Here is a 57671-nt window from a genome sequence, read left to right on the forward strand (position 1 = left end):
GGGCAGTGTTCTTTCACTACATATCAAGCTATCTGCTTTCCATATAATCTCTCTTCTTTTCATATTCAATAGATTTCAATTTACCCTCAATTTGTTTCTCCACATAGAATTTATGCTCAAGAAACTGAATGGAGTTAAAAAGTGGCAGCAAACTTTCAAGAAAATTCCTTTCTCCCTCCAAGATGGGAACTCGACTTCCCGACCATGACCGAGTAGTTAGTTCGTAATCTAGCGTTTGAAAGTCCTCAAATTTAGCATTTTCACTAAGAAATAGACCTAACAGTTCCCGCCTGAATTCTTCACTAAGATATTGTGCAGATTGAAATAAAAAACACGTAAATTTAATATCCGAAGCATTTTTCTTGACGGCATTGCGGAAAAAATTATGTTTTTTCTGATTCATATCTTCCGATTCAGTTTTCCCTTTTTCTTTAGTGAATAATTTACTAAATATATTTTCTCTATACCTGAAAGAGTGTTCATCTTTACTCTGAAGATATCTCGCGTATTCTTCAACTTCTTCGATGTAGCCCTCTCTTTCCCACAAAAACTTTAACTCTGGCATATTTGTGTGTAAATCAGGCCATCTTTCATTTTCATATATTTGATCGATCAATTTATATAAAAAAGCAAACCGTCTGTCTAAAAGAAGTTTTAAAGCGTCGCCAGAATAATCCCAGTAACGCTCTAGACTGTAGGTGGCTAGGTATGCATCAAAAACCAGTTCCTCATCTGGCTCAAATGCTTCAAACCAGTTGCCAAATATGCTGGAGTGACTACTAAATAGGTGTCCTAGTGATCTTGCATAGTTAGCATCTTCATGGGATTTATCAGTTAGAATTCTGACTACTTTGCTATAAATAGCATCGTCAATGCTCTTATACTTATCCAAGTAATCTAGCCAACCATGCAATTCGTTACTTGGCGTGTTGCTAATGTGCTCTATTAATAAGCGAGCGTCATCATCGGCAATGGACTCCTCTGGCAATGATGCAAAATAAGTAGATAGCCATAACTTCTTCCACCGATATTCTTTGCTATTTAACAGCGAAAAAACGTCACTACTAGATTGAGACTTAAACAGGTCTGTAACTAAGAAATGAGGATTTACTTCAAAATAGTCATCATAATCCATATACCTCAATACAATTTCAGGAAAGAGGTCAGGCACTGATTCAGCCATAGCGTGAAGACTCATTTCGATTCCGTTTTTTAATGAGTAACCCCTATCTCTATCCGACAGGGCATTATTCAATTCTTTACACCTATCAATGAAGTCAATGAAATCTGTTATCGAAATTCCTGCAAAATGCTCAACTAAACTCTGATGACGGTATTGATTGTATTCCTCATACCCCATTTCAAGCATGCGCCGCTCATGCCTGTCTTCAAGAAGTAAGTGTGAAAGTTTAAGCGTTTCATTAAAGAATTCTTCTTTCCACTCCTTTGGATAGTTCAACTCCAAAGATTCAAGGTGCTCACAATAGTCTTGCATCATCATGCAGTGAGACAAATTATCCTTATTTAACTTTTTAACAAAATATCGTTCAAAAAGAGGAAGGTCAGCATCAGCCATATCCGCTCCCTCATATCTTGCTCTGCCTATGTACTCACTAATTACATCAATAACGAAAGGTTGCAACTCATCTTTATCCATTAGAAAAGATAGGTTTGAGATAATCTTATCTCTTAAAGCGAGTAGGTATTCATCAGGAGATAGCCTAAAAGTTATTATGCTTATTGCATCACCGTGAGACCACTGATGCTCCCTGTGCTCAACTTTTAGCAGATAACTAGCCGTTAAAATAAAAAGTCGACTGAATAAGTAGTTTTCCCCTTTATCCAGTTGTTCTATCAACTTATCTACAATGAACGATTGTACATAATAGCCGTATCGACAATCTTTAGGCTTAAAATTGTAACGTTCAGACAGCACTCGTATTACAAAGCCAAGGGACGCCTTACTTTTAGCAAGATATTTAAGCAGCAATTCAAAGGACATTTTAAATTCTTGCTCATCATAATACCTAAAACTTGTTAACAAACTGATTAAAGATGATTTATCTGCCTCGTTCTTAGCCTCCTCATAATTTTCATCTTTCCAATTAATATCAACGTCCGGCATTCCGCTAATAACCTTTGATGAAAAAACCAAAGCCTCTGTTGGCAGGGCAAACCAAAAAGTGCTCAAAAACTCTATCGATTTATCGACACTCTCGCTTTCAGAATATTTTTCAAATATATCTTTAACCTCACTCCTAATGCCAGCAACAACTTTCCTTTGGTCAAAGGCACTAATGATAGGATTTAGTGAATCAACAATAGTTCTTGTGTAGTCAGGATAGAAATCTTTAACGATTAATGAGAATGGTATTATCTTCTTTTCAAATACGGGTATATAAAAAAGGTAAGTAGATAGAACTTGGTCAGATATCTTCACTACTTCGCTTTCATACAAATCGACTATTTCGTTTTTATGTAAGATATCAACAATTTCCCAAAATTCCTCAGCCTGTATCCCGAAGGAATTTTCCACCATACCCATTTGCTGTTCATTAAGTTTGTCAATTTTTCTAAAGAAAGAAATAGCGCAAGCCGCAACAACCAACCTCTCATCGTTAAGCACAAGTTTTACATTCTCGTTCTCCCCAAAGTAATCGCTATATAAGGAAGTAACATTTTGGATAGACTCTATTTTATTTGTTTCTATAGCAACTTTTGATGCCATTACAGCCAGTCGTGGATTGCCGCAGGATATTTCTTGTATTCTTTTTTGGTACTCCCCATTTTTAATTCCAAATAATGTTTCAGACAACTCTTTAATCTGCTCATCAGTTAAAGGGGTAATGACCTGCTCATGAAGTTCGGTATATTTACTAACCTTTTCTATAACGGATTCTCGTGCATAATCTCGTACTGTAGCGATAATTCGAAAAGTCCGGCTTTCATCTTTTTCATTTAGATAGTGAAGTATGTAATCAAGTCGATTGTCTAGTCTGTTTGCATCGTCGACAAAAATAAGATAATCCCCTGGTTCGCTAAAGCATGCGGTTATATCCCTTATTAGGTCTGCACCTTTATCAAAAAGACAAACAACATTTGTGTTGTTGTTTTCTTGTTGGACTTGTTTTGCCAAATTTACTGAAAATAATGTTTTTCCTAACCCGGCTGCACCTGATACAAGTAGAAAATTAGAAGAATTCAGAGTGCTGACTGCATTACTTAGCAAGTCATCACAGAATAGCAACTCATTGTCGATAGACGTTGTAAAATTGCTTCTACCATATCTTTCAATAAAATCATCAATACTCAACAACTGACCAGTATCTAATGGTAAATCTAAATACTCTTCTGATAGGACTGGATAAGAATTTTTAATGCTCAAAGAAATTGAATCAAGACCATTGAGAGTCAACATTACTCCTCTTTCGTAGCAAAGGGTTCTAAGTTCGTTGATTTCTTCCGTAGTAAGTTTACCCAAATAACATATGATTATTTCACTGATTTCATCTACAGGAATGCTTGTTTTATTTTCATCAAAGCACTTTTCAATGTCATCTTTTAGTTTATTGGCTAGACGCTCCTGTTGAACGGTATATTCCGAAAAAATATACTTTCCATTCTTCTGCATAAACAGACAGTCTGGCGTACCTTTAACAACTCGGTCAGTTGTATTCATCATTCCAATAGGGTTTATATTTTCATACCCCTTTCTATACAGCCAATCATCACAGAGTCTTTGAAATTTTCCGCCTTCCATTTCAAGCAACTTAGATTTTATTTGGTTTTGACTTCCCATAATCCCTCTGTGTGAACATAAATTCTAAAACTTAGGCAGCTGGATCTGAATGCCCTATAACAGTGCGTTTCAGCAGACATTGTCTTTATAATATTTTCAGAAAATAAAGACACAACGCCAGCAACATACTGTTCTATCAGTCTTATTCTTCCTTACACTCACAAATTGCAGAACATGTCTGTATGGTAGTAAGTGCTCAACTAGACTCATAATCTGCCATTAACAAAAGTAGGTCAAGAAATGACATGAGAAAGTGGTCAGGAATTTTGAGCTAAACAGTTTTGGGGCAGAATTGAGTTATCCAACACGCCTTCCCATCCGACTGCATCACGAGAGTGCAATAGCTTGCTCTTATGGGCGTGCTGAACTGCTCGCTGACTAATGAAGTCATCAAGTCAAAGTAGGAAAATGAGACTTCGTGAACGCCATAAAGTAATGCATTGGGCTAATCTTATGGTTTGTTTTTCTCAGCGTTTTTAGGTAGCAACGGAGTTCTTTCATGAGCAATGGTCCAATCATCGTATCCCCCGAAAGCAGCGTTCAGAGGCTTCAACGAGTCGAGTTGCAGGCAACAGGTATCTACGATGAGAAGTGGTTACAGCAACTTATCTTTGCTAACGCTGACCTATTACCCTTTTATGAGATTGATGCGGACTATACCGGTGCGGTACCAGTGTGTATGGAGCTTGCCACTAAGTCGGGTCGAGTGGACTGCATCTATGTGACGCCATCGGGCCGATTGGTCATCGCGGAAACCAAACTCTATCGGAATCCTCAATCTCGTAGAGAAGTGATTGGACAGATACTCGATTACGCTAAAGACTTGATGAATTGGAGCTACGACGAACTTGATACTAAGGTTTGTGCAATTAATGGTGGTCTGTCGCTTTTTGAATTGGTTAAGGCGGATGGCCATGAAGTATTAGAAGCCTCATTCATTGATTCGGTCCAGCGAAACCTCTCAAAAGGCCGCTTCTTATTATTGGTAGTGGGCGATGGTATTCGAGAGGGGGCTTTTGAGATAAAGGACTTTCTTAATACGTATGCATCAATGGAGTTTTCTTTTGCCATGGTTGAGGTGCAGATCTTCCACATGCCAGGCGAACAACTGCTCGTGAATCCTCAAGTGATGCGCAAAACTGAAATTACTGAGCGCCGAGTGATTTCGATTAATCAAGTAAGTAGTGAAGTTACTGAGAAACTTGAATCCACCAACGAGCAAAATGAATCAGCCACAAACAAAGGTTCTGGTCAATCCTATGAGTATTGGAGTGCCTTGCTTGATTATCTTGAGCTTGATGACACTAGTGTAAGGTTACCAACCCCTTCGGCTAAGGGGCACTTATGGTTCGAGTTACCACCAAGGGCACACAATAGTTGGATAACAACTTACCGATCTAAACCCAATGAGGTGGGTGTCTTTGTGAGGTTCAGAAATGACGCACTTGGACAATACTTGTTTGAGTACCTGTATGCAAGGCGAGAGTCATTGATGCCACTATTGCCGAAGGACTCTGAATTTGTCCCAGAGAAGCTAAAAATCTCGCTACCTGTAATAACTCTTGACTGGCAGAACGAAGAGTCTTGGAAAGAAGCGTTTGATTTCTACCAGTTGCGTTTAAATCAAATCTACCCCATCGTTAAGCCTTTGCTGCTGCAAGCGCTCAATACGTATGAAAATTAACGACGTTTATAACCATAAACTGTACAACAAATAAAGTATAAGATGATAGTTCTCCGACTTACCAGACACTACACAGATAAGTGAAAGTAGGTCAAACCACCTGCGTCACTGGCACGGAATGGGGCAAAGGTGTGTTGCAGTTCTTAAATGGGGAAGTGTTTTCCTCATATTCCTCAACCAATGCAGCTAGCCTTTCAAGTTTACAAATTAGTCTGATATTTGCTCTATCGAAAGGGATTGAGGTTACTTACCTTGGCGATATTTTTTAAAGTGCTCAATACCGTGTTGTATGCGACATTCAACACTTGTGCTGTTTCCCTAACTCCAGAGCTATTCATTGACATATCGACAATTTTTTCTTTTACATCTGGCTTGCGGACTTCGTAAACTTAATCGAGTTGAAAGCCCTTTCGACACTCGATATGCCTGAAACGAGGAAAGCCAGAATGCCCTTTTCCATGTTCACGGACGGGCTCTGTTTTATTACAGAAACGACATTGAACTTGGATAGTAGCCATGAGTTAAAAAACATCAGAAACCAGGTGGCTATATTAACATCTATCAACCAATTTGAGTCATGACCAATGAAAGGATAGTTAGGTTTTTATTGCGTAAATTATCGGTAAGAATAGTGCATATAACAGGCAATAAGCCAGGTGTGTAGAATTATTCTATTTTAGGGATTTTGCTCTAAATCTAAATGAATCTTTGCATTTCAATTTCAATAAAGCTTGGTTATTGATCATGTTTCTGAGTATGTGAATTATTATCAGTTATGCATGTTGTTGCTCATTGTCTAGTTTGATTTGTGTAACGTCACTGCAGCACGTATTGAGCGTACTACGCTGATTGTCTGTGTTTTCGTGTTGACAGTTTGGTACTAGGTAAAATCAACAAGACTATGATTTCAAGGAACATTTTATGTTAAAGAAACTACTAAGTTGTTGTATCACCTCCGCGCTCTGTTTTCATTCTTCTCTCGCTTTTTCGCAACCCAATGAGATTGCGGACAGTGCAGAGTTACAACAAGCTCCCGACACATTGCCTACCACTTTGATGCTTGCACCGGACGACATCGCCATTGCAGATCGATATATAGTGGTATTTCAACAACCGCAAATGATGGCGAGCAGCTCACCGGAATTCGAGCAATTCACGCAACAGTCTGTAGACCGCATGTCCGGTTTATATTCGATACAAGTGGAGTCGGTTTTTGACCACTCGATCAGTGGATTTGTCGCTAACTTGAGTCCTGAGCAACTAAAAGATCTGCGTTCTGATCCTCGTGTGGACTACATTGAGCAAGACAGAATCCTATCGCTTGACCCAATAGTCTCGGCAGACGCAAATCAAACCAATGCCATTTGGGGACTAGACCGAATCGACCAACGTAACTTGCCACTCGATAACAACTACAGTGCCAACTTTGATGGGACTGGGGTAACGGCTTATATTATCGATACTGGTGTGAATAATGCACATGTTGAGTTCGGTGGTCGCTCAGTTTCAGGGTATGACTTTGTCGACAACGATGCAGATGCAAGTGACTGTAATGGACACGGGACACACGTTGCGGGCACCATTGGCGGCAGCTTGTATGGTGTTGCGAAAAACGTCAACCTTGTCGGCGTGAGAGTATTGAGCTGTACCGGATCGGGTTCTACGTCTGGTGTTATTGCCGGTGTGGACTGGGTGGCTGCGAACGCTTCCGGACCTTCAGTCGCCAACATGAGTTTAGGTGGCGGTCAATCTGTTGCTCTAGATAGCGCAGTGCAAAGTGCGGTTCAATCAGGTGTCAGCTTTATGCTAGCAGCAGGTAACTCCAACGCCGATGCATGTAACTACTCTCCAGCACGCGTAGCTACAGGAGTGACTGTCGGTTCGACCACAAGCACGGATGCACGTTCGAGTTTTTCAAACTGGGGCAGTTGTGTGGATGTGTTTGCGCCAGGCTCACAAATCAAATCTGCGTGGTATGACGGTGGTTACAAAACCATTAGTGGTACATCGATGGCGACGCCACATGTAGCGGGTGTAGCAGCACTGTATCTTCAAGAAAACACTTCGTTATCTCCAAGCCAAGTAGAGGCCTTGATCGTTAGTCGCGCAACTAGCGGAAAGGTGACGGACACAAGAGGCAGCGTGAACAAGCTACTTTATAGCTTAACGGATGCTGATTGTGGCCAAGACTGTGGTGGCCCAGATCCAACACCGGATCCAGAAGGTAAGTTAACCTCGGGTGTGCCAGTGAGCGGTTTAAGTGGCTCAACCGGTCAAGTCGCGTATTACTATGTTGATGTAGAAGCTGGGCAGCGCTTAACCGTACAAATGTATGGTGGCAGCGGTGATGCGGACCTGTATCTCCGTTTTGGTGCAAAACCAGCACTGAACGCATGGGACTGCCGACCTTTCAAATACGGTAACAATGAAACATGTACGGTCAGCGCGACACAAAGTGGACGTTACCACGTCATGATTCAAGGTTACTCAAACTATAGCGGTGTCAGCATTCAAGCGAGCTACTAGTTATTATTTTCGTTATTGAAAGAGAACAAAGCCCACTTGTCGGTGGGCTTTGCTTTGGGAATACTGAGTTTAATAGGTGGCGTTCGATGCTATTCAAACGCACCGGCCTTTTTCTTCAAGAACTCAACTCGAAGCGGCATCGAAGCTTTCTATTAGTTAGTACACCGCATAAGTCGGGTTCTCCAAGTCGTGTACATCAAATAGGATGCGAACTTAATCTCCTCGAGCTAACTCTTTCTCCATCATAAATCTTGGCATGATGGCAAACCCAAGATGATTCAAAACAAATTCTTTACTGTGACCGCGGTTCTCACTTGCAATTTTAGGCTGTGAGACAAACGCGTGACCTGACCTTGGCTGTTGATCATCGTGAACGATATAGTGGCTAATCCGAGAAGGTTGTATCCACTCAAAACTCAGACCCTATACTGCACATGTTGATGGGCTGGCAACGGTAACATTGGATGAAATGGGCCTTGAACCACGCAAGATCATTATAAATGGGAACTATTAGGCAAAGAGACGATCGAACGAGCTAAATTGGAATGGGGCAAAGACGTTACAAACCATACAGACACGCCACTGATATAAATGTTCGAGTCCTTTTCTATTAAATCATTAATAACCAAGGATATTGCAAAGAGAGTTGTGGACAGTTAGCAGTATCAGTAGGCTTGTGCCAGTCAGGGCACCTGACTTTGGGAACGCACTAAACATGAGCCTTGGATTCTGCTACCGTAAAGCCCATATTTAATTTGAGAGAGATGGATAATGAACGACAGTTGGGCTAACTTCTTTCCGTACTTTGCTGGAGCTTTTAAGCTTATTGTATTAGGTATTGGAGCTTACTTAGCTATTAAATGGCATTTTGATGAAGAGCGAAGAGTAAGGGAAGCCGAAGGCGTGGTATTCAATAAACCAAGCTTCAAGAAAAAGTTCGCAATGATGCTAACCTTCCCATTCCTTCTAGGTCTTCTAGTCCTTCTCGTTATTTATGCAACTAACTGGTTTCTCTACTGAAGGACTTTATTGATACGATAAATGTTTAAGCTCTCAACGGGTTTGGAGCAAAAAAGAGTCAGCCTAACGGTCTGGCTCTTTTGAATGAAAACACATGGTATCGTGGAATAACTAGGGAAGCTGTGGCAGGTTACACTCACTTACTCCTTAGGCAGGTGACCAGTTTCCTTCGCAAGCTTTTGCATCGCCTCGGCAAACGTTGTTGTCCCGCCTTTAGCTTTAACCTGTATTACCTTATACCCCATTTTTTCCAACGCTTGGCGCTCTGCCAAAACAGCTTTGTCATCTTGCTGGCTACCTTGAGCTGGCTGATGAATGTAACATCCCTCTAATTTACCATCTTCGACCAATTGGTGGTGTTTCAGTGCATCGATATCAAAATTCATAATAAGTCTTTTCATTAAAAGTGGGAGTTTCTGTGGCTAGTTACATACGCTTCAAAGGCTTCACGACACTATCTAAGCCTTCAATTTTGAGCGCTAAACACAGCTTGAGCAAATCCCCTAGTTCGCCGCTTGGCCAGCCCTTTTTATCGAACCACAATAAGTATTCTTCAGGTAGGTCGATTAACACTCGCCCTGCATATTTCCCAAATGGCATTTGCATTCTAGCGAGTTTAATGAGGTTTTCTTTTTCTAACATAAGTGACAAAGATTTGAGGTAACTCGTCCAAGAATATCACTGCCGCCCTCTCCTCACCAGCAAATCGCACTCACGTTTATTTTGGCGGCCTTGACTCGCTTTGTGCTAGAGTACGCGGCATAAAAAATGAGAACGAGAAAGCAATGAAGTCACCTTGTCGAGCAGCATGTAAAAATAACGCCGGAATATGCTCTGGTTGTCACCGAACGATGGATGAAATCATCCAATGGAAAGACAAAACCGATCTCCAACGAGATACGATTATCGAACAAATCGCAGGGAAAGATTCAACGCACAATTGTCCTGAGTGCGGGACTCAAGCCCATTGTGATATCGCCGCAGGCAAAGAAACCTGTTGGTGCTTTACTATTGAAACCCGTGATTTACCCAAGCCAAGCGCCAACCAGCTGTGTTTGTGCCGAAAATGTCTAGAAAAAAAGCCAGTCGCATAATACGACTGGCTTACTGTTCTGCGTTTTCTGACTGGTGTTTATTTAGCGGTTAAAGCGGGTGCTTCAAACCTAATACCATCCCACCCTCTCACCATAAAATTACGAATATTCTGGTGATCGCTGTTCTCTGGATGCTGCAATACATCTTCACGATAAAAACGGCCAAAGCAGGCTAGCGTCGCTTCTTTGTCTAGGTTATTTAGCAAGCCGAAAGCGAAGATCTTACACGAACCGTTGTTCTCACCCGCGTTGTTTTGCGTCTCACCATTAACAAAAGCGGTTGGCTCAAACGTATAGTTTTCTTCGATCACCGCCATCGTTGCTTCAAATTCGACCTGCTCTGGTGAAGCTGCCAACAAATCTAAAAACGATTTTAATTCCATTATTCCTCTATCCCTACTTCATCATTTTGATGACACATTAGTTTCATAAAAAGCCAATATAAGAGTCATCAATCATACATATATTCAGAGCCTTACCAAATCACACGTCATTCAGCGTTCCATCATTCCAATTGCGGAAATGGACAGAAGCATAAACCCCATGCTGATTGACAACGTATCGGATTGATAAGGAGATATCATGATCACCCCTTTAAAGGCAATCGGTGCACTCGCATTGTCATCACTTGCCATCGCGTGTTCATCACAACCCGAAGATACCGTGGCTTCATTCGCTACACAATGCAAACCTACCACTGCGCCCGTTGCTGGGGAAACTTCAATTCAAGGGTTAACGTTTATCGGGACATCCGTTGCTGATGCCCCATTCGACACATCGGCAGCTGAAATCGTCAGTTATGACGCCTGTACGGATAAGCTCTATGTGATCAATGCTGAAGCAAAACGTGTCGATGTACTTTCTATGGATGACAACGGCGTACCAACGCAAACCGCATTCATTGATCTCAACAGCGCTGGCGAAGCAGCTGGCGTTGAAATTGGCGCTGCAAACAGTGTCGCTGTATTCAATGGTTTGGTCGCGGTTGCGATTGAAAACAGTAATAAACAAGCGAATGGTATTGTTGGTTTGTACCGCTCCGACGATTTGTCATTAGTCACGACGTTCCCAACAGGCGCATTGCCAGACATGGTGGGCTTCTCGAAAGATGGCCGATACATCGCAACCGCTAATGAGGGCGAACCAAACAGCGATTACAGCGTCGATCCTGAAGGTAGCGTCACTTTGATCGATCTGAACCTTGGCGTTACTCAAGCAGAAGTGACACAAATTGGCTTTAATGAGTTTGATGGTTCACGAAAAGCAGAGCTCCCAATGAATGTGCGTATTTCGGGGCCAAACGCCACTATCGCTCAAGATCTAGAGCCTGAATACCTCACTTTTGCAGATAACGGTAAAATCTATGTCGCGCTACAAGAAAATAACGCCATGACAATCGTCAATCCAGTGAGCAAATCGGTAGAAAAAATTGTTGGCTTAGGTGAGAAGTCTTGGTCGGACGCTAAACTCGATGCATCTAACAAAGACAAAATTATTGGAAACTTGAAAAGCTACCCACAACTGGTTGGCTTATTTATGCCTGACACCATCGACAGCTACTCAGTGAATGGGAGTACTTACATCGTATCCGCAAATGAAGGCGACGGGCGTGAGTACGGATTCAAAACCACTCAAGAACTGTGCGACAAAGCTGGCTTTATGTGGGATGAAGACGATTACCTTGGTACAGATGAATACACATCTGAGCAAGGGAGCTGTTTAAGCCATATTGATGAAGTGCGCGGTAAGAAGCTGAAAGTAGAAGCAGAACACCCATTGGCAGAGGCACTAAAAGACAACAAACAACTCGCGCGTTTAAAAGTGATTAAGCCGGCACAAACGCTTTCTGCACAAGATAAGGTTCAAGCATTTGGCGCACGTTCATTCTCGATTTGGGATGAAAACGGCAAGTTGGTGTTCGATAGTGGTGACGATTTCGCGACCATCGCGCTGCTGAATGAAGGTAAAAACTTCAACAGTACCAACGATAACAATCACAGTGGCGATGACCGAAGTGATGATAAAGGCATTGAGCCAGAGGCGATTGAAGTAGCACAAATTAACGGTCGTCATTACGCGTTTATCGGCTTGGAGCGTCAAGGCGGTATCATGATTTATGACATTACCGATCCGAAACAAGCGCAGTTCCTACATTACGTAAACCGTCGTGATTACAATCAGCCAGTGTGTACAGAAGTCGAAGATGGTGAATGCGCGAACGGCACATACAATCCAAAAGCAGGCGATTTAGGCCCAGAATCCATCAATTACTTTACCCGTAGTGGTGGTCATTTTATCGCTGTTGGCAATGAGGTATCGGGCACGACATCCGTCTTCCGAATCAATCTATAAAGTAATGTAAAAGTCATTTAGAACCAAAACGCCCGACGTAAGCCGGGCGTTTTTTGTATGAGGTAATGTCCTACTCTGCCGATGCTAGCGCGTCACATTTTGATGCGCAGATAAAATCGTTCTTATGCAGACCTTTGATCGAGTGACTCCACCAAGTTACGGTGACCTTACCCCACTCCAACAAAATAGAAGGATGGTGGAACTCATCTTCTGCCAGTTCCGCGATTTTGTTACTGAAAGCCCATGCTTGTTTGAAGTTCTTAAATTTATACACCTTTTCTAGTTGAGGTATGTCTTCTCTTTCAATGATCTGCCAATCAGACAATTGCAGCAGCAGAGATTGTTGTTCTTCTTTGCTTAGTGCAATGGCATCGATACTACAAGCTTCGCATTTTTGTTCATTCAACATGAGCAGGTTCCTTTGGTTCAAAAAGTGGAGGAAGCAGTCCAGCTTCAATCGCTAGATCGGCTTGTTTCAATAAATTTAACTGACTGATTTTAAAGAGCTGAGAAAAGTCATCAATCACGTAGTACTTCGGTTGCATGATGTCGATACGATAAGGCGTTCTCAGCACAGTTTGTAATTCAAATGGGTCGCGAATTGCTACATCACTCTCTAATGCGTAGAGGGTTTCGCCAGGAGATGAGAGAATACCACCACCGTAAATTTTGGTTTTGTCCCCTTCTTTCACCAAGCCAAATTCTACGGTAAACCAGTAGAGACGAGCGAGATACGCTCTTTGTTTTGGTGTAGCGGCTTGCCCTAGTTGACCATAATGTTCGGTAAATGCAGCAAAATCTGGGTTGGTTAACATCGCACAATGACCAAATATTTCATGGAAGAAATCCGGCTCTTGCAAGTAATCGAACTCTTCTCTGGTACGCAAGAATGTGGCGACGGGAAAGCGCTTATTACCGAGCAGATTAAAAAAACGGTCGAAGTCAATAAGCGCAGGAACGGGCTCCACTTGCCAACCTGTTGTCTCCATCAGGACACGATTAATTTCTGGCAATTGAGGAACGCGGTCGTGAGGTAAATCAAGCAGCGTTAAACCGTGTAAATAAGCCTTACAAGCTCTGTTTTGGATCACACCCATTTGTCGTGTTACCAAATCTCGCCAAATGGCGTCTTCTTCACGGCTCCATTCAACCCTGCCTTCCTGGTTTACGGGTTTAGAACGATACTGAGTCATGGCACATCTCCATTAACAAATCCTTTACATTAAGCCTATCTTCAGTCTTGAGAGCTTCCAATCCCCACACGATTTTCTCAGTATCAATCCGATGTAACATATTGTTTACAACACGTCGTAACTGCATGATTTTTATGACACGATATAATATCTAGCTTGTTTGACTTTATCGTGTATTCCTCTCAAACTAAAATCTGTTACCACTTTGTTATAGAGGGACCTATGCGCGAGAGCAGCAAAGTATGGCAACCGAGCGAAAGTCGTATCGAAGAAGCCAACATCACACAGTTTATTGAACACATTAATCGACAAGGAAATACCATTGAAAACTTCGCCGATCTGCATCAATGGTCGCTCGATCATGTGGAAAAATTTTGGCAAGAAGTCTGGTTATTCTGCGACGTCATTGGTACTCAAGGAGAGACCGTAAAGGAGCAAGCAGAAAGTCGCTGGCAGCAACCCGTCGAAAATAGGGACATGAAATGGTTCCCAAACGCGCAGATTAACTACGCCGAAAATTTGCTAACCTACGCGTGTCACCAACCCGATGATCTCGCGATTTGGTTTGAAAATGAACGTGAAGAAAAGCAAACCTACACATGGAAACAATTGTGTGAAGAAGTTTCGAGTGTCCAGCAATGGTTGAAAGAATGTGGAATCAAGCAAGGTGATGTCGTCGCTGGCTATTTGCCTCACTTACCTCAAACGGTGATAGCCATGTTAGCAACCACCAGTTTAGGGGCAACCTGGACTTCTACCTCACCTGATTTTGGCGTTGAAAGCGTTTTGGAGCGCTTTGGTCAAGTGAAACCTAAAATCCTGTTTACTTGTGATGGCTATACATTCAATGGCAAAACTTTCGATATGTCTGAGAAAAACCAGCATATTGCGGATCATCTTGATGGTCTTAAACAGGTTTGCCAAATTAGCTACCTGAAACCACACATTTTTGAATGCGACGTCTGCACTCAAGATTGGCAAAACGTCCTGAATCAATACACACCCGAAGCGCTAACTTTTACTCGTGTTAATTTTAACGATCCGCTATTTGTGCTCTATTCTTCAGGCACGACAGGCAAACCGAAATGCATCGTTCATTCCGTCGGCGGAACAGTGCTTAACCATTTGAAAGAGCACCAACTGCATTGCGACATCCAACCTAACGACAGAGTGTTTTATTACACGACCTGCGGTTGGATGATGTGGAACTGGCACGTTTCTTCACTCGCGAGCGGCGCATGTTTAGTAATTTTTGATGGTAGCCCTGTTTATCCCGCTCATAACGTGCTTTGGGACCTCGCTGAACAAGCCGAAGTGACGCTGTTTGGAACTTCGGCGAAATACCTAGAGGCATTGGAAAAAGTTTCTTTTTCTCCGCCGAAAAGTGATGCATTTCCAAGTCTGAAAACCATTTGTTCAACGGGCTCGGTTCTGTATCCAGAGCAGTTTGATTATGTCTATCAGCACATTAAAGAAGATGTACACCTCGCATCAATCTCAGGCGGGACAGACATTTGTGGCTGCTTTGTGTTAGGCAACCCTATTTCTCCCGTTTATCGAGGAGAGTGCCAATCCGCAGGGTTAGGGGTCGATGTCAGAGTCTTTAACCCACAAGGTAATAGCGTAATTGGAGAGCGCGGTGAGTTGGTTTGTGCCAATTCATTGCCCAACTTCCCCGCTGGCTTTTGGAACGACACCGGGGAAAGATACCATCGTGCTTATTGGGATAAGTTCGACAATATTTGGCACCACGGCGACGATGTTGAACAAACCAGCGTTGGTGGATACGTGTTTTATGGTCGAAGTGATACCACGTTGAATCCCGGTGGCGTAAGAATCGGCACGGCCGAAATCTATCAGCAAGTGAACAGTATAGACGGTATTCTAGATTCCATCGCAGTAGGAAAAGAAGTCGATCGCAACGAACAAATATGGCTATTTGTCCAATTAATGAAAGGGATAGAGCTCAACGACGAGATGATCGCCTCTATCAAAGCACAACTAAAATCTGCATGTTCTCCAAGACATGTACCTAGTGCAATTTACGCAATAAGCGATATACCTAAAACCCGTTCGGGAAAATTGGTTGAGTTAGCCGTTAAGCAAGTCGTTAACAATCGGAGCGTAGAAAATTTAGGCGCAATAGCCAATCCTGAAGTGTTGGAGGAGATCCGCAGGATAGTCGCCCAAAAATAACCTCAGAACACTTGGTTGTTAGAGAGCCACTTTGCTTACACCCGCAGCGACAGGTTGAAGAACAAGTCAGATTAACTTGGGTACATACCCTCAACCGATAAGAAAAAAGCGAGCTAGGTAGCTCGCTTTTATCATGTGGTGTTCTTTATTAAGTCTTAACGGCGACCAAGCCCCATTAATACCGACATCGTTTTACCGTCAGATGTAATGTCAAAAACGTGTTGCGATTCCACCTCAGTAAAACCTGCATCTTTCAAAGCACGTTTAGACTTCGCTAGGGTAAAACCGTCTTGTTCAGATTCTGCAATCCAATCAAAATGAACAAAGTAACCGCCGTGGTTAAGTAAAGAATGCGAGATTTTTAATGACGCGTCTAAGTCTTCCACAAACGCTAAAACTGACGATGCAACTACTAGGTCAAACTGTCCACGAAACGCTGGATGCTGAGCGACCAAGCCGCGAGACAATGCATCTACGACAGGTTCTACATTGGCAAGCTCTTTTTTATCGAGTTCTTCAATCATGGCTTCCGATGCGTCTAATGCTACGATGTCTTTAACCATCGGTGACAATCGTTGACTTAACTGCCCTGTTCCGCATCCAAAATCTAGTACTTTAATGCCATCAAGCTGAGTTAGCTGTTGTAACTGCTCAAACACCGACTGCGCAAATTGCTCTGTTGCTGGATTTGATTCCCAGTTTTTTGCTAAGCCGTCCCAATCTTGTGCCATCGTGGCCTCCATGTTCACTTTTTGTAACCCACATAGATTACCGCAAAACCGTTAAAAGACCATAGACTTATCTGGCGGATTCGCGTTTTTTTCGATAATCTTTCACGGCTTTGGGAGCACATCTGCATAATACCCAAATTATTTGAATTCATTTATTGGTTGTGTCAAATCATGAACTTAACTCAAGTAGAAGCCTTCTGCACCATCGCTGAGTGTGGTTCTGTTTCTGAAGCAGCAAGGCAACTCGATTGTAATCGCACCAAACTCAGTATGTCGATTAAGGCTTTAGAGAAAGATCTCAACGTTGAGTTGTTTACCCGAACTGGCAACCAGCTCACTCTCTCTGAAGCTGGGAAAGCCATTTACAAAGATTGCGAACACCTACTTATCATCGCACAGCGGATAAGAAAAACCTGTGCTCAAATCTCAGAAGGTTTTAACGCGGAAGTTTGGGTAGCACGTGACGACTCCTTACCTGATGATCTCTGGCAGGAGCTTTCTCATACACTGAATAACCGCTTCCCTTCCACAACCTTCAACTTAATCTTGGCATCCAGTGGCGACTTGGCCAACTTAGTCAGTACCCACCAAGTGGATTTTGCCTTTGGTGTTGATTATGAGCGCGTCGACGATCCTCGTATCGTGTATAACCCGCTAGGCAAGATACGTATGATGTCAGTATGCAGTGCAGAACATCGCCTAAGTAAGATGCGCCGAGTCTCAGACGAAGATCTACGCAGTCAGATGCAAGCGTTGATGGTGTACCTAAATGAGAAAGACAACCCTGAACTGCAGCCTTTCTCGACTCGATACATTGGCTTTTCGAGTTTTGACTACATGCTCAACACCATCTTAGAAGAAGACGCTTGGGGTGTACTGCCAGAACCATTAATCCGCCATTACCTTCGCCAGCAAAAGCTCGCAGTTATCAAGCATACATACGGATTGACACAAGAAGATTACTGTATGTTTTCACCTAACGGTCAAACTGAGCACCCAGCAATGACATGGTTAGCGGATAAATTGAGCGAGTATTTATTTGACTTCTAAACATTTTATCAGTGAGCGCCAATTTTATTGGCACCAAGATCATGCAGCAAGTCATTGTTTTATAAGAGTATAAACAAAAACGCAACTTTTTAGATTAGAACCTGCTCACTTAGTGGTTGCCTAAATTACCTTATGCGAGAAGAATAGTAAGGTATTAAAATTTAAAGGCATCTTTTATGTGTGACAGGACAAGCAAAAACGAAAACCGTATTCTAACCATTTCAGCCCTTTTAGCATCTGGGTTCGCTGCTGGTGGTATGGTACTTGGCTTGCTTGTAGGATCAATTGTCATCGTTTTTGACGGTGTTTACTCTTTGGTCAGCTTACTGTTAACTTTATTGTCACTGGCCGCTTCCTACTATATTAACAAGCCCTCAAAATCTGTATTCCCATTTGGAAAAGCGGTCTTAGAGCCAATCGTTATTGCGATAAAAGCGGCTGTTATTTTAGTGGTTGTAAGCTTTTCTCTTTACTCTGCAATTTCAGCATTGATGTCCGGAGGCCGTGAAGTCGATGCTTCTATTGCCACTCTCTTCGGCATCGTAAACGTCATCGGTTGTGGTTACGCTTGGTGGTTTATGGCGAAACGCAGCCGTCGCTTCTCATCAGGCTTGATTGAAGCAGAGAAAAAACAGTGGCAGATGGATACGCTATTAAGTGTAGCGGTGACGGTAGGATTTGTTGCTGCTTGGGTTGTATCACTAACGCCATTCGCTGAATATGCGGTTTATGCCGATCCTATGATGATGGTGCTAATGGGCTTCTACTTTCTGAAAGTTCCTTTTGATATGTTGGTTGGTGCACTACGTGAGCTACTAATGATGACACCAAGCAAAGAGCTATGTCAGGTCGTTGGCAATGATGTACTAGAGATAGAAAAAACATCTGACCACCAGCTAAAGTTAGCGGGTATCACTAAAGTGGGCCAAGAGCTTCGCATTAACATCGATTTACACGTCGATGACGACACCATTGCATTAGATAAGTTGGAACAAACTCGTACTCAGTTAACGAAACGTCTGTCGAAGCACAGATTCAAACTGCAACTCCATTTAAACGTCGCAAACTGTTAGAACACGAAAGAAAAAACCAAAAAGCACCTAAATTGAATGTTTAGTCTTTACTAAAATGAAAAAACCGCCAATTACGACGGTTTTTTCATATCTGGATTAAACTATACCTTTGAAGTCTACTCGGCCAATTACGCGATTTACGTATTGGAAAATTTGGATTGGAGCCGAAACTTGTTCTAGGTGGATTGGAATGTTGGCAGCTCGATAACTTACATCATTCTTAAACCCATACTTTTCAACCAACTCGTTATCGATAAGCCGATGAATGAGAGCCGTTGCTGAGTGAGTATTTAACCCTATTTTCTTGGAAATATCATCTGCATTGAGCCCAAAGTGCTTACCCTCGTATATCCGGCCACGAACCAATTCGTGATATAGAGCGATCGTCGCGTTCTTCAAAGTCTTTGTGTCTAATAAGCCAAGCATATATAACCTTATCTAGTATTCGTATTAAGTTAGACCTTTGAAGTCTACTCGGGCAATTGCTCGTTTTACGTATTGTAAAATGCTGTTTGGAGAAGATGTTTCATCTAAATAAATCGGGACATTAACAGCTCGATAGCAAACCACATCCAAAAAATCATATTCTTCGACCAATCCGCTTGCGACAAGCCGATGAATGAGGCTGCGCGATGAGAACAAGTTGAGTCCTGTCTTTTCTGATATATCATCTGCGCTGAGTCCGTAATGCGTTCCCTCATGTATGCGTCCACGTACCAATTCTTGATATAGATTCGTCGCTATATTCTTTAAAGCTTTTCTTTTGAAGAAGCCAAACATATCCACCTCTTGCGTTGTTGCATCAAAACTTTAAGGACTGCGATTGTCCACACAATTGCATATCCAATCCTTGCAGTTCGTCACTATTTGCAATTGGTCGCAATAGAAAATAATGATCCTCGGGAATAGCAATTTTAGTTGCGTTTTAAGGGGAGTAAGTCGGTATTATTTTTTGATAATCTGGATTCAATGAGGTGAAAAAATCTTGAACTGAATCACTGTTTTAAAAGCCGAAATTGTGAAAAATCCCGCTCCGTCAGTTGGCCGTTGTAGGAATGCCACCCGTCCGAAACAACGCTAACAATAATAAAAACTGACTCCCGCTTCTCGTAGGCAATACTGGCTGTATGAAACATTTTCAAAAAGTTTCACGGCATGAGCAAAAAGATAGCGGGAGTTAGCCCCCCACCAGCAAAACCCACTGATTTCATTAAAGTAGTAGAGCTAATCGAAAAGTTAGGCCCAATTAAGTATGGGTTTGATAGCCGTGGTAATAGTTAGCAATGTTAAGCCACCAGAGCGGTGGATTTTTTGCTAACCTAACATCATAAATCAGTTACACCTCAGAACGGCCGGAGCGTTTTCAGTTGCAGATGCGACTGAGCCTAAGACAGCTATCTCACCTTGGTAACTGATGCTTACTTTAGGAAAATGGCTGGATGCCCGTCCGATAACAACATGAAGGTTCAATCAGTCCAGCCGGGAGGCATCTATCAAAGCCTTCAAGAGCAGTAAGAGCATTAATCACTCAGATAATTTTGGTTTAACCTGCAGCTTCACGCTTCTCCTTGGTGACAACCCAGCAAAGCAAAGAGCCCACCGTAACCATCACAACTCCCTGCCAAAAGCTCGGGCTCAACGTCACACCAAGAATAATGGAAGAAAATAGCGCAGAGAAAATGGGCGTAAAGTAAGAAAGTGTCGCAAGAAAGACCATGTTTCCGCCAACAATCGCGATGTTCCATAAACCATAACCACCAGCCATCAACGCCGCAGAAGCAAAAAGGTAGCCCATTGCTTCCCATGAAAAAGTCATCTCTGGCTCATCAGCAAACGCATATTTCACCCATAACGAAACAGCAGTAGCAATGAAAAACAACGTAATCGCGTTATGTTTGGATTGCTGCCTCTGGGTTAAATTACAATAAAAAGCCCATATAACTGCTCCTGCGAAAGCCATAAAGTAAACCAAAGGGTTACTACTGACATTGGACATAATCTGAGTTACGGATAAGCCATTCTCACCACTCACCGTCCACGCGACTCCGATAAACGCCAGCGCAACCGCTGGATAAAGCAGCCAGTTTGTTTTTTTGTTACTGCCTAAAACAGCAAACAAAACGGTGAGTGCTGGCCAAAGGTAATTAACAATCGACACCTCAATAGCCTGCGCACGCGAGTTGGAATATCCCAGGGATAAAGCGAGAAATATTTCATAACAAACGAACATCGCGCCACCAAGCACGAGATACTTTGGAGAAAAGTACGATAACTTCGGAATGCCAACTACGATAAGAAGGAAAATAGAACTGAGAGAGTACAACATGGCCGCCCCGCCCACGGGACCTAGGCTCTCGGTAACCAACCTGGCAATGCCAAGTAAGCAACTCCAAGAGAGGATGGCAATACAACCATAAAGTGTGAAACGAAATTGCACTGATTTCATGTGACCTACCACTCACGAATGCCAAAGGAAACATCAGCTTAACTCAAAAATGATCAGGTTCAACGTACTGTTTTATAAAAATCAGTATAAAAATCACACCATTACGCAGTTGGAGTCGATATGAAACATTTTCTGCCCTCGAGTGTTATGCTTACACCTTTTGTTGTGCGCTACTATGATGAAGAAGACGACGATAGCGAAATCGCCGAAACTGATTCGAGCACTCAACATCTAAAAGAAACAGAGCAACAAACGGAAACCTCAGACTAAAGGAATTCTCAAATGAAAAAAGTCGCAGTTATCTTCAGTGGTTCAGGTGTTTACGATGGCACAGAACTACATGAAGCCGTATTAGCACTCCATGCCATTGAAAAAGAAGGTGCATCATGGCATTGCTTTGCTCCTAACATCGATCAATTACACGTGATTAATCATCTAACTGGCGAAGAGATGGACGAAACACGAAATGTGTTGGTGGAATCTGCACGCCTTGCACGTGGCAATATTGATGATGTTGCAAGATTAAACCCAGATGAGTTTGATGCCCTACTCTTACCTGGCGGTTTTGGTGCCGCTAAAAACCTCACTGACTTCGCTGTATCAGGAGCTGAGTGCTCGATTAATACACACGTAGCTCAAGCATGTCGCGCATTCGCTCATGCGAAAAAGCCAGCAGGTTATCTGTGTATTTCACCTGTCATTATTCCGATGATTTATGATCAAGGCGTGAAAGGCACCGTAGGCAACGATGAAGCGATCTCGATAGCATTTAATCAAATGGGCGGTGAGCACATCACTTGCTCTGTCGAGGATATAGTTTTTGATGAAACACACCTCGTTCTATCAACCCCTGCTTATATGTTGGCAGAGAATATCTCTCAAGCGGCATCAGGTATCGAAAAGTTAGTATCAAAGCTGATTGATATTGCATAATTATTGATAGATAACTTATAAACCTACCTCCCACCCCCATTGATAGTTAAGTTATTAATGGGGATTTTTTATACTTTAGTCTAATTTAGAGATATATCCGTATTAGATATCAATTTTTGCCAATCGATTGCGTCACTGGTTTCATATTTGTTCTACTTTATATCTGTGTTGCACCTATACGCTGTGCAACAAGATCACTGTCACAGTTTTTCTCTTGCAAATACCTCTAAATAGGTAAACTTGCTTCAGATCAACTTCAATCTGGAAACGAGTGTGCGACAGTAAATGGCAAATTAAGAAAGATTATTAAAAATAACGACGGAGCTATCCAATATGACAAGTGCATTTTTTATCCCTACGGTAAACCTAATGGGCGCTGGTTGTTTAAAAGACGCAGCAGACAGCATCCAATCTCAAGGCTTTAAAAAAGGTTTGATCGTTACGGATAAGATCCTTAACCAAATCGGTGTAGTCAAACAAGTTCAAGACCTTCTCACTGAACGCGACGTAGCAACCGTTGTGTACGATGGCACTCAACCAAACCCTACTATCACCAACGTTAATGATGGCTTAGCTTTACTAAAAGAAAACGAATGTGACTTCGTTATCTCACTCGGAGGCGGCTCACCGCACGATTGTGCAAAAGGTATCGCTTTAGTGGCGTCAAACGGCGGCAAGATCGGCGATTACGAAGGCGTTGACCAATCCGCAAAACCAATGCTGCCTCTCGTATCAATCAACACAACGGCTGGTACTGCTTCTGAAATGACGCGTTTCTGCATCATCACAGATGAAGAGCGCCACATTAAGATGGCGATTGTGGACAAACACACAACACCATTGATGTCAGTGAATGATCCTGAATTGATGCTTGCTAAACCTGCGTCTCTTACTGCCGCAACAGGTATGGATGCGCTAACACACGCGATTGAAGCTTACGTATCTATCGCTGCGACACCAATCACTGACGCGGTAGCAATCAAAGCAATTGAACTGATTCAAGCCCACCTTCGCACAGCAGTGAAAAACGGTGAAAACCTTGAAGCTCGTGAGCAAATGGCATACGCACAGTTCATGGCAGGTATGGCATTCAACAACGCATCTCTTGGTTACGTTCATGCAATGGCGCACCAACTAGGCGGCTTCTACGACCTACCACACGGTGTATGTAACGCAATTCTTCTACCTCACGTACAACGTTACAATGCGCAAGTATGTCCAGAGCGTTTACGTGACGTTGCTAAAGCAATGGGTGTTGATGTTGAAGGTATGTCAGCAGAGCAAGGTGCTGCGGCGGCCATTGATGCTATCGTTGAGCTCGCTAAAGATGTCGGCATCCCATCAGGCATTAAAGAACTTGGTGCGAAGCTAGAAGATATCCCAACCTTAGCGGACAACGCGCTAAAAGACGCTTGTGGTTTCACTAACCCGAAACAAGCAACGCACGAAGAGATCTCTAAGATCTTCGAAGAAGCGATGTAGGCTCGCTAAGTAAACAATTCTCTAGTCTTAATTCAATCCCCGATCTCGTATTGGGGATTTTTTATGTTCGCATACCCTGCCAAACGTCCTCCTTTAGTGTTAGCTTTTAAGTATCTTGGATTCATATTGGAAGGAACCATGAGAACGATCACTGCAACCCTACTCGCTTGCCTAGCTTTTTCTATCGATGCTGCGGACTATCGTGCCAATGAGGTCGCCAATGGGTTTCAAATCCCATGGGGAATTGAATTTCTCGATAAGCAACAAATGATCGTGAATGAAAAAAACGGCACCGTTTCATTACTTAATATTGCTTCGGGAAAACAGCAAACCCTCTTCAAAGTACCGAATGTGAACACCAGTGGGCAAGCTGGTTTATTAGATGTAGCTCTAGTGCCGAATACCGCTCCACAAAATCCACAGGTTTTCTTTACTTACAGCAAACGTACCGATAAAGGAAATACTGTAGCCTTAGCGACCGCACAATTGAAAAACAATCAACTTGTGGGTTGGAAAGACGTCTTTGTCGCCGACGCCATCACGGACACCAGTCGTCATTACGGCAGCCGTATTGCGTTTGTCGATGACAAGGTTTACTTCTCAATTGGGGACCGTGGCGAACGTGGTAATGGGCAAGACACTCAAACCCATGCAGGCACTATTCTTCGCCTCAACCTTGATGGCTCGGTACCACAAGATAATCCATTCAAGACTTCTGAGGCTCGCCCTGAAATATGGAGTTACGGGCACCGTAACCCACAAGGCATGTTTTACGACGAAGCAACAAAACAGCTTTGGTCGATTGAGCATGGCCCTCGTGGTGGTGATGAAATCAACCTGATTAGGAAAGGTGCAAACTACGGCTGGGCAAAAGTCTCTCAGGGTAAAGAGTATTGGGGACCGTTAGACGTTGGAGAAGCGAAAAGCTTACCGAATATGGAAGACCCAAAGTTGGTTTATATTCCGTCTATCGCGCCAAGCAATATGGTGGTGTATCGTGGTGATAAGTACCCAGAGTTGGATGGAAAAATCCTCGCCGGTGCCTTGAAGCTGGCGCACATCAACGTGGTTTCTATTGAGAATGGCAAGCTCACCGAATCAAAAAGATTGATGGAGAATCTTGGCGAGCGAGTCAGGGATATCACCATCAGTCCGGATGGCTATGTCTATTTTTCAACAGATACAGGCAAAATTTTCCGTCTTGAAGAGAAGTAATCAAACACCAACATCATTGAGACTATTTAATTTGTGACGTATCAGTGATTTATTTTCGTACAAGTAACACGTTTGAATCTAAAATTAACAATAACCTTTTGTTTTTAGAAAGATAGCTTGGTTTAAGTCGTACGAGGTCATCATGGTTCCTTTTCCATTAAAACTTGAAAGAGTCAAAGCCGTTATTTTCGACTTAGACAATACACTCGTCAGCTCCGATATGAACTTCAAAGATCTTCGTCAGCAACTAGGCTGTCCACAAAACGAAGATTTATTGGATTTTGTTGATAAGCTTGACCATCCACATCAGAGAGAGCATGCCCATAATGTTATCTTTGATCATGAAATTTCTGATGCTGAGCAATCATCTCCGATGCTGGGTTGCCACGAGCTTTTGGCATACTTACATCAGCATAAAGTTAAAACCGCGATAGTAACGCGCAACTGTTTGATCGCTACGCAGCGTAAGTTGGAACATAACCGAATTGATGTTGAACATGTCCTCACTCGTGAATGCTACCCAGCAAAACCTGATCCTTTATCGCTCCAAGTCCTAGCCAAAGAGTGGCGATTAATGCCAGATGAAGTGCTTTATGTGGGCGATTTCCTTTATGACCTACAAGCCGCATACAACGCCCAAATGCCATCCTGCCTTGTTCACCACAATACGACTGCACAATTCCACGACTCTGCCTCTCTTGCTGTAACAGAGCTGACCGATTTACTCGAACATTTTCAGTCTTTTAAGCACATTCACGACTAACTAGGCACTTTCATAAACAAAAGGAGCACTCGCGTGCTCCTTTGACTTATTCCCGATTTATTTATGCGTCCCCAAGTGAGTGCTCGGGTGATGCGTCGCTTAGCCTTGTAGGTAAGCGTTAAGCATCCACATTAATTTTTCTTGCTCACGGATGTAGTCACCCATCAATGCCGCGGTACCTTCGTCACCTGCTTCACCCGCGTTTTGTAGAATCTCACGCTGTTTTAGAAGTAGAACGCTAAAGCCTTGAACCAGACCTTGTACACACTCCTCACCAGAAGTCGCGTTTTGATGTTCTTTAATTTCACTTGCTTCCAAGTAGTGGCTGAATGCGTGCGCTGGTGTATGACCCAAGGTTAGAATCCGCTCTGCAAGCTCATCGATTTTTGTTTGTAGATCCGTGTAGATCTCTTCAAATTTTACGTGCAGTTCGAAGAATTGCGCACCTTTGATGTTCCAGTGGTAACCGCGAGAGTTCATGTACAACACTTGGTAATGCGCTAGCAGTTGATTTAGCTGTTGAGCTAGTTGTGCTGATTGTTCGCTGTCTAGACCAATTAGGCTTACTTGTTTGTTCATAATCTTGCTCCTAGAAGGATGATACCAATCGTAGTAACGAACGATTCTCTTACCGGGATTAGTATAAAGTTTAAAAATTCTTTTGCAGTATTTGCTGCCGATGGAGTCATATTACGACTCCGGCTCGGTGAAGAGAATTTGGTTTTAGCTATGATTTAAATAGCTAAATCCAATGAGCAAGTAGACGAATATCGGCGTATCATCCAACAAAAAGCCCCAACCCTTTTTTGTGTAAAAAGGATTGGGGCTTTTTTACTATTTGGTTAACGTTCAAAAGTCGATGAACGATGTAAACCTTATCTACGTCGTTTTGAAAGTTGCCATTTGTTGATTCAGCTCAGTAACTTGCTCTTTTACTTGCAATGATGTCTCTGATGCACGTTGGCTGTTATTCGAAACCTCATCCACTGATTGAGTAATACCGGACATCAATCCAGTGATCGAATTGGTCGCATGAGATTGCTGCTCTGCCGCTGCCGCAAGTTCTGCCATTTGTTCATTCAAAGAACCAATTTGTTCAGTAGTGACAAGCAAACGAGTTACCGCTTTTTCAATGTGCTCAGCGCCCTGCTCCGCAAGTGATTGGCTGTGTTCAATCTCCTCAACCACCGAATTGGTCGAGCGTTGAATCGCATTGATGATACCGTTGATTTCTGTCGTCGACTGAGTAGTGCGAGTCGCCAACATACGCACTTCGTCCGCCACAACCGCAAAGCCTCGCCCTTGATCACCCGCACGCGCCGCTTCTATTGCCGCATTCAATGCCAGTAAGTTGGTTTGCTCTGCCAAACCTTCAATCACTTCAGTCACTCGACCAATGGCTTCGCTCTCTTTGCTTAACTGCGTCACTTGCGTACTCGCGGTTTCAATACTGCCGTGCAAGCTTTCCATAGTGACTTTGTTTTGCTCTAAAGCATCACGACCTTGTTCAATCTCGCCTTTTGAATCAGAAAGCTTCTGCACCGATTGGTTAGCTTGATCTAGGGTGTTACGCGCCGCTAAAGCGATTTCATCCAATTGGCTTCCCATTTCAACAATGTTGGCCTGTTGCTGTTCCACATTCGATGAGGTGACTTGCGCCGATTCCAACAAAGCCCCCATACTGGCATCCACTTGGTGCGCTTTTTCATTCACCCCTGCCACAATGCTCGCTAACGATTGGTTCATGCGGTTAATCGAATCGGTAAGGTCTGCCAATTCATCTTTCCCAACAACGGTGAGCGGAGGCTGAGAAACATCCCCTGAAGCGATCGTCTTTGCTCGTTCCGATAAGTTTTTCACTCGGCGACCAATGGTGTTGCCCATGTATTTCGAAATCGCTACCGCGGCAAACAAAACCAACGCCGCTGCAATCAACATAGTGGTGAGTACGTTCTTGATCGACTGATTGATACCCTGTCCACTTTGATCAGCACGACTTTGCTGAGCCAATACGATCGTTTCTAAACTTTGGTCTAGGGCATCCGCTGCTGGTAACAGTTCGTTCGCCATCAGCAAGTTTGATTCGTTCCACTCTGGCGATTGACGCAATGCAATTACCTGCTCTGCTAAAGGAAAGTACAGTTGCTGCATTTCTTTAAACAGTGACCACAGTGATTGGTCGTTATCAGTAAGTCTGTCGAGTTTGCTGTCGATTTCCGCCACAGACTGATTGTGGTACTTAATCAAGTCATGGTATTTGTCTAGGTGATCTTGCTGCCCGTACAACAGGAAATCTCGCAGTGCAGACAGTGCATTTGCGAGCGAGGTATAACTGTCGGCGTAGACTTTAAACAAACGCTTTCTGTCTCCACCAAATGGATTTCCTGACTCTTCGTTGATTAAGCTTTGAAGCTGATCAAGTGCTACTTCTGCAATGGGTGCCGCTTCGTTAATAAAGAGGTTATGCGCGGGTAAGTTCTCATCACTGTGACTGAGCTCAATCAACTTGTTTAGAGAGACTTTTACCGCGTCCCACTGGCTTTGAATCGCTTGAAAATCCTGTTCAGAGATCAAAGCCTGCAAAGTCGGAAGCGACTCGTCAGTAGACATCATGATATTACGCACGTCCTCACTCAAACGTGCGCTCGCCTCTTCATCGCCACCTAACAACATGTAGGCTCGAATAGAAGACAACGACGCTTGAACGGACTGTTGGATACCGCGACTGGTGTCGACGGTCGGTAAATCGGATTTAAGTAACGAAGAGGCGTATTGCTCTACAGTAGTGACGTTGCGATACGTGAATACCGCTGATGCCATAAAAAGTACGGCTAGCAGCACAAAACTGAGCTGCAACTTCCCTGATATCGTAAGGTTCATCCATAAACTCCTGACAACGATGAGCCTTAAATATAACGATGTTTATAAAAATGTTAAATGCTTGTATCAAAAACAACTTCAGAACAAGGCATTATTTGTGATTGATTGCATTATTTAGGGATAGCAGCTAAATGAAAGGCGTCTCTAGTAACTATACCGGATATTAGCAAACACCAAAGTTGCAGGTGTTTCTCCAAATAAGCTGCCGTCCGTACCGTTAAAATGTTGAACTACAGTTAGCAGTTGCCAATTATCACTGAGTGAATAGCTGCTGGATAATCCAGCAAAGTAAGAGCCATCATCATAGTAACTAGCCGATAAGGTGACGCGGTTGAGCGCCGTTAAGTCGAAGCTAGCATCGGCATAAACAGTATGCTCCGTGAAGCTCAAGGTTTTCGCAGAGAGAGGGAGGTTTAGGTAAGATAATGCGCTGCTCGCTGGCTTTGGTTCAGAAATAAACAACCAAGCACCTCTCACCATCCAGTTACGCACACCACCAAAACTGTAGTCTGATTCCAAACTAGCGACTGTCGTATCCTCAGTAGGCTGACCTTGATGCTTTGTATCAATAGGATCAAACCAGCTTAACTCGCCTCGAAACCCGGCTTGATAGATATCAGTCGCGAACCCTGCTCCAAGAACATAGTCTTGCCGAGATCGACCCGCAATGATTTGATAGTCCCAACCAGAAACGTTGGAGAAATATCGTAGTGACGTGCTGTTTTCTTTAGACTGCTTTGACGGAGAGAAAACGAGATCTAACCCATCGGCGAACCCAAGTTTTTTACTCACCATGACAGCGTCGGTGCCCGCCCGCTCTTCGTAATCAAAGTCGTAAATAGAATAGGCGTTGTAGATGTCGTTTGGGTTCCAAATGGTGTTCATTGACCAATTGACCCGGAACCGCCCTAACCTTGCACTCCAATCTTGGTTACTCCAAGAGACGTAGAGTCGATCCAGTTGGGTATTGAGGATTACATTATCTTCTCGCCAGTTTTTGCTTAGATCAAAATACCCATTATCAAGCGCCACGAGTTCCGCATATTGAGGAATCTCAAGCGCATCACCCCACAATGCTCTATTCCTGATACCAAGATTTATTCGCCATTCAGGAGAAAAGCGATATTCAACGTTAATCCGGTTATGGAGTAGATGGTCAAGGGTATTACCCTGCTCGTCAGGCATACTATAGGTCGCCATGTATTTCACATAGCCATTGATATCCCATGCTTTTTCAGGCTCCAAACCCGGTATGCTGGCATTAGTTTTAATGCAAATTACCACAGGACTTAACGCAAAAAAAAGCCGCAATAACTTGGATAGTAAGCTTACGCCTTCTACTCTACCACGCATGGCTCTTCTCTATGGTGTTATCAATGTTGGCAAAATCTCGTGCCAAACGCCCGTCCTCAAATACTATGATTCGATGCGCGCGCTTAATAACTCTAGGATCATGGGTAGAAAAGATAAATGTCGTGCCTTCTTTTTCGCTGAGTTGTTCCATTATATCAAGCAGCTCGGCTGTACTTTTTGCGTCTAAGTTGGCGGTAGGCTCATCTGCCATTACAAACCTTGGTTTTGGTGCCAATGCTCTTGCAACCGCAACTCTCTGTTGTTGGCCTCCAGACATTTTACTCGGACGTTTATGCATCTGCTGTGATAATCCAACCTGTTGCAGTAGCGCGCTGGCGCGTTCACGACATTCCCTTTCTGTTTTCCCTTGCAATTGCATAACAAACTCGACGTTTTCAAGAGCTGTCAGTACGGGGAGCAGGCTATAATCTTGGAAGATAAAGCCAATGTTATCGCGCCGATAAGCGATCAACTCTTTTTCTGACATATCAGAGATTAAGCATCCATCAATTTCCACGCGTCCTGATGTAGGCGAATCGATCCCGCCCAACATGTTTAGTAGCGTCGTTTTCCCTGAACCAGAAGGTCCCATAATAGCGACAAACTCACCTTGCTTGATCTCCAAATCTACGCTCTGAACCGCATGTACCGGGAAGTCACTCTTTGGGTTGTACGTCTTGGATAAGCCTTCCAATTTAATCGTCATTACGTTTTCTCCGCCATGGCATCCGCAGGTCGATGCTTGAGAATTTGCCTTGCTGGATACAAAGCCGCAAATAAGCTCGCGACAAAAATAGCCACAATAATCAATTGATATTCATAAAACGACACTCTTGGATAAAGCAAGGTATCGACGCCATAAGCACCTAACCCATCAGCAAGTGCGCCAAGCGATAGGCCAGTAATACTCAGTATTTTCAACATGACTGCGCTTCCTAATAACCCTAGCGCGCAACCACTCAAACCAAGGAATAGCGTTTCCAAAATAATCAGTGTGCGAATTTTATGCTGCTGCATGCCAACCGCCATTAACACCCCAAACTCTCTCGTTCTTTCAAAAACTGACATCAGCATGATGTTGATGATTCCCAGAGTCATGGCAAGTACGAAAACGACCAACATAATTTGGTTAGAGATATCCATTGAGCTCATCATTGTTGCGAGTAAAGGCTGTATTTCTTGCCATTTTCTCACGATCAATTGTTCACGGTTGGCTTGTGGCAATATTGATAACGTAAATGCCTCTGCACTTTCTAGCTGTTTAGTCTCGTTGGAGTTCAACAAAACGCCAATTTCATGCGCACCCGACAAGCCTGCGATTGTTTCGAGATCGACTTTACGGACGTAGACATTACCGTCATCAAACGTGGTGGATGGCGTTTTAAAAATACCTCGAACGCGAAAAGCTGCGCCAGATACATCACCCTTGATGTCAGATAATGTTAAAACCACTTTCGATCCAACACGCAGCTTCAACCGATTTGCGGTTTTTTGCGAAACAAGAATGGGGTTTCTTCCCACTTCGTTTAACCATTCTCCGTCTATCACATGGCTTGTAAGCGGTGTGATACTTTGCTCTTGTTCAATATTGATGCCATTGATCCGAACGCCTCTCGTACTACGCGCAGAAGCAATCATGCCATCAGCAAGAAATCGCGCCGATACCGCTTTAACATCTTGATGTGCAGCCAAAGCGGCCGTTATCGTTTGATAATTCGTTATTGTGTCACTAAGGTCAGGATTATTAAGGTAGGATTTCTGATGCACTTGTAGATGACTGGTTTGCCACGCAATCGCGTTTTTGATCATGCTGTCGACCAAACCGTTCATGAATCCAATCATGGCAACAACGCCCATTAAGCCGAACACCATCGCTCCCAGCATAATGGAAGTTCTGAGCTTGTTCCGCCATAAATTACGCCACGCCAATTTAATCAACATGCGCGCCTCCTTTTAGCCCACTAGCAATGGGCAAGCGAAGAAGTCTAGCCATCGGATACATCAGACATAACGATAAAATAACGAGAACGACAAGAATTTGATCCATTAACAAATAAGGGTCTAGCGAAACAGGTACGATTGGTTCAAAGCCACTCTCCAGCATCACTTGTGCAGCATCGCCAGTAATCTCAATCGGATTGATATAGAAATACGCAAGCACAGGCGCGCTGATCAAGACACCGAGCACAAGACCAATAACGGAGATAAACATCGATTCAATGGCGACGAGCCCCATAAGCTTGCTGCGCAACATACCCGTCGCGAGCATCACCGCAAATTCACGCTGGCGCTCTAACGTCATCATCAAAATCGTGGCAAACAGGCCAAAACCAACAATGCCGTACAAGATATAGATCAAAAAGATCCCACCCGCTTTGTCCAAGGCGATCTGTTGAGAAAGTTCTGGCGACAGCTCCTGCCAGCTTTTTACTGCGACGCCATTCCCGTAGTGGCGCTTTAGTTGTTTAACAATGTCAGGCAACACGCGTAAACTTTGAGTGTTAAGGACCCATGCGGTGACTTGGTTATCAAGCGAATACAGCGCTTGTGCGGTATCAAGAGGCATGTAGACCAACTGAGAATCTAACTGCTGCAAAGGAAAGTGCAAAATACCGGACACCTGATACAGTCCAGCCGCCGTTTGACCACGATAACCCGAACCATACAACACCAGTTCATCACCAACCTTCAAATTAAGGTAGTTTGCCAAGCCCTCACCAACAAGCACCGAGTTTTGTCCAGATGCAATAAAGCGCCCTTGTACGATTTTGTCACTAATGCTGGAGTAGCTATCTTCAGCGTCAGGCTCAACGCCGAGCACCATCACGCCTTTGGATCGTTCGTCTTTGGCGGCAAGCGCAAATGACTCAATTCTCGGCAGAACGATGTCGATATCAGGATTATTTTTGGCAGATGCAATGAACGCAGGCGTTTGAGGAAGGACATCATCAATGCTAGAGGAGTCCCCAAAATCGGGATGTTGTAGCTGAATTAATCCCGTATAGAACTTCGCAGCGTTTTTAATATTTGAGGAGTAACTTCCTTCTTGGAACGCTCGAGTCAGTAAGGAGAGAAACAGAACAAGAGCTAACGCAGAAGCGGTTAACAATGTCCGCCGTTTTTGCCGCCATAGATTTCGCCATGCGAGCTTGATGAGCATCCGATTCTCACCTCTTATCTAAACCAAAATCCACCCTAATCTCGCAGAGCCTTCATTTGCTGCTGGGAGAAAAAGTCATCATCGATATCAAAATCAAATTGCGCTTCGTGCGTAATCAAAACCGTTTTATTTCCTGGTTTATCTATCGGCTGCATCTCCATGCGAGTCGCAACGTCTCGCCCACCCAACGTTTTCACATCATAAGTCGTCAAAATATTTACCAGTTCATCAAATTCATCGTAAAACTCGACTTTGCGCTGTAAAAAGCTCGTTTGAGAGATCCACAATCTGACTTTGCTCCAAACCACTGGGGCGTCAGGCTTGGCAAGTGCATCAATTACCCAAACTTTGTCACCATCAAAGGTTTCACTTTGAAGCAGTTGATGTTGATAATCGACAACAATAGAAGATTGGTTAATTAAATCATCATTCGTGAAGTCTGATCCCATCCAAGACTGACTGAGCATGGATGGCGCAATTTTAATCACTCGCTCGATACTCGGCACCCAATTCCACATTTCTCTATGACGTTTTAACGAGGCGCTACCTTTATCTTTCGCCGGAGCAGTCACCAAGACCAAAGATAATTCCGTACCTTTCGTCCAACTCTTCATGGTCATTGAGCGTGACCAGTCAGGGCGAACAATTTTCATGGTGGCTTCGCTATAACTGGATTTTCCGCGCATCGCTTGATCAGACTTTTGGACTATATCGAAAGCGCTCTCAGCGTAAGAAAAAGAAGAGAGAAGTACACAAGCGAGAACACAAAACGTTTTATACATACCTTCCCTTTGTACCGACACGACCTAGAATTTGAATCGAAACGAAACGAAACGGGTATAATAATTTTAAATTCAATTGAGTATAGCAAGTGAGGATTTAGAAATAGCGATTGGTGACTCAAAAACGCTAAGGGACTTGACGAAGCTCAGGTTGAACCTGGCTGTCTGTTATAACTTGAAACACAGCGCGATTTTTACCTTCAGACTTACCTTGATACATCAGTTGATCAGCGTCTTGTAAATTCACGATGTGAGTAAATTCAGGGTAGTATGCGCAGCCTAAGCTAATGCTCAAATGAATCGCTTGCCCACCAAGGATAATAGGTTGTTCGTACACGGCTTTGCAGAGCATTTGAGCAAAGTTGCGCGCTTCTCGCTCAGAGAGCGATGCCGTCACGAGTGCGAACTCTTCTCCGCCAATTCTCGCCAATGTCATACGTTCATCAGTCATTGATTTTGCTGTTTCAGCCACGGCCACTATCGCTCTATCTCCGACAAGATGACCGTATTGGTCATTAATTGATTTAAAATCATCAATATCAAATACCATTACCGTCAAGCTTCGCTGCAAGTGATTCAAGAGCGCCAATTGTTCAATCAAGTGTCTACGGTTGTAGAGTTTTGTTAGGGAATCCGTTAACGTCATCTCCAGCAATTGCTGGTTGGCAATCGTCAATTGTCTTGTGCGCAGCGCAACCATGCGTTTGAGTGCGAAGATATGATACAGCGTCGCGACCGCCATAATGAAAATCGCAATAGGTAGGAGATAAAGAGGATAGACCGTTTTCACCACACTCCAGCGATTGAGGATCCTTTCTCGATCTGTATCGATAACTTTTTCAAACGCTCGAGAGACATCCAAAATGGAAGCAGAACTATGCGACCCTGCTGCAATCCGAAGGTCTTTACTATATAAATTTATTACAGGAACAAACATGCCTGCTCCCGGCATAGTTGCCATATAAAAGTTAGCTACTTGAAGGTCCGCGACGAAATACAGCACCTTCTTATCGACAGCGGCCTGTATCATCGTGTCGTTATTAATGTACTCTGCAATAGGCGCATTAGGATAATTCGTCTTAATAAACTCAGACTCGTAACTTCCTTTAACGACACCAATTGGCAACGTCATTTCACCAGCTAAAACACTTTTGACATCAATCGAAAGCACGTCTTGACTGACATATAATTTAGTTTGAATGGGCATGATAACTGCGCCAAAATCCAAGTAATCGGCTCTTTCCGATGAGTAAACCAATCCCGCGTGAAAGTCAGCACGCCCCTCTTTTACGGCCTGTAAAGAAGCCTCCCAATCAAGAAGCAGAAACTGAACATCAATTTGGTTGTACGCCGCATACGCTTTCCAGAAGTCGATCAAAATGCCTTTGGGTTCACCGTCTGGGCTAAGGTAAGAGAATGGCTTCCAAGCTTTGGAGTTAGCAACAATTAAAGAATGAGACTCTGACTTGTGCGCATACGTCATCGGGCAAATAGACAGCCATAGTAGTAACAAAGAAGCACACGCTTTTGTACACTTGCAACCATAAGTACCATAACTCGTCGATGACATACCTACTTCTCACCAGTCTTTTAAACCATAATCTCGGCTGTTTTGTCTGATCTAAAGATATAGCAGAGCGGTGTCGGACAGGAAGTGGCTCCTATTGATATGAATCTAACTTAGTAGGTTTTAGTACTTATTTGGTACTTTTCAGCGTCTAGTTTTAAGAAGAAAGCTAGCCAGCACAAGGTGAGATAAGAGTGTTTAACTAACACTAAGCAATTGAATTTGAATAGTTTAATAAAAATCAGCATCAATAAAAAAGCCCTATTCAAAATCCACATCGGGGAGAACTTTGAATAGGGCTCTTTGCCTCTATGCTTCATTTTCCGACTGAAGCTGCCTTTACCTTTTTTCGCTTTTACGACTCGTGTTCTGAACAATTGACTGGTGACAACCGCTTTTAACGCATTGTCCTTGATTTCACCTCTGCCGAAATCGGTCTCGTGTTGTAACTCATTCGGCTGAGGACTGGTTTTAGGTTTTGCCATAAATCCTCCTTAATGGTCGAACCAGATTGGACAATAATTATATAAATAAGTCAAATTTATAGATTTAGTTGAATTTTATGCTGAAAAACTTCACATCACCGTCATTTATTTGAAATTTAATCAAAAACATGCTGGTTAAATAGTGACTAAATACAAATATTTGTCCATAAAGCACTAATATATGTTGACTCTTCGTGGAATTAACCTAGACTCAAACACGGCTAGAAAGAAAGTTCTTTGTTTTCACATTTCGTTGGATTACTTGTAACCCGTCGTCCTGTGGTACGCAATAGCAATTTATTTTTCCACGCTATAAGCGCCGTTGAGGCGAAAGATTACATTATTTAGATATTTAGGAAATAGACATGTCTAACACAGCTACTGGCACAGTTAAGTGGTTCAACGAAACTAAAGGCTTCGGTTTCATTCAACAAGAAAACGGTCCTGACGTATTTGCTCACTTCTCTGCAATCACTGGTGACGGCTTCCGTACTCTAGTTGAAGGCCAGAAAGTAGAATTTGTTATCTCTCAAGGTCAAAAAGGCCCTCAAGCAGAGCAAATCAAAGTACTTTAATTCTTAAAGAATTTGATACGATAGCCAGCTTTTAAAGCTGGCTATTTTTTTGTCTATAACTTATTTTTGCCAACAAAAACGATATAAATCCATGGCTCTTAAACCGACTATTTATAAATTTCGTATCGCCATTTCCGATATGAATAACGACTATTACGATTCTAAAAATCTAACTATCGCCCTTCACCCTTCAGAAAAACCTCAACGAATGCTGGCTCGTGTTTTAGCTTACTGCTTAAACGCTCAAAGTAATTTAGAGTTTACGAAAGGGCTTTCTACAATTGAAGAGCCTGATTTATGGCATGTTGGCGATGATCAAAGCATTACTCACTGGATTGAAATTGGCGAACCAGAACCAGAAAGAATCAAGAAAGCCTCTCGCCTAGCAAAGCATGTGAAAGTTTACACTTATAACACTAAAGCGACGGTATGGTGGGATAAAATGTCAGGAAAGTTCTCAATGCTTCCCGTCAATGTAGAAAGCTTTGACTACGACGCTATCGACTTGATTTGTCAGCACCTTGACCGAGGCACTAGCCTTTCTGTTATGATTACCGGCAGCTCTATTTTTGTTGATATCAACGATCAACACGTCGAAGTAACGGTGAAGGAACTAAAAAGCCATGACGTCTCTTAGTGAACTGAGTCAAGAGATGGGATTCAAAGAAATTCCCTTCGTTAAAGAACATAAAGCGGCAAAGCGACGTTGGTTAAAAGAACAGTCACAACTGTTTACAAAAGTTTGTGAGAACAAACCCGCCACGGCGCCTACTCTTCACCTGCTTGGTCTTTTGACTAAGTCGCATATTGAAGCCAGCGCTAACTATGAGCAACACGCGCATTCTGCCCAGCAAATGCAGCAAGTGCTGACTGACTCCTTGGGTGATGAGCACGCGGATAAGTTCACTAACCAGTCCGCAGAAGACCTTATCTTGATAACCCACCTTTGGCTTTATACTCAAGGCTATTTGAATATGGACTTTAGCTTGGCGCACGATCATGCCGAGCAAACTCAGAATACATTGCAACACGAGCTTGTTGTAAAACGCATGGATGTTGATGCATTCAGAACCGAACTGATGCAAAGCTTTTATCTAGGTAGAGAAGCCAGTCCAGCTTCGACTAGCGGCTTTTGGGGCAAGTTAAAACGCTTATTTTCCGCATAAAATACATGGTTTTATCCATTTCAAACAACTGATAGACTTCACGCTCAATGCAACAAGCATCATGATTGCATTTTTAAAGGACAATTACCCAATGAACATCAAGGGATCATTATGAAGTTTATCCGTTGGATTTTAGGCAAGGTTATCTTATTGCTGAACGCCGTGTTCTCACCTCGTGGTATTAAACGCAGTGCAGAAGAACAACAACGTATTGATGAAAAAGCAAAGCAATACGCACTTTACCAATTTGAAGCTTGCCCTTTTTGCGTAAAAGTCCGCCGTGCAATGAAGCGTCAGTCAGTGAACATTGAGCTACGTGATGCAAAAAATAACCCGACTCATCGAACTGAACTAGAGCAAGGTGGTGGACGAATTAAAGTCCCTTGCCTGCGTATCGAAAAAGATGGCGAAACACAGTGGCTATACGAGTCATCTGACATCGTCGCTTACGTTGAAAAAGAATTTGCCTAAGTTCCCCCTATGAACATTGGCGGATGTAAAAGAGGCACCATACAGGTGCCTCTTTTCTATTCAGTCTAGCTGCTCGTTGCTATGCCTAGCCTTTGGGTTCACTCTTCTTGCTCATTCCCAGACGGAAACGCCAGTAAACACATAAGGGCTCAGTGAAAACAACACGACGTAGTTTATCGACCAACCATCGCCTTACTCATCAACGATCAGCGTTAGCTCTACGCGTCGATTACAAGCTTTGCCATTGGCTGTCGAATTACTGCACTGCGGCACATACTCGCCAAAACCTCTAGAAAACACGCGTTGACGAGGAATACTCGTCGCCAGTAGTTGCTTTTCCACTTCACGAGCTCGCTTTTCTGACAACGTGTCATTAAAGCTGGCAGCTCCCGTGCTATCGGCATGGCCATCGATCACGACATCCACATCCGTTCTTCCTGCTAGATAGTGACCAATGTTTCGAATCCAGTCTTGAGATTGCGCTGATAACTGAGCAGAGCCAGTTTGAAAATGCACTTGCTCTTTCAAACGTATCATTAAGTGACCGCCACTGAGTGTCTCATGAGGAATATTGTGCCTGTTCAGAAACATTTCCAGAGAGGTCACATTTTGCGACTTTTTTACTGATGCCCTCTCAGTCTGATACGTGCGAGGTGAAGAAGCCACACTGGAGGCACTCGGATAGCCCCACTCAGGATGTCTCAGCTCGGTGTTTGTTTTAGGAGCTGTATCTAAAATGTTCCCGCCAGGAACCATGTCTTGATCAAGGCTACTGCACCCAGTCAGAATGCCGCAAACAATTAAAAACCACTGCTTCATACCATTACCAACGTAGAAAAACTCTTGTCCATTGTGTCGACAAAACACGCCGAATCTTTAGCGCTTTTATCCACCGATTGGTTTGTATATGCAGCGTTCATGCCACTGGAATCAATATCAAGTATCTCTCAAATAAAAAGCGATGCCAAAATACCTCCCTGCAGCCTACACATCAGGAAAAGTCTGTTACCAATCGTCTCACTTTATTGTTATTTAATGGTTTTAGTCACTATCGTTAACCGATAAACTAACGCAAATTTCTTACTTAGAGCATTATTATGTTAAAAACCATATCGAAAGGCTTTGCTGTGATTGCCGCCATGATGGCCTTGTCGGCATGCGATAGCGGCAACACTCAGCCTCAGCAAGGCAAACAATACGAAGTTTTGCCTGTATCTCTTCAAGAATATGATTTGGCGCCATTGACAGAAGCTTTTGCCCTAACTTGCGGCCACTGTCGCTCAATGGAAGAGTTTGTCCCTCAAATTGAATCATTGACCGAGCAAAGCGTTGAAAAAATGCATGTAACTTTCAATGAAAGTGCACAAGTAAGCGCCATCATCTTCTACACTGCAGTCATGCAACTAGAGTCGACACCTGACAAAGCATTTATGGCGGATCTTTTTGCTGCCGTACAAATGGGTCCTGATGCAACTGCTGAGGAACGTCAAATCGCCGTAGAGAAAGCCTTTGAGTCTCGCAACCTTATCAGCCCTTACCATTTAGATGAAGCACAGCAAAAAACGCTGTTTGAGTACATCACTAAGGCAGAAGCGATCACGACTCGCGGCCAAATTAACTCCGTTCCAGCCTTTATCGTTAATGGAAAATACCAAGTCATTACTGGTGGTCATGACAGCGTCGAAGCCATGGCAGAAACCATTAACTATTTGCTAAAACAACCTAAATAGACAAGGAGCTTACGTGTCTAAATTTTTGTTCCCTCTCATTATTTTCATTCTGGCGGGCTTTTTCATTTACCGTACTTGGACAAACCATAAAGTAGCGGATGAAAACTTTGCGAAAGGCCAAGCATTCTTGCTCGAGAATGCGAAGAAAGAAGGCGTCATTACAACAGAAAGTGGTCTTCAATATATTGTTCTTGAAAAAGGCGAAGGTGAGGTTCACCCAACCGCGACAAGCAAAGTCAAAGTGCACTACCACGGCACGTTGATTGATGGCACTGTGTTTGATAGCTCCGTTAATCGCGGTGAGCCAATTTCGTTTGGTCTTAACCAAGTCATTAAAGGCTGGCAAGAAGGCCTACAATACATGGTCGAAGGTGAAAAAATCCGCCTTTTCGTACCAAGCACGCTCGGTTATGGCAAAAGTGGCTCAGGCCCAATTCCACCAGCAAGTGTTTTGATCTTTGATGTTGAATTGTTAGAGATTCAATAATCTCTAGAAACTTTGCATTAAAGCCCAACTATCAAAACCAAAAACGCCGCGAACCACGCGGCGTTTTCTGTTTAAAGAGAGGCTACAAGCCAATATAGTGATCCGAAAGCAATGCAATGAACAACGCAAAAAGGTGATAGATAGAAAATTTAAACGTCTCCATCGCGGTATTGGGCTCTGGCGCGTATTTTAGCTTCCATGCGTGGTACATAAAGCCAGCGTTAAGTAGTAACGAGGCAAAAAGATAAACTACGCCGACCATTCCAACCAACACCGGCAGCACACAAACCAACGTCAACAATACTGTATACAACAGAATGGAAGTTTTGGTGTACTCGATACCATGTGTCACTGGCAACATTGGAATATCCACCTTACGATAGTCCTCTACGCGATGAATTGCGAGTGCCCAAAAGTGTGGTGGCGTCCAGATAAAAATGATCATCACAAGCAGCCAAGCATTCGCATGCAACTGCCCTGTTACGGCAGTCCAACCGAGAAGAGGCGGCATCGCACCCGCAATACCTGCAATTACGATATTTTGCGGAGTAGCGCGTTTGAGGTACATGGTGTACACCATCGCATAGCCGAGTAAACTCATCAAAGTCAGCCATGCCGTCAGTGGGTTGACCATCGCATATAGAAGTACAAATCCTATGACGCCTAACGCCGTCGCAAAGGTTATCACCGATAACGGCTTAGCTTCACCCGATGGCAACGGACGTTTGTGTGTGCGAGCCATTCTCGCATCAATGCGGCGGTCAATCAGGTGATTAAACGCTGCCGCGGAGCCTGCCATCAAACCAATGCCTGCTAGGCCAACCGCCGCCTGCAACCAAGGAAACTCAGTAACAGGCGCTAAACTCATCCCGACAACGGCCGTCACCAGCATTAATGTGACTACTTTAGGCTTCGTTAACTTCAAATAAACGGAACTTAGTCGCTTTCGATCATTTAACGACAGTGCGATTTCTTTACTCATAGCGAACTCCTTTCGCGGTGTAACTCCAAGCTTTTTTGCCCTGCCACAAATAAAACTGACTCACACAAACAAGACTCAACATAATGGCGGCACCCAAGTTATGTGCCACGGCGACATAAATAGGAAGTTGGAATACAACGTTGCTCACGCCCAACATAATTTGACACGCTAAAGTGAGTAGTAACCATCCTCCAATGCGCTGTGAATGATGGGAATCTTGCCTCATGAGCATAATGCTATAAGCCAATACGACAGTGGCGGTGACAATCGCACCGAGGCGATGCGTAACATGTATGGTCATTCTTGCGGGATACTCTAATACACCAAACTCGTAATTCTCGAATCCGGTTTGCCAGAAAGAAAACGCCTCTTTCCATGAGAGATGACTCATCCAATCTCCCTCACAAATCGGCAATGAGGTGCACATGAGCGCGGCATAGTTTGACGAAGTCCACCCTCCTAGCAGCACCTGCATAAAAACAACCAGAAAAACCAATAATGAGAAGCCTCGCAGCGAGCTGGAAGATGGAGAGAAATAGAGATTATTTTGCGCTTTTAACTGACAGTAAAAAATCGCCTGCAGAACCAGTAAAGTAAAGCCACCAAGCAGATGAAGCATTACGATAACTGGCATTAATTTGAGCGTCACGGTCCACATCCCCAAAAGTGCTTGCCCGACCACCAGTACACTGAGCAGCATCGGAATAGTAGGATTCACACGCTCAGACCTCATTGATATCACTGTCATAGCAAAAATGACCAGACCCAGCGTTCCCGCAAAATAGCGATGAATCATTTCAAGCCATGCTTTCTCATGCTCGACAGCCCGTTCAGGGAAATTAAGATTGGCACGTATTACGTCTTCTTCTTGATGAGGCACACCAAGGTGCCCATAGCAGCCGGGCCAATCAGGGCAACCTAACCCTGCATCAGAAAGGCGAGTATACGCGCCTAACATGATCACCACGAAAGTTAGGAGCAAACTGAATTTAACCAACTGAATTAACTTCATATACGCCCCTTTCTAACCAACTCGTGACAATTTTAAGAGCTTGCGTAAATCCGCCAACATACCTTTGTTGAACGAGACTAAATCTTCATTCGGTTTTAGCGAGTAAGACATCACCAATTGCCCCAGAGGATCAACGATTAACATTTGTCCGGGTTTCACTTTGGCGGTAACCGATTGATTCATTTGCATTGTCGTCATCGATATATCTACGGTACCGGACAACTCTGTCTGCCAAAGCACCGGCACCACACGCTCTTGATATTTTCCTAAAGCGACATGGCTTTGCTGAAGCAAGTAAAGCTGCTGCCTGCATTGTTCTGTGCACTCATTAGGTAAAACATAAGCGAGTTGCCACCTGTGATCCTTGAGTGGGGACTCTTGACCAAGTAGCTCTAACGTTGTGTATGGTTCAACTAACACACCTCTATTGGTCACACCGCTTTGATACCACCCTTGGATGAGAATGACCTTAGCGATGACGGCAGGAAGCGCAAACGTACACACCAACGCAATCAACATTATCCGCCCTTTGGTTACTTTAGATGTCATGCTTCACCTCCATATGACGCAATTTTCTTTGCCAACGAACAAAAACAATTAAGGTCAACAATAAGAAAACGCCCGCCATCGAAAACCACTGAATCGAATAACCGAAATGCTTGGCGCTGTTGAGCGACAATGGGTTCCAAGGAAAGTCGTAAGGCCAATTTTTTAGATTGTCTGGCTGCAAGACTGCGGGCATAAGTTCAATATTAAGTAGCTGATTCAGCTGCACGATATTCAGGTTCTGCACACGAATGGCATCGCCAACTTCTGGCATTAATTCAGAGCTCAACGGGTTAGCAGATTTTCGGTACAGACGTCCCGAGATAAAGGTCGACACTTCGAGTGTTGTGACGGTTGGCAATATTGAACGATCGGCTATTCCCTCCACAAAACCAAGCTCTAATAATGCATAGGTTCCTGATTCATCACTCATAGAGACAATCTGAAATGCTAAATAGCCCACATTGCCCTGATGCGTTTGGTTATCCAGTAAAATCACGGGAAACGCCTGAGGAACAACATTAGCTTCCACTTTTTTCCCGAGAATGCTGCCTTCTCTCCAATCGTTTTCTTCAAGAACTTCGCCTAACGCTTGGTACGCACTATCCGTTCGCGCAAGAATGGCTTGTTCCAAAGCCTGTTTCTCTTGCCCTCTTTCAAGCTGCCAAAAACCCAGTTTGACCAAAAGAGAAAACACAACCACAGTTAAACCAACTGCAACCCAAAACCGTTTCGATAGCCATAATTGTCTCGATAACAACAACGACGAAACCGGAGGTGCTATGTCCACCGTATTTCTATTCAAACTGACGCTTGTCCTTTTGCTGCTTTTCATTATCTTCAACCTCGCAAAAGCGCTTATCGAAATGGTTCGTGAAGACCCAGATAATCCCGAAAAAAGAGACAAACCTATGAGTCATTACTTAGGCCGTCGAGTCATGTTCTCCGCTTTAGTTGTTATCCTTCTACTTATTGCGCTCAGTTCAGGCTGGCTGGCTCCGAATCCCCGTCCTTACTAAACGCCCAATGCACCTACAGCACGTACACAAACACAAACAGACATAACCAAACCACATCCACAAAGTGCCAATACCAACTACCTGCTTGGAAGGCAAAATGGTTCTTAGACGAAAAATGATCTTTAGCGATTCGGAGCAATAATACGATTAAGAAAATCGTCCCAAGACAAACGTGCAAACCGTGAAAACCCGTCAACATAAAAAAGGTGTTTCCGTAGATACCAGATTGCAACGTGAGCCCCATTTCTTGATAAGCATGAGCATATTCGACCGCTTGGTAATATAGGAAAAAGCCCGCAAGCACGATGGTGATTTCCAACCAAACAATCAGTGCCGTTCTTTTGTCTTTTTCAAGGCTTATGTGCGCCATATGTAGCGTAATCGACGACAATAGCAGCAAAATAGTATTAGTAAGGGGAATACCCTGCCACGGCATAGCTTGTGTTGTTTCTCCACCCGGAGTCAGTGTGAGTGGCCACATAGCTTCGAAGGTTGGCCACAAAACCTCGTTGGTCATGAAGTTGTTATCTGCCCCACCTAACCAAGGCACAGAAATCATCCTGGCGTAAAATAACGCACCAAAAAAGGCACCAAAAAACATCACTTCAGAGAAGATGAACCAGCTCATCCCTTGGCGAAAAGAACGAGTAATTTGCGAGCTGTACTTTCCACTCAGTGACTCAGTAATCACATTACTAAACCAGCCCGCCAACATGTAAAGCAAGAACAGAAAACCTACCGCTAGCACAATGCTACCAATGGTTCCCACTGCCCCTTCACTTTGTGTCCCCTGAACGGTCATTCCTGCACCAACGGCAACTAAAAATAGAGCAAATGCACCGATGATCGGCCAGCTACTTTGAGCGGGAACATAATATGTTCCTGGCTTGTTACTCATAATTTCTCTCCTTACTGACCAGCCTTGGTCTGTATCTCTCTCCTTGAGTGGCTAAGAACCTGTAGGAGGGGGAAGTTTATAGAGTGTGTATGACAGCGTTAACGTGTGTATCGACTCCGGTAAGTCCGGTTCGATATAAAAAATCAACGGCATTTGAGCTTGTTGTTTGCCATCCAAAGGCTGTTGGTTAAAACAAAAGCACTCAATCTTATTGAAATAAGCGGCACCATTCCCGGGAGAAACAGAGGGAACGGCTTGCCCTACCAACTTCTGCCCGCTTTCATTAAATGCAAGGTATTCGGTTTGTACGACTTCACCGGGATGAACGTCCATCGAAATCACTTTGGGTTTAAACTCCCAAGGCATATCGGGGCTTACATGCGCCATAAACTCCACGCGAATGGTTCGACTCATGTCCGGTTGCATACCAGTTGGTTGAATGGCGGCCACTTCACTTGTTTTTCCATTGATACCCAGTGCGTCGCACATTACGTCATACAATGGGACAAGTGCGTAGCCAAACCCAAACATCAAAAGGGTCGCTAAAAGCAACTTCACAGTGAGCTTTTTGTTTGATGGATTCGGTTTCATCTCACTCACCCCGTTCGTTTCTAATCGACTTTAGGCGGCGTAGTAAACGTATGATGGGGCGCCGGGCTTGGCACCGTCCATTCTAAGCCCTCCGCACGTTCCCACGGTTTTGCAGCAGCCTTTTCACCGCCACGAATACACTTAATCACCACCCATAAAAAGATCAATTGTGACAACCCAAACGCAAATCCACCAATGGAGACGATTTGATTGACATCAGCAAACTGAATAGCGTAATCCGGGATACGTCTTGGCATACCTGCTAAACCTAGAAAGTGCATCGGGAAAAACAAAACATTAACTGAAATAATCGAGCACCAGAAATGCCACAAACTCAGCTTGTGATCGTACATATTGCCTGTCCACTTAGGTAGCCAATAGTACGCAGCCGCCATAATCGAGAATACAGCACCAGATACCAACACATAGTGGAAATGCGCAACCACGAAGTAAGTGTCATGATATTGGAAATCCGCCGGCACAATCGCCAGCATCAACCCTGAGAAACCGCCAATCGTAAAGAGCACAATAAAGGCAATTGCAAACAACATTGGCGTTTCAAATGTCAGAGCCCCACGCCACATGGTGGCGACCCAGTTAAAGACTTTCACCCCTGTTGGTACCGCAATCAGCATGGTGCAATACATAAAGAAAAGCTCTGCAAAAACTGGCATCCCCGTTGTAAACATGTGATGCGCCCACACAAGAAAAGACAGCAACGCAATGCTGCACGTCGCGTAAACCATCGAATGATAACCAAACAGCTTCTTGCCACTGAAAGCAGGAAGGATGGCAGAAATGATGCCAAACGACGGTAAAATCATGATGTACACTTCTGGGTGACCAAAGAACCAAAAGATGTGTTGGAACATCACCGGGTCGCCGCCACCAGCTGCATCAAAGAAGCTAGTCCCGAAATATTTGTCAGTAAGAACCATCGTCACCGCACCCGCTAATACCGGCATAACCGCGATCAATAAGAAAGCGGTGATTAACCAAGTCCAAACAAACATTGGTAACTTGAACCAAGTCATTCCCGGAGCTCGCATATTTACGATCGTCACGATAACGTTGATCGCGCCCATGATGGAGCTGATACCCATGATGTGAACAGAGAATACAAACAGCGCGGTGCTATCTGGGCCATAAGTCGTGGACAACGGAGCATAGAACGTCCAGCCAAAATCGGGGCCGCCGCCAGGTAAAAACAACGAGCTCAATAAAATAAGAAATGCAAAAGGTAGAATCCAAAAGCTCAAGTTGTTCATGCGAGGTAGCGCCATATCTGGAGCACCGATCATCATTGGAATCATCCAGTTAGCAAGGCCCGTAAATGCTGGCATCACAGCACCAAACACCATCACCAAACCATGTACCGTGGTCATTTGATTAAAAAACTGTGGATCAACCAGCTGTAGTCCAGGCTGGAATAGTTCGGCACGAATGACCATCGCCATCGCCCCACCAGTCAAAAACATCGCAAAACTAAACCAAAGGTACAGGGTGCCAATATCTTTATGGTTTGTGGAATACAGCCAACGAGCAATACCTTGGGGAGCATGATGATCATGGCCATCATCAATCGCAATGGTACTGTTTGCACTGGCTTCCGCTGGAGCAGACTTCACTGCCTTTTCTATTGGCTTACTCATATTTCCTCCTTAGCACTGCCTTGTGCCTTAAAGGCATTCACATCGGATGCTTGCACCCTATCACCAGTGTCGTTGCCCCATGCGTTTCGCTGGTATGTGATGACCGCAGCAATTTCTTTGTCACTTAACTGGTTCGAAAAAGACTGCATTGCAGTGCCCGGACGGCCATTCACAATCACATCAATGTGCTCTGAAATTGGGCCTGTTGCGATAGGGCTGCCCTTAATCGCGGGAAATGCACCCGGAATCCCCTCACCATTAGCCTGATGGCACACAGCACAACGCGCCGTGTATATAGATTCGCCCTGCGACATCAACTCATCCATGGATAAGTCTTGAGAGAGCGCCTCTTGTGCCGCCGCTTTTTGAAGTGCGATTTCTTCCTTCTTACTCGCTAGCCATTCATCAAACTTTTCTTCTTCCATCGCATGCACCACCACCGGCATGAACCCGTGAGCACGACCACATAGCTCCGCACATTGACCGCGATATACGCCTGGCTCATCAATTCTTGTCCATGCTTCATTAATAAAACCAGGGATGGTGTCTTTCTTGACAGCAAAATCTGGCACCCACCATGAGTGAATGACATCATCAGAAGTCATCAAAAAACGCACTTTGCGATTCACAGGCAACACCAAAGGGTTGTCTACTTCCAATAGATAATGCGCGCCTTTTGTCTCGATACCATCAATTTGCTTTTGGCTGGTGGCAAGCAAACTGAAGAACTCAACATCTTCACCAAAATAGCTGTAATGCCATTTCCATTGCGAGCCTGTGATCTTGACCGTGATATCTGATTGGCTTGTGTCTTCCATTGCGACTAAAGTTTTCGTTGCGGGAATCGCCATGGCGACAAGAATGATGATAGGTATGACTGTCCAGATAATTTCCACTTTTGTACTTTCGTGGAAATGTGCGGCAACTGCTCCTTTTGACTTGCGATGACGAAAGATGGAATAGAACATGACACCAAATACAATCAAAGCAATTACGCAGCAGATATAGAAAATCAGCATATGTAATTCATACACTTGCCCACTTATCGCTGTGACCCCTTTGGTCATGTTGTAGTCACTTTCCTTTGACCAACTGAAAGAGGAGAATGTGATTAAAATCACATTCAGTGATAAGGCTAGAGTAGTCGTTAATCTTTTCAAAAGATCTCTCCTCTGCTCAGCCGCTACGCTTGCGCGAGCTTCCTTGCGTCCCGATGCAAATATCGAACAACTTTACGAAAAATCACAAAAACTACGATTTCGACACGGTTTGTTATATTTATGTTAAAAGGCTAGTTATAGTTCCAAGGTTCTTCAAGAAATTAAATATGATTAAATTTTGTTCGGATAAAAAAATTAATTCGGTTTATCGATTGCCCTCTTTGAAATGTAATTGAGAACCATTTACATTAATTTAAAAGAAAACATTGAGATACTTACAAAACGAAGTGTCCAAGAAAGTAGGCGCCCCCTACTAAGGAATGATTGATATGACAGCACTAATTACTCAATGGCTAGAACGAGACCCTGATCCTAAGACTCGCGAAGAGCTACAACACCTCGTCGATACAAATAATGAACAAGAGCTTACTGATCGCTTTGGATCGCGCCTTGCCTTTGGTACAGCAGGGTTACGCGGCAAAGTGGGCGCAGGTCCAAACCGAATGAACCGTTTGGTGATCCAAGAGACAGCCACTGGCCTAGGAAACTATTTGCTAGAGCAAGTCAAAGATGCCGCAAGTCGTGGTGTCGTTATTGGCTACGACGGTCGTCCTGATTCGAAACAATTCGCGCATGATACCGCTTCCGTACTGACTGCCCTTGGCATCAAGGTTTACCTAACGTATGACGTTGCAGCAACCCCAATTGTTGCATTTGGTGTCCGTACATTGAATGCTGCAGCCGCTGTTGTTGTTACCGCTAGCCACAATCCACCAGAGTACAATGGCTTTAAAGTATATTGGGAGAATGGCGCACAAATCATTCCTCCACACGACTCTGGAATCGCAGCGAAAATTGATGACGCAACAACGAAGCCATTACCTTTAATGTCTCTCGATGATGCAAAACAGCACGGTTTGTTAGTTTGGTTGGAAGACGACTACTACCAAACTTACCGTAAAACGATAAACGAAAACGCGCTGCTTACTCCTGACAACAACACCGATATTTCTATCGCTTACACTGCGATGCATGGCGTTGGGGCGAATATGGCGGAAACGCTCCTCGCAGACGCTGGCTTCAAAAAAGTGGCAAGTGTTAAGGAACAGCGCGAACCTGATGGCAGCTTCCCAACCGTCAACTTCCCAAACCCTGAAGAAGCCGGTGCAATGGATATGGTGATGGCATTAGGTAAGTCCGTAGATGCTGATATCGCTTGTGCCAACGATCCAGATGCCGACCGTTTTGCAGTGGCGGTCAAACGCCCAGATGGCGAATACCAAATGTTAACCGGCGACCAAGTGGGTTCACTGTTTGGCGATTACTTGCTAGAACAGCAACCTAACGCTCTGGTTGGCAACACCATCGTATCGTCGAGAATGCTGAGTAGCATTGCCAAAGCGCATGGCGCCCAATACTACCAAACGTTAACAGGCTTCAAATGGCTCACTAACGTTGCAATGGAGCAAGAGACAGAAGCCAATCCATTCTTGTTTGCTTATGAAGAAGCGCTCGGTTATACCGTGGGTAACAAAGTGTGGGATAAAGATGGTTTATCTGCAATCGTCGCATTTGCTCAGCTAACAGGTAAACTTAAAGCTCAAGGCAAAACACTATGGGATAAACTGGAAGAACTGTACCGCGAGCACGGTTTCTACTTTAACGCGCAGCGCAGTATCGCTCTCGACCCGAACTCTCCACCAATCGGTGACAAGCTCCGTGCAAACCCACCAACAGAGATTGCTGGTAAAAAAGTCGCAGTAACTGAAGATCTAAAAACATCGGTTCGCATGTTTGATGACGGCTCAGAAGAATCCATTGACTTACCAGCAAGTGACGTATTGATTTATCACCTAGAAGATCAATCTCGCGTGATTGTTCGCCCTTCGGGTACTGAGCCAAAACTAAAATGTTACTACGAAGTCATCAACCTCTTCCCTGCGGATATGAGCTATGCACAAGCACAGCAAGCGGCAGAGGCGAAGATGAACGAACTTATCGACGCGCATCAGACAAGTTTGTAAGTCAAAGAGAAGCAGAGACATCTGATACGATAAGAGGCGCAAATTCGCGCCTCTTTTTTTGATTTTGACTAGAACAAGTCAAGCTAACCAGTGCTTTTCCCTAGCTTACAATTTCCTTTTGTAGAAAGTACTTGTGGATGCCCTCTGCAGGATAGCCTGAGTACTGCCCTACTTTTTCAAAACCCAATTTGAGATAGAATTCGAGAGCTTGGAAGCTGTAGGTATCCAAATAAACATGGGTAACCCCGTGAGGCTTTACTTTTTCTTCTAACATTGACATTAACTGGCTACCGATACCAGATGTCCGACTTTCAGCATCTACCCACAAAAACTCAACAAACACCGTGTTTTTAAACATTTCGCCAGTCAGACCACCCATGATCTTGCCATTCTCATCTTTAGCAAAACACCCCACAGCATGCACTTCCCCTTCAGGCAAATGCAATCGGTTATAAGATCGAATACCTTCACGAACAGAATCAAGGTCTGTTTGATCTGGATTTAAACAAAATTCAAGCTTCATACATCCTCTCCTTAGGAAACATCAATATCCTAAAACAAAAAGCCAGCAATTGCTGGCTTTCTGGTGGAATATGATAACTTTACAAGGCGAAACTGCTCAGCATCCACAACGCGAGAATAACGAACACTAAACCCATTAGTTTATGTTGATACGTGCGGAATTTTTCGTTCTCGAGCAGCCCCTTACCCAATGTGCCTGCCAGCCCAACAAGTAATAAATTGAATGACAAGCCAAGGACGTTCAACAATAACCCTAGTGCCAGCATTTGCTCACCAGAAGACGCTGTGATATTGCTTGAGACAAACTGCGGCAAAAACATCACAAAAAATACCAACGCTTTAGGGTTAAGCAAATTACTCATCAAGGCTCGTTGATAATAAGTCGATGCCATTTTGTTTTGATTATCAAGTTCTGGAGCCGCTGATGCCTCAGCTCGTAAGCAGTCCCAACCCATTTTTAACAAGTAAGCGCCACCTAAGAGATGAAGGACTTTAAGGGCGATTGGGCTCATTGCAATCAGGGTAGATACTCCCATTGCAGCAAGCAAAGTAAGAATAACACCAGACGTCGCATTGCCTAAGCTAGCAAACAGACCGACCTTCTTACCGTAACTCATACTAGAACTCGCGATAAGCAACATATCGGGCCCTGGTAACAGCAACAAAGCCACTACTGCGGTGAGATAAACAGGAAGTACAGATAAATCAATCATGATGGAACCGCTTTTTCTATAACAAAGCGGCGAATGTTATACCAACAAAATAACAACAGCCAGCCCAAAATCACCAAGATGATTCAGAAAATAAAAATCATAGTTCGCTAGATTGCAAAATAACAATCAATTCGCCTATTTATAAAAATCGAATAGCAATTTTGTACAAAAATAAGCACGATGGATCCGTTACACTTCTAAGATGACTTTCTTGAGCAGACCGGATAAAGATGAAAGAAAAGAATAAGGAAATCGCTACCTTCAAGATAGCTCAAGAGCTCGGTGGTTTAGAACTTCTCGATGCAAAGTACGAGAAGCAGAATTTCTCACGCCATAGTCACGAGGGTTACACTATTGGCGTCATCGAGAAGGGAGCACAGCAGTTCTTTCGAACAGGCGGAAATCATATCGCGCCACAGGACAGCATCATCCTTGTAAATGCAGATGAAGTACACAACGGGCATTCGGCCTCAGAAGGCGGTTGGGAATACAAAGCAATGTACCCCGTACCTCAGCAGTTTCAAACTTTAGGACAAGAGCTTGGTTCACCAAATGTAGCTCTGCCCTATTTTCCTCAACCTGTGGTTTACGATCCTGAGCTGGCTAGTCAGTTACGATTGGTATTTGAAACACTAGAAAAATCAGACAACCGTTTATTGAGAGAAACTTTGGTTTACGGCACGTTGATCAAGCTAGCCAGTAAACACAGCACTCATCGGGCACCACTGAAAGAATCAACCAGAGCTCAGCGACAAGTGCAGCTCGTCAGAGAATTTTTGGAAGACTTTCCACAAACGGACGTCTCACTAGAAGAACTCGCGAAACTGTCAGGATTAAGCCCTTTTCATTTGCTGAGAGAATTTCAAAAGCAATTTGGCTTTCCGCCTCATGCCTATCAAATTCAGCAACGTTTACGTATGGCGAAGAAGCTACTAAAAATGGGACAAAAAATTTCAGACGTGGCACAAGAATGCGGTTTCCATGATCAAAGTCATCTGCATCGACACTTTAAAAAAGCCATGGGCGTCACGCCCGGTCAATACATTCGTCACAGCTAAAGAGCAATATTGTACAAGGCGTTATGCCGCTATCTCGTTACCTTGATAGCCTGATTTTGGAACAACTAAGAATAAACTATGGACCACACTTTGCCGCTAAAAGAAGAATCAAAAGCTGCGTTATTTTGGCAAGGCACACTTGCGATGATGCCACTGAGTATCGCGGTGTTACCTTGGGGTTTGCTCGCAGGCTCATTCGCGATTGATACTGGGCTTCACCCTTTGGAAGGACAAGCACTGTCCGCCATTCTGTTCGCCGGTTCCGCGCAGCTCGTCGCGATGGGGATGATTAAATCGGGGGCAGGTCTAGTAACCATGTTACTAACAACGTTTTTTATCACCTCTCGACACTTCCTCTACAGTGTATCGATGCGCAGTAAAATTGCACCACTTCCTCTAAAATGGCGGTTATCACTCGGATTCTTACTCACTGATGAGCTGTTTGCGATTGTAGGTCATCATTCCGATAAACAATTTAATCGTTGGTATGCGCTTGGGGCTGGTTTGAGTTTTTATCTGTTTTGGAATATCGCAACATTGACGGGCATTATTGCGGGAAGCCTGATCCCTGAACTGAACGAAATGGGATTAGAGTTTGCTGTAGCCGCGACTTTTATCGCAATTGTAGTTCCGACTATTAAAAATATGGCGGTGCTCGCGAGTGTTGTCGTGGCATTAGTGAGCTCGGTCGCCCTAACCTATTACCAAGTGGAAGGAAGTTTGATGATTTCGAGCATTTTAGCCATGCTTACAGGCTACTTTGTGGAACAAGTACAGGAGAAACACTAATGATCATGTTGTCTATTTTACTGATGACGGGACTTGTTTTCACCAGCCGCTACTTGTTTTTAGAACCCAAGCTACCACTGCGATTAGGGACACGTACACAAAAAGTGCTCAACTACGCCAGCCCTGCGGTACTCACCGCGATCTGGGCGCCTATCGTTTTCATTCCCGATGGAGCACTCAGCGTGAATGTGCACAACCCATTTTTATTGGCTGCCTTGCTGGCTGCGTTAATCGCGTACTTTACTAAAAATGTTCTTTTAACGACGGTGATCAGCATGGTGGTATTTCTCGTTCTGCGAATTTGGCTTTAATCCGCCACCCACTCAATCTCCAACAAGGTGACATCACCACACTTTAATCGTCCAAGGAAGATGTCACCTTTATGCACCTCACCAACTCCTTTTGGTGTGCCAGTCATTACCACATCGCCATCTTGAAGTGTTGTGTAACTCGTTAATTCATCCAAAATGGTTAGCGGCGGATAGAGCATCTGGTTAACGTGACCTTTTTGTACACGAACGCAGTTAATCAAGAGCTCTAGGTTAAGATCATTAATATCAATGTTATCCAAAGAGACAAATCGACTAAACACTGCGGAGCCATCAAACGCTTTAGCACGCTCCCACGGCAACCCCTGATTTTTAAGCGAGGATTGCAAACCACGCTTGGTCAGATCCAATCCCAAACCGACCGCTGAATAACGTCCATCTTTGATCAGAAAACAGATTTCAGCCTCGTAATGAAGAGGCTCTTGATGAAATGAACGCAGAGTCGTCGATACAGAAGTCGCGGGTTTATTAAATACCACCATTTGCTCAGGTATTGCATTATCAAGTTCATGAATATGTTCAACGTAATTTCGCCCAACACAAAGCACTTTACCCACTTCTACTTTCTTTTCTTCAACTTGAATAACGCTCATCGCTCTTCCCTGCAAAACAAAAACCTCATCATAATCTAACCTATTGACTTAACGACACTAAATCCCATCCTCTAGTGTGAAAAATAAGACATTCACCCCGTTTTGAGTTTTGTATCATCTAATTGAAACATCAAGGTATTTGGAAAACAAATAGACAAAAAAGCCAGCACGAGGCTGGCTTTAAATCAATAAGGGTGAATGATTGTTCTCGCTAAATCCTATTATAGGTAGTAACGAGCACCTATCGCCCATTTGTCATCAGTTTCACGACCATGGTCATCATTTAGGTCAAACTGGTAACCCGCGTAACCAACAAATTTAGGCGTGAAGTTGTACTCTGCCTGCAGTGCCATTTCCTCACGAGCGGTTTCTGTTTTAGCGTTTTTGAACTCTTTACCTTCAACCATCTCGTAGTTAACGCTCAAGTTTAAGCTGTTCGCTAGAGCGTATGCGATGATCGCTTCGTACGCATCACTTTCCGCCAAACGATCGCCATTTACACTGAAGTTCATATTTTCATTTGAACCATATACCGCGGCAAGGAACAGACCTTGGCCGTAAGCGCCGTAAGATGCAGACACAACATGTGATTCCGCGGTGTGTTTACCTGTGTAAGCAGGGTGTTGGAAGTCACCACCGTTGTATGAGTAGCCAATTTTCGCGCCCATGATTGCGTAAGAAAGCGCAACTTGCATGCGGTCATCGTATTTAAGACCACCAGTGATAGTACCTGCGTCGTTACGCGTGTAATCATCATTTGCGCCTTGCCATCCAAGACCAACGTTAATTGCACCTGCTTCGCCTAAATCAAAGCCATTGCGATAAGACAGCATTTTATCCGCACGACCTGTGCCTAGGTTTCCGTGATCGTCGTAAATGAAGTCATTCGCAAACGCAATTGGCATATCCGCGATGCCTGCTACATCATAATAAGGTGACCATTGCGTACCACCTACTGCACGACCGTAAACCTCATGTGTTAAACCTAAGTAACCTAGACGAGTTTTAAACGACTCTTCACCGCCATCTAAGTAGTTTAGAGCCCATTCACCACGTGCGTCTGCGGTGAAGCCATTGCCTAAATCTTGTGTCGCAGAGATATTGATACGAGGAGAGTTAGTACCAACATCCGTGTCACCTTGCTCTGAACCATTTAAGTTAACAGAAACGTGGCCGCCCATCGAAAATGTTGTGCCATCGTTATTATAAAGTTCCACTGCCACTGCTTGAGTGCCGAAAGTTGCTGCTGCGATTGCCGCTGCTAATAATTTTTTATTCATTTCTAAATCCATTACTTATTAGTTGGTTAGTCAGTTTTAGACCCAGCTCTGATTCACTTTCGTAAAACGAAATGATGAACACAGAAAGGAATACAAAGGCCCTCTGGGGCATCTTTTCCGCCAGAATGGATTTACCTTTGTGTAACAACTGCCGACACTTTATTTGATTAGTTCCTGATAACCGAGTGAAAAATTCTCAGCAAAAAACTAAAAAGCAAACGTTTACTTATCCGAAAAAAAATCCAGGCGTAAAAACCTTACAAAAAGAAATGCTTTAACGAGATAGTGCTCACAAATACTTGATGAACCCCAACTTTTGAAAATAACTTTCCCGTCAAAATGAAATATTTACTTACATTTTGGAACAAAAATAGGTTCAGGAACTTTTTGAAAAAAGCACGGTCTCCAATAGAAGGCAGAAAAACCTCAAAAAAGATAAAACCTTTCTTTTTATAAGAGATATAAGAAGGGGCACTTATTCTCGCCAGCAATAAAAGTGCAATCAAATCATAACTTAACAGAAATCTATCTTTCATTTTCAGCGTTTACCTTAGCGTCATCAACACATCGGGCAAGAAAGCCCATCGATTACAACTAGGGTAATAAGAAAATGAAAAAGGCAGCACTAACTACTGCAATTCTTACAGCATTGGTATCAGCACCATCATTCGCAGCAACAGTATACAAAAACGACGGTACTGAATTAAAAGTTGGCGGCCGCGTTGAGTTCCGTGGTGACTTCATCGGTTCAGGTGGTGCTGAAGTTGAAGGCTCTATGGAAGATAAAAGCCGCGCTCGTCTTAATCTAAAAGGTAAAACGGACATCGGCAATGGCCTTTCTGCATTCGGTGTTTACGAAGCCGAGCAAAAAACGGGCAAGAGTGAATTCAAAAACCGCTACATGTATGCAGGTGTCGACTCTGATATCGGTGCTTTCTCTGTAGGTCGTCAAGACATGGCTGCAGTCATCATCTCTGACATGACGGATATCACTGAGTTCTCTGGTGTTCAGCAAGTTATCGATTCGTCTTCTGATAAGCAAGACAGCGTTTTCGCATACCGTGGTGCGTTTGATGCGCTACAACTGCAAGCAACCTACCAAGCAAACTCTAGCGATAACGAAGATAAATACGGCATCTCTGGAATGTACTCACTACCAATGGGCCTCGACTTTGGTCTTGCATATTCTGGTGGCGACGTAGATAAAGACAACTCTGAAGATCAAATTCTAGGTGGTATCGCTTACTCGATGGATAACCTTTACCTAGCAGGTACTTATTCTCAAGGGTCCCTGACTGACTCTGAAGACTTTACGGCTTACGAGCTAGTCGCAAGCTACAAAGTAGCGAGCAAAGTGACACTTGCTGCGCTATACACAGCTCAAGAGAATGATCCAGACAACGGTTCAAAGTACGACACCGTTGAAGGTATCGAGCTTGTTGGTTACTACAAACTAAACAGCAACTTCCGTACTTACCTGTCTTACTACATCAACCAACTTGATGAAGCAAAAGATGCAACAACAGGTCTAGTAACAGAAGGCGAAGATACACTGCGCCTAGGCGTACGTTACGATTTCTAATTCACTCTTGTCCTAAGAGCGAGTCCACTTGGCCAGCACCTTTGCTGGCCATTTTTTGTGTAACCCAACATAACTCAATAAGTTTTCACACTATCCAAACGTCGCTCTGCAATGAAAAACGAGCGTAGTGACTCCTGCCTCTGCCCTCTTTTAATGCGATTTGTCACTAAGTTAGTGCATTTCTCCTAATAGCCAACCGAACTAAAACAAAAAATCCTATTAAAATCAAATAAATAAAAATTGGCACGCGTTCTGCAATACCAATTATGCAAATGCATGGCAGCGTTTGTGCTTCTCGTTCTTTGTACCTGTTATAACAGGCACGTCCTTTGAATTGGTAATGTCGCCTCCCTCTGGGAGGCATTTTTTTATTGGCGCGAAAAACAATAGGACGTATGATCCCGCCACCTCTATCAAACTGGAATTTTTCAATTGAATCATCATCCTGTTCAAGGTGCGTCCTGGATGCTAACAGCTGGCTTGGCATTCGCCATAGTAAACAGCTTCGCCCAAATTGCTAGCATCAACTTTGGTGTCTCTTCCACCACATTCGCATTATTCCAATACGCTATTGCCTTATTTGTCATTCTGCCCTATCTGCGTACACTTGGAATTAGACGCTCACTAAGAACCCAACACTTTGGTTGGCATGCCTTCCGTATTTTTCTCTCTGTTATCGGGATTCAGCTTTGGCTTTGGGCACTCGCT

At 43.7% G+C, this 57671-nt stretch carries 57 protein-coding genes and 2 pseudogenes (1 of these 59 running past the window's edge); 26 read left to right on the plus strand and 33 right to left on the minus strand.

Annotated elements, in window-relative coordinates; translation table 11 throughout:
• Positions 1 to 28 precede the first annotated feature (28 nt).
• Positions 29 to 3799 (minus strand): DNA replication protein, encoded by a 3771-nt coding sequence (locus R2S67_RS00005; protein WP_317341621.1) that lies wholly within the window; start codon positions 3797 to 3799, stop codon positions 29 to 31.
• Between the two features lie 499 nt (positions 3800 to 4298).
• Here R2S67_RS00005 and R2S67_RS00010 point away from each other — a divergent pair, with 499 nt between their 5' ends.
• Positions 4299 to 5483, plus strand: a complete 1185-nt coding sequence (locus R2S67_RS00010) for a hypothetical protein (protein ID WP_317341622.1) — start codon at positions 4299 to 4301, stop codon at positions 5481 to 5483.
• 193 nt (positions 5484 to 5676) lie between these two features.
• On the opposite strand, the pseudogene R2S67_RS00015 reads toward R2S67_RS00010, so the two are convergent.
• A pseudogene (locus R2S67_RS00015) lies at positions 5677 to 6001 on the minus strand (transposase); the annotation flags it as partial.
• A gap of 403 nt (positions 6002 to 6404) precedes the next feature.
• Between R2S67_RS00015 and R2S67_RS00020 the strand changes: the two are divergent.
• Positions 6405 to 8009, plus strand: a complete 1605-nt coding sequence (locus R2S67_RS00020) for a S8 family peptidase (protein ID WP_317341623.1) — start codon at positions 6405 to 6407, stop codon at positions 8007 to 8009.
• A 771-nt stretch (positions 8010 to 8780) separates the two neighbouring features.
• Entirely contained in the window at positions 8781 to 9029 is a 249-nt protein-coding gene (locus R2S67_RS00025; protein WP_317341624.1) for a hypothetical protein, read from the plus strand.
• A gap of 140 nt (positions 9030 to 9169) precedes the next feature.
• On the opposite strand, the gene R2S67_RS00030 is transcribed toward R2S67_RS00025, so the two are convergent.
• Complete coding sequence (locus tag R2S67_RS00030) at positions 9170 to 9415, minus strand: hypothetical protein (protein ID WP_046873683.1); 246 nt, start codon at positions 9413 to 9415, stop codon at positions 9170 to 9172.
• A gap of 40 nt (positions 9416 to 9455) precedes the next feature.
• Positions 9456 to 9671, minus strand: a complete 216-nt coding sequence (locus R2S67_RS00035; protein WP_005375557.1) for a DUF3820 family protein — start codon at positions 9669 to 9671, stop codon at positions 9456 to 9458.
• A gap of 143 nt (positions 9672 to 9814) precedes the next feature.
• Between R2S67_RS00035 and R2S67_RS00040 the strand changes: the two genes are divergently transcribed.
• Positions 9815 to 10123, plus strand: a complete 309-nt coding sequence (locus R2S67_RS00040; RefSeq protein ID WP_080955956.1) for a cysteine-rich CWC family protein — start codon at positions 9815 to 9817, stop codon at positions 10121 to 10123.
• 38 nt (positions 10124 to 10161) lie between these two features.
• Here the strand turns inward: R2S67_RS00040 and R2S67_RS00045 are convergent, their stop codons facing one another.
• Entirely contained in the window at positions 10162 to 10506 is a 345-nt protein-coding gene (locus tag R2S67_RS00045) for a HopJ type III effector protein (RefSeq protein ID WP_048625233.1), read from the minus strand.
• Positions 10507 to 10705: 199 nt separating this feature from the next.
• On the opposite strand from R2S67_RS00045, the gene R2S67_RS00050 reads away from it, so the two are divergent.
• Complete coding sequence (locus tag R2S67_RS00050; RefSeq protein WP_317341661.1) at positions 10706 to 12475, plus strand: choice-of-anchor I family protein; 1770 nt, start codon at positions 10706 to 10708, stop codon at positions 12473 to 12475.
• Between the two features lie 70 nt (positions 12476 to 12545).
• Here the strand turns inward: R2S67_RS00050 and R2S67_RS00055 are convergent, their stop codons facing one another.
• The gene (locus R2S67_RS00055) at positions 12546 to 12884 is read right to left on the minus strand and encodes a 4a-hydroxytetrahydrobiopterin dehydratase (RefSeq protein WP_005375563.1); all 339 of its coding nucleotides are present in this window, start codon (positions 12882 to 12884) and stop codon (positions 12546 to 12548) included.
• A complete protein-coding gene (gene phhA, locus R2S67_RS00060; RefSeq protein ID WP_317341662.1) occupies positions 12874 to 13668 on the minus strand; it encodes a phenylalanine 4-monooxygenase in 795 nt (264 codons plus the stop codon). Before phhA ends, R2S67_RS00055 begins: the two co-directional genes overlap by 11 nt.
• 222 nt (positions 13669 to 13890) lie before the next feature.
• Here phhA and R2S67_RS00065 point away from each other — a divergent pair, with 222 nt between their 5' ends.
• Complete coding sequence (locus tag R2S67_RS00065) at positions 13891 to 15864, plus strand: acetoacetate--CoA ligase (RefSeq protein ID WP_258663117.1); 1974 nt, start codon at positions 13891 to 13893, stop codon at positions 15862 to 15864.
• 155 nt (positions 15865 to 16019) lie between these two features.
• On the opposite strand, the gene R2S67_RS00070 is transcribed toward R2S67_RS00065, so the two are convergent.
• Positions 16020 to 16595, minus strand: coding sequence for a class I SAM-dependent DNA methyltransferase (locus tag R2S67_RS00070; protein WP_006742039.1), 576 nt, complete (start codon positions 16593 to 16595; stop codon positions 16020 to 16022).
• A gap of 171 nt (positions 16596 to 16766) precedes the next feature.
• On the opposite strand from R2S67_RS00070, the gene R2S67_RS00075 reads away from it, so the two are divergent.
• Together R2S67_RS00075 and R2S67_RS00080 are read left to right on the plus strand one after the other, a co-directional pair.
• Positions 16767 to 17645, plus strand: a complete 879-nt coding sequence (locus tag R2S67_RS00075; protein WP_006742040.1) for a LysR family transcriptional regulator — start codon at positions 16767 to 16769, stop codon at positions 17643 to 17645.
• Positions 17646 to 17821: 176 nt separating this feature from the next.
• Positions 17822 to 18718, plus strand: coding sequence for a cation diffusion facilitator family transporter (locus tag R2S67_RS00080; RefSeq protein ID WP_005391129.1), 897 nt, complete (start codon positions 17822 to 17824; stop codon positions 18716 to 18718).
• 96 nt (positions 18719 to 18814) lie between these two features.
• Here R2S67_RS00080 and R2S67_RS00085 read toward each other — a convergent pair whose 3' ends face one another.
• The 3 genes from R2S67_RS00085 to yddG form a co-directional block, all read right to left on the minus strand.
• Positions 18815 to 19144, minus strand: coding sequence for a hypothetical protein (locus R2S67_RS00085; protein ID WP_152813942.1), 330 nt, complete (start codon positions 19142 to 19144; stop codon positions 18815 to 18817).
• 24 nt (positions 19145 to 19168) lie between these two features.
• Positions 19169 to 19498, minus strand: coding sequence for a hypothetical protein (locus R2S67_RS00090; RefSeq protein ID WP_080936685.1), 330 nt, complete (start codon positions 19496 to 19498; stop codon positions 19169 to 19171).
• 763 nt (positions 19499 to 20261) lie between these two features.
• Entirely contained in the window at positions 20262 to 21164 is a 903-nt protein-coding gene (yddG, locus tag R2S67_RS00095; RefSeq protein WP_048625236.1) for an aromatic amino acid DMT transporter YddG, read from the minus strand.
• A gap of 120 nt (positions 21165 to 21284) precedes the next feature.
• Between yddG and R2S67_RS00100 the strand changes: the two genes are divergently transcribed.
• The 5 genes from R2S67_RS00100 to R2S67_RS00120 all read left to right on the plus strand — a co-directional run bounded on the left by R2S67_RS00100 (position 21285) and on the right by R2S67_RS00120 (position 25557).
• Positions 21285 to 21434, plus strand: coding sequence for a hypothetical protein (locus tag R2S67_RS00100; RefSeq protein ID WP_006742043.1), 150 nt, complete (start codon positions 21285 to 21287; stop codon positions 21432 to 21434).
• Positions 21435 to 21446: 12 nt separating this feature from the next.
• Positions 21447 to 22097, plus strand: coding sequence for an isoprenoid biosynthesis glyoxalase ElbB (elbB, locus tag R2S67_RS00105; RefSeq protein WP_046873691.1), 651 nt, complete (start codon positions 21447 to 21449; stop codon positions 22095 to 22097).
• 333 nt (positions 22098 to 22430) lie between these two features.
• A complete protein-coding gene (gene yiaY / locus R2S67_RS00110) occupies positions 22431 to 23579 on the plus strand; it encodes an L-threonine dehydrogenase (protein ID WP_005391135.1) in 1149 nt (382 codons plus the stop codon).
• 138 nt (positions 23580 to 23717) lie between these two features.
• Entirely contained in the window at positions 23718 to 24794 is a 1077-nt protein-coding gene (locus R2S67_RS00115; RefSeq protein ID WP_046873692.1) for a PQQ-dependent sugar dehydrogenase, read from the plus strand.
• A gap of 142 nt (positions 24795 to 24936) precedes the next feature.
• Entirely contained in the window at positions 24937 to 25557 is a 621-nt protein-coding gene (locus tag R2S67_RS00120; RefSeq protein ID WP_046873693.1) for an HAD family hydrolase, read from the plus strand.
• A gap of 99 nt (positions 25558 to 25656) precedes the next feature.
• On the opposite strand, the gene R2S67_RS00125 is transcribed toward R2S67_RS00120, so the two are convergent.
• From R2S67_RS00125 to R2S67_RS00165, 9 genes and pseudogenes are all read right to left on the minus strand, one after another.
• Positions 25657 to 26136, minus strand: coding sequence for a Dps family protein (locus R2S67_RS00125; RefSeq protein WP_161442793.1), 480 nt, complete (start codon positions 26134 to 26136; stop codon positions 25657 to 25659).
• 300 nt (positions 26137 to 26436) lie between these two features.
• A complete protein-coding gene (locus R2S67_RS00130; RefSeq protein ID WP_317341666.1) occupies positions 26437 to 28437 on the minus strand; it encodes a methyl-accepting chemotaxis protein in 2001 nt (666 codons plus the stop codon).
• Positions 28438 to 28581: 144 nt separating this feature from the next.
• Positions 28582 to 29790: a hypothetical protein gene (locus R2S67_RS00135; RefSeq protein ID WP_317341667.1), complete on the minus strand. Its 1209-nt coding sequence runs from the start codon at positions 29788 to 29790 to the stop codon at positions 28582 to 28584.
• The gene (locus R2S67_RS00140; protein ID WP_005391145.1) at positions 29780 to 30496 is read right to left on the minus strand and encodes an ABC transporter ATP-binding protein; all 717 of its coding nucleotides are present in this window, start codon (positions 30494 to 30496) and stop codon (positions 29780 to 29782) included. Before R2S67_RS00140 ends, R2S67_RS00135 begins: the two co-directional genes overlap by 11 nt.
• Complete coding sequence (locus tag R2S67_RS00145; protein ID WP_317341668.1) at positions 30496 to 31731, minus strand: ABC transporter permease; 1236 nt, start codon at positions 31729 to 31731, stop codon at positions 30496 to 30498. The genes R2S67_RS00140 and R2S67_RS00145 overlap by 1 nt, the downstream gene beginning before the upstream one ends.
• Positions 31721 to 32950: an ABC transporter permease gene (locus R2S67_RS00150; RefSeq protein ID WP_317341669.1), complete on the minus strand. Its 1230-nt coding sequence runs from the start codon at positions 32948 to 32950 to the stop codon at positions 31721 to 31723. Before R2S67_RS00150 ends, R2S67_RS00145 begins: the two co-directional genes overlap by 11 nt.
• A 35-nt stretch (positions 32951 to 32985) precedes the next feature.
• A complete protein-coding gene (locus tag R2S67_RS00155; RefSeq protein ID WP_317341670.1) occupies positions 32986 to 33732 on the minus strand; it encodes an outer membrane lipoprotein-sorting protein in 747 nt (248 codons plus the stop codon).
• Between the two features lie 127 nt (positions 33733 to 33859).
• Positions 33860 to 35302 (minus strand): sensor domain-containing diguanylate cyclase, encoded by a 1443-nt coding sequence (locus tag R2S67_RS00160; RefSeq protein ID WP_317341671.1) that lies wholly within the window; start codon positions 35300 to 35302, stop codon positions 33860 to 33862.
• A 245-nt stretch (positions 35303 to 35547) separates the two neighbouring features.
• A pseudogene (locus R2S67_RS00165) lies at positions 35548 to 35784 on the minus strand (alternative ribosome-rescue factor A); the annotation flags it as partial.
• 365 nt (positions 35785 to 36149) lie between these two features.
• On the opposite strand from R2S67_RS00165, the gene R2S67_RS00170 reads away from it, so the two are divergent.
• From R2S67_RS00170 to R2S67_RS00185, 4 genes are all read left to right on the plus strand, one after another.
• Positions 36150 to 36359 carry a cold-shock protein gene (locus R2S67_RS00170; protein ID WP_005375625.1) on the plus strand — a complete coding sequence of 70 codons (210 nt, stop codon included), beginning with the start codon at positions 36150 to 36152 and terminating at the stop codon, positions 36357 to 36359.
• Positions 36360 to 36450: 91 nt separating this feature from the next.
• Entirely contained in the window at positions 36451 to 36996 is a 546-nt protein-coding gene (locus R2S67_RS00175) for a YaeQ family protein (protein WP_005391156.1), read from the plus strand.
• A complete protein-coding gene (locus R2S67_RS00180; RefSeq protein ID WP_046873701.1) occupies positions 36983 to 37525 on the plus strand; it encodes a hypothetical protein in 543 nt (180 codons plus the stop codon). The genes R2S67_RS00175 and R2S67_RS00180 overlap by 14 nt, the downstream gene beginning before the upstream one ends.
• Before the next feature lie 111 nt (positions 37526 to 37636).
• A complete protein-coding gene (locus tag R2S67_RS00185) occupies positions 37637 to 37996 on the plus strand; it encodes a glutaredoxin family protein (protein WP_005391159.1) in 360 nt (119 codons plus the stop codon).
• A gap of 192 nt (positions 37997 to 38188) precedes the next feature.
• Here the strand turns inward: R2S67_RS00185 and R2S67_RS00190 are convergent, their stop codons facing one another.
• Positions 38189 to 38815 carry an OmpA family protein gene (locus R2S67_RS00190; protein ID WP_041853166.1) on the minus strand — a complete coding sequence of 209 codons (627 nt, stop codon included), beginning with the start codon at positions 38813 to 38815 and terminating at the stop codon, positions 38189 to 38191.
• 278 nt (positions 38816 to 39093) lie between these two features.
• Between R2S67_RS00190 and R2S67_RS00195 the strand changes: the two genes are divergently transcribed.
• Together R2S67_RS00195 and R2S67_RS00200 are read left to right on the plus strand one after the other, a co-directional pair.
• A complete protein-coding gene (locus tag R2S67_RS00195; protein ID WP_139060015.1) occupies positions 39094 to 39726 on the plus strand; it encodes a thiol:disulfide interchange protein DsbA/DsbL in 633 nt (210 codons plus the stop codon).
• Positions 39727 to 39739: 13 nt separating this feature from the next.
• Positions 39740 to 40213 carry an FKBP-type peptidyl-prolyl cis-trans isomerase gene (locus R2S67_RS00200; RefSeq protein ID WP_005391162.1) on the plus strand — a complete coding sequence of 158 codons (474 nt, stop codon included), beginning with the start codon at positions 39740 to 39742 and terminating at the stop codon, positions 40211 to 40213.
• Between the two features lie 82 nt (positions 40214 to 40295).
• Here the strand turns inward: R2S67_RS00200 and cyoE are convergent, their stop codons facing one another.
• The 4 genes from cyoE to R2S67_RS00220 are packed head-to-tail and all read right to left on the minus strand — an operon-like array spanning position 40296 to position 43543.
• On the minus strand, positions 40296 to 41195 hold the full coding sequence (gene cyoE / locus R2S67_RS00205; protein WP_046873704.1) for a heme o synthase: 900 nt from the start codon (positions 41193 to 41195) through the stop codon (positions 40296 to 40298).
• Positions 41188 to 42207, minus strand: a complete 1020-nt coding sequence (locus R2S67_RS00210) for a COX15/CtaA family protein (RefSeq protein ID WP_046873705.1) — start codon at positions 42205 to 42207, stop codon at positions 41188 to 41190. The genes cyoE and R2S67_RS00210 overlap by 8 nt, the downstream gene beginning before the upstream one ends.
• 12 nt (positions 42208 to 42219) lie before the next feature.
• Entirely contained in the window at positions 42220 to 42756 is a 537-nt protein-coding gene (locus R2S67_RS00215) for a cytochrome oxidase biogenesis cluster protein (RefSeq protein ID WP_317341682.1), read from the minus strand.
• On the minus strand, positions 42746 to 43543 hold the full coding sequence (locus R2S67_RS00220; protein WP_411056876.1) for an SURF1 family protein: 798 nt from the start codon (positions 43541 to 43543) through the stop codon (positions 42746 to 42748). The genes R2S67_RS00215 and R2S67_RS00220 overlap by 11 nt, the downstream gene beginning before the upstream one ends.
• On the opposite strand from R2S67_RS00220, the gene R2S67_RS00225 reads away from it, so the two are divergent.
• The gene (locus R2S67_RS00225) at positions 43536 to 43772 is read left to right on the plus strand and encodes a DUF2909 family protein (RefSeq protein ID WP_005391169.1); all 237 of its coding nucleotides are present in this window, start codon (positions 43536 to 43538) and stop codon (positions 43770 to 43772) included. The genes R2S67_RS00220 and R2S67_RS00225 overlap by 8 nt on opposite strands.
• 13 nt (positions 43773 to 43785) lie before the next feature.
• Here R2S67_RS00225 and R2S67_RS00230 read toward each other — a convergent pair whose 3' ends face one another.
• From R2S67_RS00230 to coxB, 4 genes are read right to left on the minus strand one after another with little or no spacing between them, the layout of a single operon-like run.
• Positions 43786 to 44670: a cytochrome c oxidase subunit 3 gene (locus tag R2S67_RS00230; protein WP_005391171.1), complete on the minus strand. Its 885-nt coding sequence runs from the start codon at positions 44668 to 44670 to the stop codon at positions 43786 to 43788.
• Positions 44671 to 44721: 51 nt separating this feature from the next.
• The gene (locus tag R2S67_RS00235; RefSeq protein ID WP_005391173.1) at positions 44722 to 45261 is read right to left on the minus strand and encodes a cytochrome c oxidase assembly protein; all 540 of its coding nucleotides are present in this window, start codon (positions 45259 to 45261) and stop codon (positions 44722 to 44724) included.
• A 20-nt stretch (positions 45262 to 45281) separates the two neighbouring features.
• Positions 45282 to 46913, minus strand: coding sequence for a cytochrome c oxidase subunit I (ctaD, locus tag R2S67_RS00240; RefSeq protein ID WP_005391175.1), 1632 nt, complete (start codon positions 46911 to 46913; stop codon positions 45282 to 45284).
• Positions 46910 to 48073 carry a cytochrome c oxidase subunit II gene (coxB, locus tag R2S67_RS00245; protein WP_006742066.1) on the minus strand — a complete coding sequence of 388 codons (1164 nt, stop codon included), beginning with the start codon at positions 48071 to 48073 and terminating at the stop codon, positions 46910 to 46912. Before coxB ends, ctaD begins: the two co-directional genes overlap by 4 nt.
• Positions 48074 to 48402: 329 nt before the next feature.
• Between coxB and R2S67_RS00250 the strand changes: the two genes are divergently transcribed.
• On the plus strand, positions 48403 to 50097 hold the full coding sequence (locus R2S67_RS00250; RefSeq protein ID WP_317341684.1) for a phospho-sugar mutase: 1695 nt from the start codon (positions 48403 to 48405) through the stop codon (positions 50095 to 50097).
• Positions 50098 to 50197: 100 nt separating this feature from the next.
• On the opposite strand, the gene R2S67_RS00255 is transcribed toward R2S67_RS00250, so the two are convergent.
• Both R2S67_RS00255 and R2S67_RS00260 read right to left on the minus strand, forming a co-directional pair.
• Positions 50198 to 50620 carry a GNAT family N-acetyltransferase gene (locus tag R2S67_RS00255; RefSeq protein WP_053809566.1) on the minus strand — a complete coding sequence of 141 codons (423 nt, stop codon included), beginning with the start codon at positions 50618 to 50620 and terminating at the stop codon, positions 50198 to 50200.
• 79 nt (positions 50621 to 50699) lie between these two features.
• On the minus strand, positions 50700 to 51332 hold the full coding sequence (locus R2S67_RS00260) for a LysE family translocator (RefSeq protein WP_005391182.1): 633 nt from the start codon (positions 51330 to 51332) through the stop codon (positions 50700 to 50702).
• A 230-nt stretch (positions 51333 to 51562) separates the two neighbouring features.
• On the opposite strand from R2S67_RS00260, the gene R2S67_RS00265 reads away from it, so the two are divergent.
• From R2S67_RS00265 to R2S67_RS00275, 3 genes are all read left to right on the plus strand, one after another.
• Entirely contained in the window at positions 51563 to 52390 is an 828-nt protein-coding gene (locus R2S67_RS00265; RefSeq protein ID WP_317341687.1) for an AraC family transcriptional regulator, read from the plus strand.
• A gap of 78 nt (positions 52391 to 52468) precedes the next feature.
• Complete coding sequence (locus R2S67_RS00270) at positions 52469 to 53179, plus strand: AzlC family ABC transporter permease (protein WP_074189916.1); 711 nt, start codon at positions 52469 to 52471, stop codon at positions 53177 to 53179.
• Positions 53179 to 53490: an AzlD domain-containing protein gene (locus R2S67_RS00275; protein ID WP_006742072.1), complete on the plus strand. Its 312-nt coding sequence runs from the start codon at positions 53179 to 53181 to the stop codon at positions 53488 to 53490. Before R2S67_RS00270 ends, R2S67_RS00275 begins: the two co-directional genes overlap by 1 nt.
• On the opposite strand, the gene R2S67_RS00280 is transcribed toward R2S67_RS00275, so the two are convergent.
• Positions 53487 to 54101, minus strand: a complete 615-nt coding sequence (locus R2S67_RS00280; protein WP_317341689.1) for a fumarylacetoacetate hydrolase family protein — start codon at positions 54099 to 54101, stop codon at positions 53487 to 53489. The genes R2S67_RS00275 and R2S67_RS00280 overlap by 4 nt on opposite strands.
• Before the next feature lie 221 nt (positions 54102 to 54322).
• Positions 54323 to 55381: a porin gene (locus tag R2S67_RS00285; protein ID WP_150917879.1), complete on the minus strand. Its 1059-nt coding sequence runs from the start codon at positions 55379 to 55381 to the stop codon at positions 54323 to 54325.
• Positions 55382 to 55991: 610 nt separating this feature from the next.
• Between R2S67_RS00285 and R2S67_RS00290 the strand changes: the two genes are divergently transcribed.
• Together R2S67_RS00290 and R2S67_RS00295 are read left to right on the plus strand one after the other, a co-directional pair.
• Positions 55992 to 56963, plus strand: coding sequence for a porin (locus R2S67_RS00290; RefSeq protein WP_317341690.1), 972 nt, complete (start codon positions 55992 to 55994; stop codon positions 56961 to 56963).
• Between the two features lie 465 nt (positions 56964 to 57428).
• A protein-coding gene (locus R2S67_RS00295; RefSeq protein ID WP_053809570.1) for a DMT family transporter crosses the window boundary here: on the plus strand, positions 57429 to 57671 show its 5' portion. Its footprint extends 615 nt past the window's final position; only the first 243 of its 858 coding nucleotides appear in the window; the start codon lies at positions 57429 to 57431; its stop codon lies off the right edge, out of view.

Origin of the sequence: Vibrio sp. T13N (assembly GCF_032970445.1) — a bacterium.
In the GTDB taxonomy this organism is placed as follows: domain Bacteria; phylum Pseudomonadota; class Gammaproteobacteria; order Enterobacterales; family Vibrionaceae; genus Vibrio; species Vibrio diabolicus.

Coding starts and splice junctions, on each gene's coding strand:
- elbB (WP_046873691.1), top strand. CDS start 21,447: ATGAAAAAAGTCGCAGTTATCTTCAGTGGTTCAGGTGTTTACGATGGC.
- phhA (WP_317341662.1), bottom strand. CDS start 13,668: ATGACTCAGTATCGTTCTAAACCCGTAAACCAGGAAGGCAGGGTTGAA.
- R2S67_RS00050 (WP_317341661.1), top strand. CDS start 10,706: ATGATCACCCCTTTAAAGGCAATCGGTGCACTCGCATTGTCATCACTT.
- R2S67_RS00085 (WP_152813942.1), bottom strand. CDS start 19,144: ATGCTTGGCTTATTAGACACAAAGACTTTGAAGAACGCGACGATCGCT.
- R2S67_RS00210 (WP_046873705.1), bottom strand. CDS start 42,207: ATGAAGTTAATTCAGTTGGTTAAATTCAGTTTGCTCCTAACTTTCGTG.
- R2S67_RS00035 (WP_005375557.1), bottom strand. CDS start 9,671: ATGTTAGAAAAAGAAAACCTCATTAAACTCGCTAGAATGCAAATGCCA.
- R2S67_RS00175 (WP_005391156.1), top strand. CDS start 36,451: ATGGCTCTTAAACCGACTATTTATAAATTTCGTATCGCCATTTCCGAT.
- R2S67_RS00260 (WP_005391182.1), bottom strand. CDS start 51,332: ATGATTGATTTATCTGTACTTCCTGTTTATCTCACCGCAGTAGTGGCT.
- R2S67_RS00235 (WP_005391173.1), bottom strand. CDS start 45,261: ATGAAACCGAATCCATCAAACAAAAAGCTCACTGTGAAGTTGCTTTTA.
- R2S67_RS00270 (WP_074189916.1), top strand. CDS start 52,469: ATGGACCACACTTTGCCGCTAAAAGAAGAATCAAAAGCTGCGTTATTT.
- R2S67_RS00195 (WP_139060015.1), top strand. CDS start 39,094: ATGTTAAAAACCATATCGAAAGGCTTTGCTGTGATTGCCGCCATGATG.
- R2S67_RS00250 (WP_317341684.1), top strand. CDS start 48,403: ATGACAGCACTAATTACTCAATGGCTAGAACGAGACCCTGATCCTAAG.
- R2S67_RS00180 (WP_046873701.1), top strand. CDS start 36,983: ATGACGTCTCTTAGTGAACTGAGTCAAGAGATGGGATTCAAAGAAATT.
- R2S67_RS00160 (WP_317341671.1), bottom strand. CDS start 35,302: ATGTCATCGACGAGTTATGGTACTTATGGTTGCAAGTGTACAAAAGCG.
- R2S67_RS00075 (WP_006742040.1), top strand. CDS start 16,767: ATGAACTTAACTCAAGTAGAAGCCTTCTGCACCATCGCTGAGTGTGGT.
- R2S67_RS00155 (WP_317341670.1), bottom strand. CDS start 33,732: ATGTATAAAACGTTTTGTGTTCTCGCTTGTGTACTTCTCTCTTCTTTT.
- R2S67_RS00140 (WP_005391145.1), bottom strand. CDS start 30,496: ATGACGATTAAATTGGAAGGCTTATCCAAGACGTACAACCCAAAGAGT.
- R2S67_RS00070 (WP_006742039.1), bottom strand. CDS start 16,595: ATGGCACAAGATTGGGACGGCTTAGCAAAAAACTGGGAATCAAATCCA.
- R2S67_RS00045 (WP_048625233.1), bottom strand. CDS start 10,506: ATGGAATTAAAATCGTTTTTAGATTTGTTGGCAGCTTCACCAGAGCAG.
- R2S67_RS00290 (WP_317341690.1), top strand. CDS start 55,992: ATGAAAAAGGCAGCACTAACTACTGCAATTCTTACAGCATTGGTATCA.
- ctaD (WP_005391175.1), bottom strand. CDS start 46,913: ATGAGTAAGCCAATAGAAAAGGCAGTGAAGTCTGCTCCAGCGGAAGCC.
- R2S67_RS00145 (WP_317341668.1), bottom strand. CDS start 31,731: ATGTTGATTAAATTGGCGTGGCGTAATTTATGGCGGAACAAGCTCAGA.
- R2S67_RS00020 (WP_317341623.1), top strand. CDS start 6,405: ATGTTAAAGAAACTACTAAGTTGTTGTATCACCTCCGCGCTCTGTTTT.
- R2S67_RS00280 (WP_317341689.1), bottom strand. CDS start 54,101: ATGAGCGTTATTCAAGTTGAAGAAAAGAAAGTAGAAGTGGGTAAAGTG.
- R2S67_RS00225 (WP_005391169.1), top strand. CDS start 43,536: ATGTCCACCGTATTTCTATTCAAACTGACGCTTGTCCTTTTGCTGCTT.
- R2S67_RS00090 (WP_080936685.1), bottom strand. CDS start 19,498: ATGTTTGGCTTCTTCAAAAGAAAAGCTTTAAAGAATATAGCGACGAAT.
- R2S67_RS00135 (WP_317341667.1), bottom strand. CDS start 29,790: ATGCGTGGTAGAGTAGAAGGCGTAAGCTTACTATCCAAGTTATTGCGG.
- R2S67_RS00125 (WP_161442793.1), bottom strand. CDS start 26,136: ATGAACAAACAAGTAAGCCTAATTGGTCTAGACAGCGAACAATCAGCA.
- R2S67_RS00255 (WP_053809566.1), bottom strand. CDS start 50,620: ATGAAGCTTGAATTTTGTTTAAATCCAGATCAAACAGACCTTGATTCT.
- R2S67_RS00265 (WP_317341687.1), top strand. CDS start 51,563: ATGAAAGAAAAGAATAAGGAAATCGCTACCTTCAAGATAGCTCAAGAG.
- R2S67_RS00010 (WP_317341622.1), top strand. CDS start 4,299: ATGAGCAATGGTCCAATCATCGTATCCCCCGAAAGCAGCGTTCAGAGG.
- R2S67_RS00055 (WP_005375563.1), bottom strand. CDS start 12,884: ATGTTGAATGAACAAAAATGCGAAGCTTGTAGTATCGATGCCATTGCA.
- R2S67_RS00080 (WP_005391129.1), top strand. CDS start 17,822: ATGTGTGACAGGACAAGCAAAAACGAAAACCGTATTCTAACCATTTCA.
- cyoE (WP_046873704.1), bottom strand. CDS start 41,195: ATGAGTAAAGAAATCGCACTGTCGTTAAATGATCGAAAGCGACTAAGT.
- R2S67_RS00275 (WP_006742072.1), top strand. CDS start 53,179: ATGATCATGTTGTCTATTTTACTGATGACGGGACTTGTTTTCACCAGC.
- R2S67_RS00120 (WP_046873693.1), top strand. CDS start 24,937: ATGGTTCCTTTTCCATTAAAACTTGAAAGAGTCAAAGCCGTTATTTTC.
- R2S67_RS00150 (WP_317341669.1), bottom strand. CDS start 32,950: ATGCTCATCAAGCTCGCATGGCGAAATCTATGGCGGCAAAAACGGCGG.
- R2S67_RS00185 (WP_005391159.1), top strand. CDS start 37,637: ATGAAGTTTATCCGTTGGATTTTAGGCAAGGTTATCTTATTGCTGAAC.
- R2S67_RS00065 (WP_258663117.1), top strand. CDS start 13,891: ATGCGCGAGAGCAGCAAAGTATGGCAACCGAGCGAAAGTCGTATCGAA.
- R2S67_RS00170 (WP_005375625.1), top strand. CDS start 36,150: ATGTCTAACACAGCTACTGGCACAGTTAAGTGGTTCAACGAAACTAAA.
- yddG (WP_048625236.1), bottom strand. CDS start 21,164: ATGAAATCAGTGCAATTTCGTTTCACACTTTATGGTTGTATTGCCATC.
- yiaY (WP_005391135.1), top strand. CDS start 22,431: ATGACAAGTGCATTTTTTATCCCTACGGTAAACCTAATGGGCGCTGGT.
- R2S67_RS00130 (WP_317341666.1), bottom strand. CDS start 28,437: ATGAACCTTACGATATCAGGGAAGTTGCAGCTCAGTTTTGTGCTGCTA.
- R2S67_RS00005 (WP_317341621.1), bottom strand. CDS start 3,799: ATGGGAAGTCAAAACCAAATAAAATCTAAGTTGCTTGAAATGGAAGGC.
- R2S67_RS00100 (WP_006742043.1), top strand. CDS start 21,285: ATGAAACATTTTCTGCCCTCGAGTGTTATGCTTACACCTTTTGTTGTG.
- R2S67_RS00025 (WP_317341624.1), top strand. CDS start 8,781: ATGAACGACAGTTGGGCTAACTTCTTTCCGTACTTTGCTGGAGCTTTT.
- R2S67_RS00285 (WP_150917879.1), bottom strand. CDS start 55,381: ATGAATAAAAAATTATTAGCAGCGGCAATCGCAGCAGCAACTTTCGGC.
- R2S67_RS00230 (WP_005391171.1), bottom strand. CDS start 44,670: ATGAGTAACAAGCCAGGAACATATTATGTTCCCGCTCAAAGTAGCTGG.
- R2S67_RS00190 (WP_041853166.1), bottom strand. CDS start 38,815: ATGAAGCAGTGGTTTTTAATTGTTTGCGGCATTCTGACTGGGTGCAGT.
- R2S67_RS00040 (WP_080955956.1), top strand. CDS start 9,815: ATGAAGTCACCTTGTCGAGCAGCATGTAAAAATAACGCCGGAATATGC.
- R2S67_RS00215 (WP_317341682.1), bottom strand. CDS start 42,756: ATGACATCTAAAGTAACCAAAGGGCGGATAATGTTGATTGCGTTGGTG.
- R2S67_RS00030 (WP_046873683.1), bottom strand. CDS start 9,415: ATGAATTTTGATATCGATGCACTGAAACACCACCAATTGGTCGAAGAT.
- R2S67_RS00115 (WP_046873692.1), top strand. CDS start 23,718: ATGAGAACGATCACTGCAACCCTACTCGCTTGCCTAGCTTTTTCTATC.